Below are 57671 nucleotides of genomic sequence, written 5' to 3' on the forward strand. Positions count from 1 at the left end.
GTCAACACCGTGATATAGGGCGTAAACCAACTGAGCACAAATGCCGCTTCGATTTGGGACTCTTTGCCAGCAATCAGAATGGCCTTTTGGTCCCACATATCAAACCCGTCGCAGATCATGCACACGTGCAACGTGTAGCCCGCAAATTCGTAAACATTTTGCATATCCTCTAACTGAGGCAAGATGTCGATGATCCCCGTAGCGGCAATGAGATAGGTTCCCTTAAATGTGGCAAACGTCGGATTGACCTTGCCAATCTTGACCTGCACCTCAAAATGGTCGCCGCAGTCGGTCACCCCATCCACAAATCCCCGCAAGTAGTCTGCCCCCCAGTGCAAGGCCATATCCGTCGCATGACGGAGAATTTCTCGCCCCGGTGTGGTGGGGTCTAATCCCACATAATTGCGCAATTCCTGCATCCACAGGGAACGACCCTTGCCCTTTTCTATCACTAAGCACTTCAGGCCATAGCGAGCCAAATAAATGGCCGCCGAGAGACCACCCATGCCCCCGCCAGCAATGATAGCGTCATAAAGCGTATCCAAGCGCTGGCTCAGGTTTTGACTGTTGAGTTTCATCGCTCCAGTGGTTAGGTTGACACGGTACCTGTAGACACGGGAGAAAGAACTGACTGCAGGTAGTTGAGCATGGTGTCAGCATCAGACACTTCAAAGGGGTCAATCGGGCAATCGTCACTGAAGTGGGGTTCAATAAACATCTTTTCAATGACCCCATCATTAACATACATGGAGTAGCGCCAGGAACGCATCCCAAACCCCAGATTATCTTTGCGGACGAGCATCCCCATTTTGCGAGTAAATTCCCCAGAACCATCGGGCAGTAAAAACACTTTTTTGATCCCCAGTTGCTTGCCCCATTGATACATGACAAAGGCATCATTAACCGATAGGCAAATGACCGCATCAATCCCCAGCGCCCGAAACTCGTCATAGAGCTCTTCGTAGCGAGGTAGGTGGTTACTGGAGCAGGTCGGTGTGAAAGCGCCTGGCAAGGCAAACAAAACCACTTTCTTCCCGCCAAAAATATCTTGGGTTGTTAAATCCTGCCAGCGAAACGGATTGGGACCGCCAAGGGACTCATCGCGTACGCGCGTCTTGAACACGACATCTGGGACCCGCTCCAGAACTGCCATCGCTGCACTCCATGCGTTACTGCCTCCACCATACCACAGGCAGTTTTAGTGCATACCCCGCAACCAACGGGCAACATCCACCGCATGATAGGTCAGAATCATGTCCGCACCGGCCCGTTTCATCGCCGTCAAGGTTTCCAACACCACTTTTTTCTCCTCAATCCACCCTTGCTGGGCTGCTGCTTTCACCATCGCGTATTCGCCTGACACGTTGTAGGCCGCTACTGGCAAGTGGGTATGCTGTTTCACCCGGTACACCACATCCAAATAAGCCAGCGCCGGTTTGACCATGACAATGTCTGCCCCTTCAATGGTATCCAGGTCAATCTCCTTGAGCGCTTCCCGGGCGTTGGCGGGGTCCATCTGGTAGGTCTTTTTATCGCCAAACTTGGGGGCCGAGTCCAACGCATCGCGAAACGGGCCGTAGTAAGCGGAGGCGTACTTGGCAGAATAAGCCAGAATGCCTACTTGGGTGTAACCCGCTTGGTCGAGGGCACGTCGAATCGCGCCAACTCGCCCGTCCATCATGTCCGATGGGGCGACAAAATCGGCACCCGCAGCCGCTTGGGAAAGGGCCATTTTCACTAAAACTTCTACGGTTTCATCGTTCAAGATGCGCCCTTGGTCGTCCACTAATCCGTCGTGGCCGTGGGTGGTAAACGGGTCAAGCGCCACATCTGTGAAGACCAGTATATCCGGCACTACCGTCTTGATGGCCCGCACAGTGCGCTGCACCAATCCATCAGGATTGAAACTTTCACTGCCTTGGTCATCCTTTTTGGCTTCGGGAATCACGGGAAACAGGGCGATACCAGGGATACCCAACTCGGCCACCGTTTTCACTTCTTGCACCAAACGCGGCAAGGGATAGCGGAAACACCCCGGCATTGAAGGAATGGGCACCGGCTCCCCCTCCCCTTCCATCACAAACATGGGGTAAATCAAATCACCCGTGGTTAGTACGGTTTCCTGCACGAGCCGTCGAATCGCTGGATTACGCCGTAGCCGCCGGGGACGATGGGTTAACTCCATAAGAACGTGTGACTGTGACAACCATTTCTACTCTACTGCTTCCCACAGGTGCGCTACAGTAGTCAAAGAGCGCTTAACACCCCGTAACAAAATCTGCCAATGTCCAGCCTGCGTGAACTGCCGGTGTTTCCGTTGCCAGAGGTCGTCCTGTTCCCCGGTTGTCCTCTGCCGCTGCACATCTTTGAATACCGTTACCGGATGATGATGGCTTCCATCCTGGAAACGGATAAGCGATTTGGCGTGTTAATGTGGAACCCCCAGGAAGGACGGCCAGTAACCATCGGTTGCTGTGCTGAAGTGTTGCGTTACGAGCGACTCCCCGACGACCGGATGCTGATTCTCACCCTGGGGCAGCAGCGGTTTCAGGTGTTGAAATACCTGCGGGAAAAACCCTTTCGGGTGGCGCTGGTGGAATGGATTGAAGACCAACCACCAACCGAAGATTTGCAGCCCCTGGCGGATGAAGTCAGACAACTCCTGTACGATGTCGTGCAACTGTCCGCCAAACTAACCGATCAAGATGTCAGTCTGCCGGAGCGGTACCCCACGCTACCCCGTGAATTTTCCTACTGGGTGGCTAGTAACTTTCAAGGAGCGCCGCTGGAACAACAAGCCCTCTTAGAAATGCAGGATACGGCCAGTCGTTTGCGTCGAGAATCGGAAATTTTAGCGTCCACTCGCAGTCATCTGGCTGCCCGCACGGCCCTCAAAGACGTATTCAAAGACAAGATGGAACCCAACTTGTGAGTTCGGTTTTGCCCACTGTAGCTAGCAGTAGGGTTTGTTAGGGTAATAAATAGATTGTGATTCGGTGGAGAGTAACCACTAGCACCCATGCCTATGCCCGACATGGCCGAACCTCGTACAAACGGTCTGTGGGAGTACGTCCAATCCCTCTCACCTGAGGTCGTCGAACAACTCTCTCGTCCCAGCACCCCCGAAGCCCGCCAGGTGATGGAACGCAATATTATTGGCTTGTTGGGGCAACTACCGGCGGAGCATTTTCACGTGCAAATTACGGTGGATCGGGAGAGCTTAGGGCGACTGCTGGCCTCGGCAATGATTAGCGGTTATTTCCTGCGCAACGTTGAACAACGCTATGCCCTAGAGCATTCCCTTCAGGAATCCAACCCCTCTTGATGAGGCGCGAACTCCTGAATTGCCCGCACTAACTCGTTATAAGCACTGGGGGACATGCGAGCCGCCAAAACAGCCAGCAGGGGAGAGAGAGACGGTTCTGCTTCCCCCAGGGTTTTGCGCCCCAATTCACTAATCAATTGCACCAGTTGGGTCACGTCTCCCAGACTCCAATTGATCGGTTCAATAATGACTGTTTTACCGTCGCGGGTTGTGCGCTGGCGCGTGACGGGTAAACTTAACATGGCATCCACTTTGCGCTGTAACGCCCGCACGTAATCCCACTCCATTTCTCGCCATTGTTCTCGCCGCTGCCGCCAAACCTCCTGCTGGTGCTGTTGGGACTGACGGTAGTGCTTTTGCCATAGCATCGCCAGGTACTGATCCCACGCTGCCGCCCGTTCCACCCACTGCCACCGGCTGTACCAACGGTGCAAACGCTTGAGCGGAAAATCTGCCGCCAACAGCTCTAATCGCCGCTGGGCGCCCATTTCCCGATAGCGACAAAAGGCTTGATAAGCACAGTGAGGTTCGCGGGGTTGCCGCTCCCAGACCGGTTCTTGCAGCGAAGGCATCATAGGATACAGTGTAATGCGGCCCCTGGTGAAACTCCAACCAGTATTTCTACTCAGGCGCAGGGAGGCAGCGTAAAACGTCCAAAAACGCTTGGGCCTCTGTAAGGCGTCGTAGCTATAGCCAGATTACAGGGGTCGCAGGGCGTAGCCCCGTTGGTGGTTCTCTCTTTAACACCCTAAGGTGGTCTTAGCTATAAAAGCCTCTCAAGGGAGTTGGCTGGAGAGATGATGATCAGGGCAACCAAAGACAGGGCTGCCTACTACGCAAGCATACATGACTTAGCTGCAATATCAAGCCAATTTACCGGTGAACCCCACTGTAAAGAGTTTCATTTGGACGATGGTTTTCCCCCTCAACGTAGGCAATTTTTAATCCCTGGCGATGATAGGCCTCCTTCAACCGTTCAGCGCGATTCGGTTGGTTCCCAAACAAGGACAATTGTCCCTCTGGCAGGCGGTCCGACCGGTTATAGAGTCGGAGTAGGCGTTCCTCCAATTCCTCGTGATATTCCAGTGAACCATCGCTGTGGATATGGGCGATTTCCAGGTTGTAGGGGACAAGATGGGGACAGACCAAAATGGCGCGATGGCAATACAGGGGGTCTTTTTCGGCGCACATCAAGGCAATGCGATGGGTTTTGGCCCCCTTGAGCAACCGTTGAATCCCCTGTTGAAACTCGGGCGTCGCCGCAATTTTTTCATACAGGGCTTTGCCCTCAACGTAACAGGCGGGATTGGCTGGTCGCGCCCCCAATTCTTTGCCCAAAAAGACGTAATGAATTTCTGATTGGGGGAGCGCTTTTTCTAATATCTGGCGATTGAACTGGGGAAACCGCCGGCTGTAGGGCGCCGAACGCACATCTGCCACCGCAGTGATGTTATGTCGTTGCAGCAGGGCGATGAATTGCTCCAGCGAGTGATGGGAATGACCTATGGTGAATAACGGTTGCATCGCCCTAGACGAAGCTGCGTATTTCTATGCTAATTAATCCAAACCGTCCTGGGGCAAAAACGCGCGGTCTTTGGGCAGGGGCGCAACGGGTTCCGTTAGGGTAAACGTGCCCTGCTCAATCCAACGTTTGAGAATTTCTGCGACTTCCAGCGACCAGGAAATACTGACCAGGGGCGCCGTGCGAACCGACGTCCCATTAATCGTAATCCGACCGGATTTGAGCTGGGCGTAAGTCACCAACCCAAAGGTGGGCCGCACCCGCCGGGGAATCGCAAAATCCACCACCGGCACCACAATATCCTCATCCTGAACGGCACAGGCCTCAATGACTTGCTCATCCAGGACCGGAAACGGCACCCCCACTCCCAGGTACAACGACGGGCCGTAGTGCTTGAAAAAACATCCCCGCACCCAGCGCGGGTCCATCTGGTGGGCGTCCCCAATGAGAGCAACTGTAGCGGCTGGGCCGATAGGGACACGATTGGGCAACCGTTTCTGCAGCGGGAAATGCTGGGTACCCTCCCAGGCGATGTACCCCACCCCGCCGCCTAGGAAAATCCGGGTGCCGATGCCCACACACCGCAAATCCGGGTCGTTCAACAGGGGCGAGAGCGCGCCCCCACAGGCGTAGACCGCATTGCCCAACTGCGGCAGCAACGGCCCGAGATAGGTGTAGAGCGTCCGATCGCCGCCATTGACCCCCACAATGAAGTTCTGGTACAGGTTGCGGGGGTTGTAGAGGTAAAACTGGTTGATGGTGTCCTTGCGGATGCGGGTCTCCAAGCTGGCGCGGGGGTAACAGTCGGTGGCGTAGCCTGTTGCCTTTAGGGTCACAGCTTGCCCTGCAATCAAATCGGCAATGACATGACCGCCGCCCCGTTCGCTGCCTTCGATTTCCGAAGGTTGGGACGCCCCGATGACCAGGTCTACCGCGCCAAACCCCGTGTAGGCGGGAACGCCGTCTAGCCAGCAGCGCTGGAGTTTGATGGGGGGATCGGTCTGCCCCAGGTTCAAAACGGCTCCTGAGGCCTCCATCGGCTCAAAGGTCCCCGTAGTAATGACGTCCACCTCGCGGGTGCAACGGGCCACCCCCCACTCGCGAACCCGCGCCTTGAGCTCCGCCGCTGTCCAGACCACCGCCTGGCGTGCCTGGATTTTGGCGTTGATCTCGGCGATGGTGCGCTGGGTCATTCAGTCGCCGGGGCCAGGTCGTCCTCGGTGCTTCCCCGTTGCCGTCCTCGCGTCAAGGCGTTGTAGAGCATGACGCCGATGGCCTTGATGAGACTCCCCTCCAGTTCGCGGAACATCCGCATGTTCAGGCCAAAGGCGTGGTTGGCCTCCTGGACGATGGCGTTGACCATGTCCTTGTCCACCGGCAGGCTGTCGAGGGTGCGCCGGTAATGGGCCTTGAACGCTTTTTCGTCCGGGATGCGCTCAAACCGGTAAAAAGCGACTCCCTCTTCCCCCAAGTTCAGGGCGTTTTGGGCGATTTTTTTCAGGAGCTGGCCGCCGGATAAGTCCCCCAGGTAGCGCGTGTAGGCATGGGCCACCAGCAGTTCTGGCTGGGTCTGAGCGACCTCCTCGATCCGCTGCACGTAGGTTTGACCGGCGGGGGACAGTTGGATTTCCTCGCGCCACTGGGGGCCGTAGTAAAACGCCAGGTCTTTTTCCAGCGCCGGTTGCCGCACCAGTTCGGGGAAATAGATTGGGCCCACCACCGGATGCTCCCGATGCCGGGCCATGGCCGCTTCCAACGCCCCGTACACGAAATAAAAATTCGCCACCAGTTTGCGATAGGACTCTTTTTCCACCACACCCTTGAGAAAACACCGGACAAAGCCGACGTTTTCCGCCATGGTGTGGGCCTTTTTGGTGCCTTCCCGCAGGGCCAACGCCAATTGACTACTCATAATGCCAACATCCGTTTATGATGTGAACAAGGACCACCACGTGTGTTGCGGTTTCCCCCTTAACCAACCATAAAGCGTGTGTTCCCGAGTTGCTATTACAAATCGTTAAGTTGCCGCGGATGGGGACACGAACGATTCTCCAGTGCGGTCACCCGCTGCTGCACCAGCCCGCTCAACCAGTAATGGACGTGGGCGTCCCCGAAGTCCAGACCCTGGCCCAGGAGCTGGTGCAAATTTGTCAGGAGGCCAAGGGCGTCGGGTTGGCGGCCCCCCAGGTGGGCGTGCCCTGGCAAATCATGGTTGTCGCGTCGCGTCCAAATCCCCGCTACCCCCATGCGCCTCAGATGGAGCCGCTTGTCATGCTCAACCCTGAAATTGTGGCGATGGGCGGTGAACCGGTGTGGGATTGGGAAGGGTGCCTGAGCGTCCCGAATCAACGGGGGCTGGTGGCGCGGGCGCCTTGGATACAGGTGCGGTATGTCAACGTCCAAGGCGAGACGGTCACCCAGGAATTCACCGACTTCGTGGCCCGCATTGTTCAGCATGAGTACGACCATCTGCAGGGGCGCTTGTTCCTAGACCGCCAGCCGCAGCAGCTCTTGAGCGAAGCAGCCTATCAAGCCCAAGTTCTGAACGCCTGATCCCAAAAAATTTCTGTGGTTTTGCCCCCCACTCCCACCACCTATGCGATAGTAGCTGGCATCCGATGGGTACAACGCCAATGGACCACCATGGTTTCTCCCTTTGTTTCGGCGGTGTTTGTCTTTGTCCTGGCGGCGTTTGCTGGGTTTGAGGTCATCAACAAGGTTCCCCCGACGCTGCATACCCCCTTGATGTCGGGGTCGAATGCGATTTCCGGAATTGCAGTGGTAGGGGCTATCCTGCTGGCGGGTCATGCGGAGGATGGGTTGAGCGCCGCTCTGGGCATCCTAGCCGTTGCCCTGGCGACCGTGAATGTGGTGGGGGGGTTCCTTGTGACGGACCGGATGTTGCAGATGTTCAAGAAATAGAGCGAGAGCGAAGATGGACCTGCGTGCGGTGCTGCCGACAGGCATTGAATTGACCTACCTGTTGGCCGTTTCCCTGTTCATTGTGGGGATTAAGCGGTTGAGTTCACCAGCAACGGCCCGCTTGGGCAATCGCTGGGCGGCTTTGGGAATGCTGCTGGCGGTGGTGGCCACGTTGTTCCAGCAGGGGGTTGTCCACTACGGCCACATCCTGGTGGGATTGCTGGTTGGGTCGCTCGTGGGCACGTGGCTAGCCTACCGCGTGGAAATGACTGCTATGCCCCAGATGGTGGGGTTACTGAACGGGTTGGGCGGCGGCGCATCGGTGTTGATTGCCGCTGGTGAGTTCTGGCGCAGTGTGCTGTCTGAAACGGCCCTGGACAAGCCCGCCCTGGTCTCCACCGTGCTAGGGGTTTTGATCGGCGCTGTGACGTTTACTGGGAGCCTAGTCGCCTTTGCCAAGTTGCAGGGATGGATGACGGGTCAGCCGGTGGTGTTGCCAGGTCAACGCTGGCTCACGGCGGGTCTGGTGACGGGGATGCTGGCGGCTGGGGTTGTGCTGTGGGTTACGCCGCTGCATCTGGGGGCCTTTAGCGCGCTCCTATCTTTGGCGTCGGTGCTAGGGGTGCTGTTCGTCCTGCCGGTGGGGGGCGCCGACATGCCAGTGGTGATTTCCCTGTTGAATGCGTTTTCGGGTCTGGCAGCGGCGGCAACCGGGTTTATCGTACTCAATGACGCGCTGGTGGTTTCGGGAGCGCTGGTGGGCGCCTCTGGCCTGATTCTGACTCAAATCATGTGCAAAGCCATGAACCGCCCTCTGGCCAATGTCCTGTTCGGCGCGTTGACGGCTCCTCAGGCCCAAGGGTCCCTGGCGGGGGCGGCGGTCAAGGGCACTATCCGGCGCACGGATGAGGAGGAAACCGCGATGATGCTGGCCTACGCCCGTTCGGTGGTGATTGTGCCAGGCTATGGCATGGCGGTGGCCCAAGCCCAACACGTCCTGCGGGAATTGGCCGATGCCCTGGAACGGCGGGGGGTGGCGGTGAAATACGCGATTCATCCGGTGGCGGGCCGGATGCCAGGGCACATGAACGTCCTGCTAGCCGAGGCCAACGTCCCCTACACCCAGCTCTACGACATGGAGGCAATCAACCCCGAATTTGAACACACGGACGTAGTGCTGGTGGTGGGCGCCAACGACGTGGTGAATCCGGCGGCCCGCCATGACAAAAACAGCCCCATTTACGGGATGCCGATTCTAGAGGTGGATAAGGCGCGTCGGACGGTGGTGATCAAGCGCAGCATGAATCCTGGGTATTCTGGGATCGAAAACGAGTTGTTCTACAAAGACCGCACGGCCATGCTATTCGGGAATGCGCGGGAAGTGTTGACTCGCCTACTGGATGAGGTCAAGCAGTTGGCCTAGTCCCGCCAGGCCCCGTTGCCTCCGGAAAGCGCCCTACTGCACAATGGGCATGGGTATCTCCACCGACTGATGCGTCTCTCGCCCCCCGTTACTGCCAATCCGGCTCGTCATCCCCAGCACCTGGCGGAAGTCATTGCCACCAGCACGACAGAGTTTTGCGCCCAGTGTCTTGCGCCGCCAGTGTTGGACTTTCCGGCCATGCCCCCGTTTGGGTGCTGGGTGCGAGCGGCGGACAACGAAACCCAAAACCAGATCTACGCCGTCGTCTATCACGTCAGCGCCAGCCCCATTGACCAGGTCCACCGCACCCGCGCTTTGGGGTTATCCCTGGAGGAACTGCGGGAACAGCAGCCCCAGATTTTTGCCATGCTGAAGACGGAGTTTCGCGCGGTGATCGTAGGCTTCCAACCGCCAGGGCGGCGCGTGTACTACCAGTACCTGCCCCCGCGTCCGCCTCAGATCCACCAAGCGGTCTATCTGTGCGACCCTGAAGACATCATTGCTTTTAGCGAGCAACTTGACTTTTTGCGCACCCTGATGCAACTGAGTGGCGCGCCAGTGGACAACCTGGTGGGGGCGGTCCTGCGTCACATCTATCACATTCGCGGAGCCGACAGCCAGTGGTTGATCCAGGCGGGTCGCAAGCTCAGTCTCCTGCTCAAGGACGACTACGACCGACTGCGGGCCATCCTAGACCAGTGCGCCTACCAGGAGCATTGGGCCTAAGCCAAGCCCCAAACGTTATCCTAGGGACAGGACACCAGGGCGGCGATGCGGCTGTTGTTGATGACGGGCAAAGGGGGCGTGGGTAAAACGTCGGTCGCAGCGGCGACCGGTTTGCGCTGCGCGGAACTGGGCTACCGGACTTTGGTGCTGAGCACCGACCCTGCCCATTCCCTGGCCGACAGTCTAGACCAGCCTTTGGACCACGAACCCCGCCAAATTTGCCCGAACCTGTGGGGTGCAGAACTGGACGCGCTGCAGGAACTGGAACTGAACTGGGGCGCGGTCAAACGCTACGTCACGGAGGTGTTGCAGGCGCGGGGTCTCGACGGGGTGCAGGCGGAGGAACTGGCCGTTCTCCCTGGCATGGACGAGATTTTTGCCCTGGTGCGGGTGAAACGCCACTACGACGAGGGCGTCTATGATGTGCTGATTATTGATTCGGCCCCCACCGGTACGGCGCTGCGGCTGCTGAGCATTCCCGAGGTGGCCGGGTGGTACATGCGGCGCTTCTACAAGCCCCTGCAGGGGATGGCCAAGGTACTCACCCCTGTGTTTGAACCGATTTTTAAGCGGGTGATGGGGTTTTCTCTGCCCGACCAGAAGGTGATGGACGCCCCCTACGAGTTCTACGAGCAGATTGAGCAGTTGGAGCGGGTTCTCACCGACAACACCGTCACTTCGGTGCGCCTGGTAACCAACCCCGAAAAGATGGTGATCAAGGAATCCCTGCGGGCGCACGCTTACCTGAGCCTGTACAACGTGGCGACGGATTTAGTGGTGATCAACCGCGTGTTGCCCTCGACTGTCCAAGACCCCTTTTTCCAAACATGGCTGGCCAGTCAAGCTCGGTACCGCCAGGAAATTCGCGACAGTTTTCATCCCCTGCCCGTCAAGGAGGTGCCCCTGTATCCCGAGGAACTCTGCGGGCTGGCGGCCCTAGAGCGCCTGAAAAACACCCTCTATCCCGACGACGAAGACCCTACCCAAATCTACTACCAGGAACAGACGATACGGGTGAGCGAAACGCCCCAGGGCTACTGGCTGGAACTCTACCTGCCAGGCGTGCCCAAAGCGCAAATTCAATTGACGAAAACCGGGGATGAATTGAACATCCGCATCGGCAATCACCGCCGCAACCTGGTACTGCCCCAGGCGCTGGCCGGTCTGCAACCCCGCAAGGCCAGTTTGGAAAATGATTATCTGAAGATTGAATTTCCGACGGCGGAGGGGGTGACGGTGTGAATATCCCGCAGGTTCCCCTGGGCAAAAGCGACGTGAAAATTACCCCGCTTATTATCGGCACCTGGCAAGCGGGGAAACGGGGTTGGGTGGGGATTGACGACCGGGAAATCGTTGCGGCGATTCAAACGGCCCTGGAGCGGGGCATTACCACCATCGACACCGCGGAAATTTACGGAGACGGCTACAGCGAGGAACTGGTGGGCCAGGCAATCAAACCTTACCGTGACCAGGCGGTGATTGCCACCAAGGTGTTCGCTAACCACTTGGCCTACGACCAGGTGTTGCAGGCTTGTGACAACTCCCGCAAGCGTCTGGGGGTGGACGTAATCGATCTCTACCAAATTCACTGGCCGAGTGGGTCCTGGAAAAGTCCGGTGGTGCCCATCGCAGAGACCATGCGCGCCCTTGTGAAACTGAAGGACGAGGGCAAAATCCGGGCAATTGGAGTGTCAAATTTTTCGCTGGCGCAGCTCCAGGAAGCCCAACAGTACGGCCCGATTGACAGCGTGCAACCACCTTACTCCCTGTTTTGGCGGGTCATCGAGAAGGAACTTTTGCCCTACTGCGTCAAACAGGGGCTGACGGTGCTGGCCTACTCGCCTTTAGCCCAGGGATTGCTCACCGGCAAGTTCACCCGGAATCACCAATTTCCCCCCGACGACGTGCGGGCCAAAAACCGCCTGTTTCAAGGGGAATTGTACCAGCGGGCGCAGGCGGCCCTCGAACGGTTGCGGCCCATTGCCGAGTCCTACCACATTTCCCTGGGAAATCTGGCGCTGGCCTGGGTCCTGCACCAGCCCCAGACCTGTGCGATTGTGGGGGTGCGCAACCGGGAACAGGTGCTGGGGAACCTGGGTGCCTTGCACGTGCGCCTGCGACCAGAAACCCTCGCCGAATTGGATGAAATCAGCCGCCCGGTTAATGAACTGATTCCACCGGGGGCCATCCTGTGGAATTTCTAGCGGGAGGCGCGATGGTTCCCTTGGGTTCGCACCGTCAACGGCAACTGCACCGGCTGCTCCAGCGGCTGGGCGTGGACCCCCAGGGTCTCCAGTGGGATTGGCTGGACCAGGCCCTGACCCACCCTAGCTTTGACCTGCACCGGAACTACGAAGCCCTGGAGTTCGTCGGAGACGGGGTGTTGCGGTTGCTGGCGGCAGATTTTCTGTGGCAGCATTACCCTGGCCAGCCGGTGGGGGAATACACGGCCCTGCGCTCAGTGCTGGTGAGTAACCGCCTGTTGCGGCGTATTGCCGAACACTACGGCCTGGCGGAGGTGGTGCTGGTGGGTCGCGGGTTGGAACCGTCGGGGCTATGGCTGGCGGACGTCCTAGAGGCGGTGGCCGGCGCGATTTACTTGAGCAAGCGGGCGCTTGCCGTCTTGTACCCCGTGTTTTATCCCCACTGGCGACCGGAAGCCGAACGGGTGCGCCAAGACCCCGCCCGCTGGAACTACAAAAACGCCCTGCAGGAGTGGACCCAGGCCCATTACCACAGCTTGCCCATCTACCAGACCGAATCCCTAGCGGGGACGCCGGAGCGATTCCTGGCCCGCGTCTACGTGCAGGAGCAACTGGTGGGCGTCGGCCAGGGCAACTCCATCAAAGCGGCGCAGCAGGAAGCAGCACGGGTGGCGTGGGGTGTCTTAACCGGCGAGTCCGCCGATGGCTCACCGAATTGCAACTGAAGGCGGCCCATGTTATGTTAACGGACATAGCAGTATCTCACAGAATTTACGGAACTGAATGGCGGGTGTCAACGTCCCTCTAGGGGAGCTTGCAGGAGACTATCGAACGGCCACTTCGCCTGTCCAGCAACAGGGAGTCAAAATGCTGAAAAACCATTTTTGACCACGCCAAAATAGCACCCGATGTTCACGTCATCCCCGCAGGCGATCTCCCCCGATGCCCTATCCCAGGAGTGGCTGGTAACCGTCCTGAATAGCATTGCCGATGGCGTGATTGTCACGGACGGGCAGGGGCGGGTGACGGCAATCAATCGCGCGGCGCTGCAACTGACGGGGTTGACCACGGAACAGGCCCTGGGACGGCCCTTGCCCGAAGTGCTGTGTCTTTCCCATCCCCAGCAGGAACAGGTGTTGCCCGACTTGATGCAGCGGGTGTTGCAGCAGGGAGTGACCACGGGTTTGCCGCGCGATACGCGCTTGGTGCGCCCCGACGGGTTGGACTACCTCTCGGCGACCTTGACCCCCCTGGCGAAACCGGGCCAGGGAATGGTGGTGACCTTTCGGGAAATCAACCGGCACCGGCAGTTGGAGGACTCGCTGCGGGAGCAGGTAAAGCGGGAGCATCTGCTGGGGGAAATCGCCAGCCGGATTCACCGCTCGCTGGAACTGGAAACCATCCTGCAGACGGCAGTGACGGAAATTCGCCTGTGCCTGCAAGCAGAACGGGTCTGGGTCTGCCGGCTCGGGTCCGAGGGGTGGATGGAGGTGGCGCACGAAGCCACAGCCCCGAGTAGTCGTTCCTTGTTGGGCCGGCGCTGGCAGTTGACCCAGGAGGAGGTGGCGTCACGCCTGTACCGTGGGGAATCGGTGGTCTTGGCGGACCTGGAGACGACGCCTTGGCAGACCCCCTGGCTCACGGACTGGCGAGCCCTTGGCCTCAAATCGGCGCTGCTGACCCCGATCCGCCAGGGAGACCGACTGTGGGGAATTCTGGTGGCCGCCGACGGCTTGCGAGGACGCGCTTGGACCACCGCCGAACGGCAACTGGTGGAGCGCTTGGCGGTGCAGTTGGGGATTGGCATTGAGCAGGCCCAGTTGGTGCAGCAGCTACGCACCCTCAACAGCACGCTGGAGATGCAGGTGGCGGAACGGACGCGGGAGTTGCGCCAGGCGTTGGACGCCGCCCAGGTGCTCTACACTGTGACCGAGCAGGTGCGCCGGAGTCTGGATGAAGGCCAGATTTTTCGCACGGCCCTGGACTGCTTGGGGAAAACCCTGGAGGCCGATTACTGCTGGGCCGCCCTGTACGACGAGGCGCAAATGCAGGCGGTGATTGCCTACGAGTACCTGGCCCAGCCCCATGCGCCTTCAACCATCGGCACCCAGATTCCCCTGCGCCACTACCGCGAACTCTACGACCGGTTGCTAGATGGGGAGGTGTGGCGCTACCCGCCGGTGGAGTTGTTGCCGCCGGTCTATGCCCAGTTCCGGGTCAGCGGCGGCCATATGGTCATTGCACCCCTGATGGATGACCAGGGGGTGATCGGCGAACTGGGGGTGGCCTTGACCCGACCTCAGGCGGGCGTTTCGTTGGACTTGGTGCCCCACGTGGCCAACCAGTGCGCGATTGCCAGCCGCCAGGCGCGGTTGTATCAGCAGTCCCAGGCCCAGGTGGTGGAACTGGAACGGCTGCACCGGCTCAAGGACGACTTTCTGAGCACCGTTTCCCACGAGTTGCGCACCCCCCTGTCCAACATGAAGCTGGCGTTGAAGATGCTCGGGTTGTCCCTGCGCAAGGGGGGCTACACGTCAGCCAAAGCCGCCAAAATGCTGCAATACCTAGAGATTCTGGAGCGGGAGTACGAGCGGGAGGCCCAGCTCATCCAGGACTTGCTGCAGCTACGACAACTGGACAGCACCCAGCCTGCCTTGCCCCAGGTCACTTTGGATTTGCACCAGTGGATACCGGGGCTACTCAACCGGTTTCAACCCCAAGCCGAACAAAAGGCCCTGGCCTTGACCTGCACCTTAGACCCGCAATTACGCCAGATCAGCGTGCATCTGTTTAGCCTAGAGCGGGTGGTGGTGGAACTTCTGACCAACGCCCTGAAGTACACCCCCGCCGGCAACACGATTCATCTCAGCACCCGCAAGCTGGGGGATTTTTGGCAACTGGAGGTAACTAACACCGGCGTGGAGATTCCCCCGTCGGAGCTGGGGTTGATTTTTGAACGGTTTTACCGCGTGCCCCGCAGCGACCCCTGGCAACAAGGTGGGATGGGCCTGGGCCTGGCGCTGGTGCAGCGGCTGGTGACCCATCTGGGGGGCACGATCACCGCCGATAGCGGTCGCGGGCAAACCCAATTTCGGGTGATTTTGCCCCTGTCTGCGCAGACCCCCCGCGAAAATGCTAAAATGACGGACTAAGATATAGTCAAATGATGGATATAGACCTGCTTGCCGGCAGCCACCCTATGTCTCAGCCGACCCAGCCCAATTCCCTGACCCCCCTGCAGGCCCAGCAGCCGCGACTAGTGCATGTGCGCACAGGTACGGTGGTGCCCATTCCCCAGCATCGGAACGTCCTGTTGGTGGGCAAACCTAATGACTATCTCCCGCCGGACATTGACGTGGCTGGTTTTCCCGATGCCGATATCGTCTCGCGCATCCATGCCCGCCTGATTCTGGAGAACAACCAGGTGGCGATTGAGGATATGGGCAGCACCAACGGCACCTACGTCAACGGCCAGCGGTTGCGGGTGGGACAACGATACACCTTGCGGGCTGGCGACTGGATTGCGCTGGGGAAGGAGGACAAGGTCACTTTCTTGTTGCAGCAGGACTGACGCTATGGAAACTGCCCCATCCATGCCGAACGATGCCTTGGCGACCCAGGCGCCGCCCCGGTTAGTGAATTTGGAGGTCGCTGGACTTACGGATGTCGGCTGTCAGCGGGAGTATAACCAGGACTATTTCTATGCCCATACGGTGATCCAGCGCCGGCTCAGCCCCCAAGGGGAAGTGGTACAGGGCAAGGGACTATACATTCTTTGCGACGGCATGGGCGGTCATGCAGGTGGGGATGAGGCGAGCCAGTTGGCTACCCATAAGTTGGCCACGTATTTGTTGGAGCATTGGAGCGAAGGGGAATTGCCGGGACCGGATGTGATCCATGCCGGCGTCGGGGTTGCCAATCAAGCGATTTACTTACGCAATGAAGAAGAGTACCGCCGGGGCAAGGGCCGGATGGGGACAACGCTGGTGGCGGCACTGGTACAGGATAACCAAGTGGCGATAACCCATGTGGGGGACAGCCGGGCGTACCGGATCACGCAGTCGGAGGGGCTGAAGCAGCTCACGCTCGACCACGAAGTGGGGCAATGGGAAATCCAACGGGGCACGGACCCAGCGATTGCCTACAGCCGTCCTGACGCCTATCAATTGACCCAGGCGCTCGGACCTCGTCACGAGCAGACCCTGGAGGTGGACGTAGACTATTTCACCATTACAGAGGACACGGTGTTGCTGCTGTGTTCGGACGGGTTATCGGATAACGGGCTGGTGGAAAACCACTGGCAGCAGTACCTCAAACCGTTGCTGTTGCCCCAGGCGGGCCTGATTCATCTCCAGGCGGCCACGCGCCAGTTGATTGACCTGGCCAACGAACTCAATGGCCACGACAACATCACCGTTGTTCTGGTCAAGATACAGGTGCAGCCGCCGGCGTCGGCAGGGAAAGGATGACCACTACTTCTCCAGTCCTGGTAATTCACGTCAGCGAACTGGAGGCGCAAGGGATTTCCTACCATCAAGGCGCATACTTCACGTTTCAAGCTCACCGGCTGCGGAAAGGTCAATCCTTTGGGGGCCATTTGCGGGACGAGGCCATCGCGCTAGCGACCCAGTACCAGTCAGAGGGGCGGTTTTGCATCCTGGTGGAAGAAGAGGGGATGTTGACCCTGTGTCGGGAAGACCCGCCGGCAAGCACCGATACCAACGCGAAACCCCTGTTGACGGTTCCCCCCTGCCCAGTGCCGGCGTTAACCCCACCCTACCAGCACCTATCGCCGCCCGACCGGACGTTAGCTGAATTGCTGGCCCAGGTGCGGCAGCATTTTGCGCGTCGCACGGTATCGGTTGCCGGTTTGACGTGGCGCTACTGGGTAGGCGGTGCGGGCGCTCAGGCCATCCTGTTTCTCCCTGGAACTGTGCATTGGGGCGAGATGTGGTTTGCCTATCTGCACGCCTGGCAGGGGGATTTTCGGGTCCTGGCGCCCACCTATCCGGCGGCGACGCGGGTGGAACAACTGGTGGAGGGACTGCGCCAGCTCCTGAAACAGGAGCAACTCCAGCAGGTGCATCTGGTGGGGCATTCGCTGGGGGGCCTGATCGCGCTGGCGTTCCTGCGGCAATATCCGGTGCTGGTGGATAAACTGGTGCTTTCCCATACGGGTGTGGGCGCGCCCGGCTCAGACCGCGTGAAACAAGCCCGCCAAGCCGAACGGCACCTGCAAGGGATGTCAGCAACTGAGATTGCGCAGCAGATTTATGCACGGATTGCCCAGAAACACTTGACCGCCATACCAAACCAGGAATTTTGGCGAGCCTACTTCCGGGAAGTGTTGCAAGGGACGAGCAAGACGGAATTCATCCATCTCAACTGCCGGGTGGTGGCGGACTTTTTCCAGCATTACCGGTTGCGGAGCCAAGACCTCAACGACCCCAAGCGCCCGGTTTTGCTCGTCGAGGCGGACAACGACACCACCTTTACCCCCGCTGAGCAGGCCGCCTTGAAGGCGCTGTTTCCCCAGGCGCAAACCTTGACCTGTCACGGCACCGGTCACTATAGCGTGGTGGTGGCGGCTGAGCAGGTGATGCCCCGCCTGGTTCAGTTCTGGCGAGCGTAGGGGTCATGCCCCGTTTTGTTTACAATAAAGGCATTGTGGAGATAACGGGGTGGTCAGCAACGATGCAGGTGTACGTCCTGATCTACAATCCGGGTACCGACAACGAGGGGATTCACAGCCTGAAATTGCAAGGCGAAGACACGATTTTAATGTTTGAAGACCGGGACGACGCTGTGCGGTTTGCTGACTATTTGGAAGCCCAGGATTTTCCGGTACCGACGGTCGAAGCGATTGACCCTGAAGAAATTCGCCAGTTTTGCGAAGAACACGGGTTTCACTACCAACTGGTGCCCGCCGGAACCTTGCTTTTGCCCCCCGAGCGGAATGTCGAGCGCACGGACTGGCAACCCACACCTGCTGACGATGGGTTGGACGAAATTCGCCGTCGCCTGGAACGCTTGCTGTAGGCCATGACCCATCGCCCGGGGGAGGAACTGCGCCAGCAACGCCTGGAAAAAGCTCACCAGTGGCGACAGGTCGGCGTTAATCCCTATCCCTACCGCTACGAACGCACCCACCACACAGTCGAACTGCAAAAGCAATACCACGACCTAGCGCCCGGGGGAGAAGTAGCAACGACCGTTCGTGTGGCTGGTCGGATCATGGCGCGACGGGTGTTTGGGAAACTTGCCTTTTTTACCCTGCGGGATGAACACGGCACGATTCAGTTGTATTTGGAAAAACAGCGCATCCAAGCCGGGATGGGAGAGGCGGCGTTTGAGCAACTCAAGCAATGGACCGATGTGGGGGATTTTCTCGGCGCAGAAGGCACAATCAAACGCACGGAAAAAGGCGAGTTATCGGTCTATGTCCAGCGCTATGAACTGCTCACCAAATCCCTGTTGCCGTTGCCGGATAAGTGGCATGGGTTGACGGATGTGGAAAAACGCTATCGCCAGCGCTACGTGGATTTGATTGTCAATCCCGACGTTCGTGACATTTTCCGCAAGCGAGCGAAATTGGTGCAATTGACGCGCCGGTACTTGGATGAACGGGGTTTTTTGGAAATGGAAACGCCCGTGTTGCAACCCCAAGCCGGTGGCGCTGAAGCCCGCCCGTTTATTACCCATCACAACGCGCTGGATATGGACTTGTACTTGCGCATTGCCACGGAGTTGCACCTGAAACGGCTGGTGGTGGGGGGATTTGAAAAGGTGTACGAACTGGGGCGCATCTTTCGCAATGAAGGAGTGTCCACACGCCATAACCCCGAATTCACGTCCATCGAGGTCTATCAAGCCTACGCCGACTACACCGACATGATGCAATTAACCGAAGATTTGATCACGACGGTCACGCAGGAGTTGCTGGGCACGTTGCAGTTGACCTACCAAGGGCAAGCGATTGATTTGACGCCGCCCTGGCGCCGGGTGACGATGGTGGATTTAGTGCGAGACAAAACGGGCTGGGATTTCTACAAGTTTGACACGCTAGAGCAGGGGCAAAAAGCGGCGCAGCAATGTGGGTTAATCAACGCCGATGAACATGACAGTTTGGGGCGCTTGTTGAATGCCTTGTTTGAAGAGTTTTGCGAGGTGGATTTGGTGCAGCCCACGTTTGTGCTGGATTTTCCGGTGGAGGTTTCTCCCCTGGCGAAAAAACACCGCACCCAACCGGGATTGGTTGAGCGCTTTGAGTTGTTTATTGCGGGACGAGAGTTAGCTAATAGCTTTTCAGAATTGACCGACCCCATTGACCAGCGCGAGCGATTTGAACAGCAGGCTGCCCGTAGAGCTGCTGGCGACCTGGAAGCGCACGGGGTCGATGAAGATTTCTTGACCGCGCTGGAGTATGGGATGCCGCCAACGGGGGGCATGGGCCTGGGCATTGACCGCTGGGTGATGCTGGTGACGGATGCGGCTAGTATTCGCGAGGTGATTCCCTTCCCGCTGCTCAAGCCGGAGCATGGGTAAACGCTGGGGTTACTGGTCCCTGTGGGGTGCGCTCTGGGGCGTTAGTTTAGGCTTGCGGTTTTGGGGCTTGGGACGCTTCGACGAGTTCGTCTTTGATGAAGTCTATTTCGCCAAGTTCGCCCACAACTATTTGCAGAACATTCCCTTTTTCGACGGGCACCCGCCCCTAGGGAAATACCTGATTGCGCTGGGGATTTATATCGCCGGGGGCTTTCACGCCTGGGGGTATCGCTGGGTCAATGCGCTGGTGGGTTCTGCGCTTCCCTTGCTGACCGGATTGCTGGTCTATGAACTGAGTCGGCAGCGATGGTTGGCGTTGGTCGCCGGTTATCTGGTGGCAACGGATGGACTGTTGCTGGTGGAATCCCGCTACGCCCTGATCAATGTGCATTTGATGGCGCTAGGGCTATTGGGGCAATGGCTGGTGTTGCGCCGGCAGGTCTGGGCGGGGGTGTTTCTGGGCGCGAGTGCCGCAGTGAAATGGAATGGCCTAGCCTACTGGTTTGGGGGTCTCCTAGCTGCCATGAAATTGCGCTGGCGTTGGGTTCCCCTGGTGCTAGGGCTGTTCCTGCTTCCCCTGGCAACGTATCTGCTCACTTGGTGGCCCCACCTGCGGCAAAATCCAGAGCGAGATTTGCTGGCCCTGCATCGCGACATGCTCAGCGCCCATACCCGCATTGGCTCCGGGCCAGACGTGCATCCCTACTGTTCAGCGTGGTGGTCATGGCCTTTGATGCTGCGCCCGCTGAGTTACTACTACCAGAGCCACGACGGCTGGGTCACCCATGTCCAGGCGATGGGCAACCCCGTGCTCTGGTGGCTGGTTTTGGCAGCGGTGCTTTTTTCCCTGCCCCAGCTCCGGCGGCGGGATTGCCCCTGGACGCTGCAATTCGCCCTGGGGAACTACCTGCTCCAGTGGCTGCCCTGGGCGCTCATCCGGCGGTGCGTTTTTCTCTATCACTACCTGCCGGCGCTGGTGTTTGGGTGTGTGGTGTTGGCGTGGGGGCTGGTCACCCTTTGGCAACGAGGTTACCAGCGAGTCGCGGGGGCCTTGCTCGCTTTACCAGCTATCGCCCTGGCGTTTTGGTTGCCCGTGTACCTAGGGTTGCCCTTGACCCCCACTGCCTGGCGCTGGCGCTTTTGGTTGCCCAGTTGGATTTAGCCCTAGACAACCGCCAATTGCCGCTGGAACAACTGGGCGAGTTTGCGGGGTTGCCGGTGGCGCCAGTGACCCTTGCCATAGACATAGCCCGCCAGCAACGGGAACGCCAGCGTTGCTTCCGCAAACACCATCTGCTCGGTGCTCATATCCACCTTGCCCCAGGAATGGGCTTCCCGCAGCGTGGAACCCGACAGCGCCCCATCCCGCTCATCCGCCACCGTAATCTGGATGGCATAGCGGTGCATCGCCGTTTCAAACCCCAGCAGTTCCGCCGCCACCACCGTATCCTGGGCAAAGTTTTTGGGCACGCCGCCCCCAATCATCACCAAACCCGTCGCTGGGCTGGCCAGTTTGCACTGGGTGAGTTCCCGGAAATCCCGCACCGAGTCAATCGTCACGTGCCGGTCGGGGGAGTACCACTGGTGATAGACCAGGCCAAACCCCGCCGAGCAGTCGCTAAACGCCGGCACAAAGATGGGCACCTGGTGCCGATAGGCCGCCAGCACCACCGACGGTTCCGTCACCCCCCGTCGTTCTAGGTACAACCCCATCTGCTCAATAAACTCCCGCGACGAGTAGGGGCGCGGCTCCAGACCATCGGCAATTTCGGCGATCACGTGGTCGCACACCCGCAACTCCCGCTCATCAATGTAGGTGTCGTAGATGCGGTCAATCTGGTGCTGGCGCAGCAGTTCATCATCCGCCAGCGGGTCGCCCACGTAATGCCGGAACCCCAGCGCTTCAAAGAAATCCTGGTCCACGATGTTGGCGCCGGTGGAAACAATCACATCCACCATGTGGTGGGTAATCAAATCCACCACCACCTGCTTGAGTCCGGCGCTAAACAGCGACCCCGCCAAACACAGGATGATGGTGCAGTCCGGGTCCTGGAGCATCCGGTCGTAAATTTGGGCAGCCCGTCCCAAGTTGCGCGCCTGAAACGCCATCTGCGCCATCGCCTCGACCAGACCCACCACGTCAAATTGTTTAATGTCGATCGCCTCGACCGTCTTTTGCAACAACTCCCGACGTTCCATTTCTCTGCCTCCTAGTCCCAAAGCAAAAATTTCCAGTGCCACGACTGTCGCTTCACCTTCCACAGGGAAGGTCAGCGGGGACTAGGCGCTTCACAACGGTCATGCCAAAACAGGCCAGGGTCCGATTCCCGCCGCTTCTCCAACTGCGTTTCCAGGTACCACAACCCGGCAACTCGCCACGCAACTGGCATTTGTGCAACACTAGGCACGGATATTCCATTTATAAACTATAGCACCCTCATCGCAAAACGCAATCCCTGATCCCCAGGGGGAAAATTCGGTGTTGTGAGGGGTTGCACCTTCTGTTACAATCGTCGCAACAGTAATTTTCACGACAAGATATGTCCAATCGTTCAGAGCCAATCGTCGTCATTGGGGTGGCAGGAGACTCCGGCTGTGGGAAATCCACCTTTTTGCGCCGGCTGACGGACTTGTTTGGGGCCGACTTGATGACCGTCATCTGTCTGGATGATTACCACAGCATGGACCGCAAGCAGCGCAAGATTGCGGGCGTGACGGCCCTCAACCCGAAAGCGAACAACTTTGACTTAATGTACGAGCAGATCAAAGCGCTCAAAGAGGGCAAGCCCATCGAAAAGCCCATCTATAACCACGTGACCGGTACGATTGACCCGCCGGAAACGGTTTATCCCCGTCCCATTGTCGTGATTGAGGGGTTACATCCTTTCTATGATGAACGGGTGCGGAACCTAGTGGATTTTGGCGTTTATCTCGATTTGGACGATGCGGTGAAGATCGCCTGGAAAATTCAGCGGGACATGGCCGAACGGGGGCATACCTACGAGGATGTCATCCGTTCCATTGAAGCCCGCCGTCCCGACTTTATGGCCTACATTGACCCCCAAAAACAATACGCCGATGTGGTGATTCAAATTCTCCCTACCCAATTGATTCCCAACGATACGGAACGAAAAGTTTTGCGGGTGCGGATGATCCAGCGGGAGGGGCGCCCCGGCTTTACACCGGTTTACCTGTTTGACGAAGGCTCGACCATTACCTGGATTCCCTGTGGTCGCAGGCTGACCTGTTCCTATCCGGGTATCCGCCTGTACTATGGTCCCGAGGAGTACTTTGGCCATCCGGTGTCAGTGCTAGAGGTGGACGGGCAATTTGACAAGTTGGAAGAGCTGATTTACATCGAACAACACCTCAGCAATACGTCCACCCAGTATTACGGCGAGCTGACCGAACTCCTGCGTAAGCATCCTGAATACCCTGGCTCGAACAACGGCACAGGGCTGTTCCAGGTGCTAGTGGGTCTCAAGATGCGGGCGATGTATCAGTATATCCGTTCCCAGCACAGTCCCTTGCCGGCGGCGGTCTAGTCCTCCAGGGGGATCAATTTCTCCCGGCGCGGGTCAATCAGGTGGAGCGTGAACCGGTTTTCGAACCGGACAAACAGGAAAGGGCGCTTGGCGTCGTCTGAAACCGCCACGACTTTCCCCACACCAATGGTCTGGTGCAGGCAACGGTCCCCAACTTGCCAGCGGTGGGTGTTTTTGCTTCTGGGTTTAGATGGGGGGTTTGGCGCGGGTAGCCCAAACCGGCCTCGGTCCATCTCCACCACGTGCGGGGGTAACTCCTGCAGAAACATTGAGGCCATAGCCGGTTCCCGCTGGTTGCCGTAGAGACGCCGGGAAGTGGCGTGGGTAAGGAACAGGCGCTCCTTGGCGCGGGTGATGCCCACGTAGCACAAGCGGCGCTCCTCCTCCAGGGCCGCCGGGTCGTGCAGGGCGCGGAAATTGGGAAAGAGACCCTGCTCTAACCCCACCAGGAACACCACCGGAAACTCCAGCCCTTTAGAGGCATGCAGGGTCATCAGGGTCACCCGGTCCGCCCCTTCTTGCAACTCGTCGGTGTCTGATGCCAACGATGCGCTGGCTAGAAAGCCCACCAGTGAAGGGTCGTCGTTTTCTTCGCCGTACTGGATGGCAGCGTTCACCAGCTCCTGCAGGTTCTGCAACCGTTCCAGAGCCTCGTCAGTGCCCTCCTGTTCCAGTTCCCGCCGGTAGCCCGATTCGGTCAAAATCCCCTGGATGATCTCCGGCGCCGTCTTCTGGTTCAGTTCCTGTTGCCAACGCTCAATCAGTTGCACAAAATCCTGGAGACCTTTGCGGGTGCGGCTGGGGAAGGCGGCCAGTTGGTCGGGGTCTGTCAGCACTTGCCATAGGGAACGCCCCTGAGCCATCGCTTCTTGCACCAGTTGGTCCAGCGTCACCTTGCCCAGGCCCCGTTTGGGGGTGTTGATCACCCGCAGCAGGCTTAGGTTGTCAGCAGGGTTAACCAGCAGGCGCAGGTAAGCCAAGGCGTCCTTAATTTCTTTACGCTCGTAGAACCGCACGCCCCCCACCACGCGGTAGGGCACATTGCCCCGCACCAGCACCTCTTCTAGGACGCGGGATTGGGCGTTGGTGCGATACAAAATGGCAAAACTCCGCCAGGTGTACTCAGGGTGTTGCTGGCGTAACCGGCGCAACTGGTGCAGGACATAATCGGCCTCGTCCCGCTCGTCGGTGGCTTCAAAGGTGCAGATTTTGTGGCCGGCTTCGCGGGTCGGGCGCAACACCTTGTCAATGCGTTCCTGGTTGTGGCGGATCAGGTGATTGGCCGCCTCCAGGATGTTGGCGACTGAGCGGTAGTTGTCCTCCAGCTTGACCATCGTGCGGGTGTCGTCGTCGGGAAGACGGTCGCCAAAGTCGTTTTGAAAATTCATCAGGATAGTGAAATCGGCACCCCGGAACCGGTAGATGGATTGGTCCGCGTCCCCCACCACAAAAATCGAGCGATTGTCCCACGCTACGTCCTGAATCTCAGCGCCCTGGGTAACTAGCAACCGAATGAATTCGTACTGGATGTGGTTGGTGTCCTGGTATTCATCTACGGCGATGTGGCGAAATCGCTGGTGCCAGTAGGCCAGCACCTGCTCGTTCTGACGAAATAAACGCACGGGCACCAGGAGCAAATCGTCAAAGTCCAGGCTGTTATTGCGGGCAAGTTCCTGCTGGTAACGACTGTACACTTCGGCGATGACCCGGCCTCGGTAGTTGGGCTCTTCCCGTTCATACTGGCTGGGGGTTTTCCCCTGGTTTTTCAGGCGACTGATGGTGTAGTAAACTTGGCGAGGTTCAAACCGGCGCTCGTCCAGATTCATTTCGTTCACGATTTGTTTGATCAAGCTTTGGGCGTCGTTTTCGTCCAGGATGGTGAAATTGCGGGTCCACTGGCGTCCCTGTTCGTCCCGATATTTCTCGATGTCATAGCGCAGGAGACGGGCGCACAAACTGTGGAACGTCCCCATCCACAGATAGCGGGTGAACTGCTGATAGACCTGGGAGCGCCAGTGCTGCTGGGCTGCCGGTGAAAGGCGCGTCCAATCTTCCTGCGCCCGTTGTGCCAGCCGTTGGGCCAGTAGGTCCTCCACTCGCGTTTTGATTTCCCGCGCCGCCTTGTTGGTAAAGGTGACCGCCACGATATGTTCCGGGTCCACGCGGTAGTGCTCCAGCAGGTAGGCGATGCGGTAGGTTAGGGTGCGGGTTTTACCCGAACCGGCACCGGCTACCACCAGCAGGGGGCCGCAAAAATGTTGTACAGCCCGCCGTTGGGCCGCATTTAAACCCGATAAAAGCCAATCATCCATGCCAGGGGGCACAACCGTTGGATGGTATTTTAACATTGGGACTTTCTCGGCTTGGCTGCCGATGACTCGTCTGTTGCCCTGGTTGTGCCTGGCACCGGCGCTGGGTCTTTTAGGCGTCTTTACCTTCTGGCCAATGGGGTTTCTCGTGGGTTTGAGTTTGACCCAGGGTAGTCTGACCCGCCGTGGAAGCTACTGGGTGGGGTTGGCCAATTACGCTCGCCTGCTCAGCGACCCCGATTTTGCGCAGGTGCTGGTCAATACGCTGATTTACACGGTGGGGACGGTGGTTCCAGCGGTGATATTGCCCCTGGTGCTGGCGGTGATGTTGAACCAAAACCTGCCGGGCCGGAGCCTGTGGCGCTTGCTCTACTTTTTGCCCTCTGTCATCTCCCTGGTGGCGGCGGGTTTGGCGTTTCGATGGCTGTTTCAAACCGAGGGGCCGTTGAACCAGTTGTTCCACCTGTCCATCCCCTGGCTGAGCCAACCCTGGGGGGCGCGGGTGGCGCTGATAGTGGTCAGCGTCTGGCATCAATTGGGCTTTAACCTGGTGGTGTTTTTAGCCGGTTTGCAAACGATTCCCCTGACCCAGTACGAAGCGGCGTTACTTGATGGCGCCAATGCCTGGCAACGGTTCTGGTACATCACCCTGCCCAACCTGCGGCCCACGCTGGTGCTGGTGACCGTCACAACGACCCTCTTTACCCTACGCAACTTTGAACCGGTGTACGTGATGACCGGCGGCGGCCCCTTGAACCGCACCAACATCCTGGTTTATTACATCTATGACCAGGCATTTAACCAATTTGATTTGGGCTATGCGGCGGCGGCGGCAGTGGTGCTGTTTACCGTGGTGTTGGGGTTGCTCCTTTGGCGGTTAAAGACGGTTGGCTAACGTCGGCATTGGAGATAGTAGTGCCACAGCAAGCGGGCGGCCACAGCACGCCAGGGTCGCCAGGGCGCCGTTACTTTGGACCAGTCGCGGACGCTGCATTTGGCGGGTAAGCCGTAGAGCTGTTGGACAGCCCATTCCAGCGCCAGATCGCCGGTGGGCCACACGTCAGGACGCCCCAACGCCATGAGTAGATAAATGTTGGCCGTCCAGGCGCCAATGCCGCGAATTTGGGTTAATTCCCCATAGACCTGCTGGTCATCCTTATCCTTCAGGGCCTCCAGGTTCAGACGCTGTTCCCAAATCGCTGTCGCCAAGTGACGGATATAGGTCTGTTTAGGGCGGCTGACGCCACAGCATCGCCATTGTTCAGGCGTCAAGGCCAACAGTTGCTCGGCGGTAAAGGGCTGGCAAAGCGCTTGCAACCGGTTGAAGATGGCTTGGGCGGAAGCCAAGGACACTTGTTGCTCCAGGATGATCTGAACCAGGGTTGCCAAACCGGGCGGGCGTAACCACAAAGGCGGCGTCTGCACCTGGGCATAGACTTGGGCTAGCACAGGGTCCTGTTGGGTGAGAAATTGCAGGCCCTGTACTAGGGTGGCGGGATTGATTGTCAGGCGTGGGACGCTTGCCATCGGCGCCGCTTCCAAACCGCTGATCATCGCTGATCAACGCTGGAACTTGCACTGAGTGCAAGCCTGTTGAACCTATCCAGTGATGGCTCACCAGTGCCAACTTCCTGCTTCATTGCACACGTAGCTCGTAGACCGACTTCCATCGTTCCGCCGCCAGAGGTGGCTCCACAGGCAGCCACGGTCGGGCTGACCGCGGGGGCTAGGTAGGAGTGCACTAGATTGCAAGCGGCATTGCAGTCCCTATCAACTGGACTGTCCGAACCAAACCCACAGTGGGAACAGACAAACCACTCGCTACTACCTAACCCTTTATGGATATGTCCACATCTTGAACAACGCTTGCTAGAAGGATACCAGCGGTCGGCTATCACCAACCGACTACCGTACAGCTGGCATTTGTATTCAAGTTGTCGTCTGACTTCGTACAGTCCTATGTCTGCTATGGTGCGTGCCAGCCAGCGATTCCTCAACATACCCCTCACATGCAAATCTTCGATTACGATAGTGCCGTGGTTCTTGGCTAGTCTCGAGGTTAGTTGATGGATGGCATTGGCACGTAAGCAGGCTATACGGTAGTGCACCTTAGCTATCCGTATTCTGGTCTTCTCACGATTGGCTCCTCCTTGGACTTGACGACTCAACTTTCTTTGCAACCGCCGCAACTTCTGCAACGCCCCTTTCAAGGCATGCGGATTCTCAAAGACTTCACCAGTCGAAAGCACCGCGAGCTTCCGACCCCCTAGGTCAACCCCGACAACGTCTATTTTCTTCGGCGTGGGCTGCGGTTCAACCTCGTAGTGGAACGACACAAACCACCGGCCCGCTCGCCTGCTAACGACGACGCTCTTTGGCTGAACCGCCGAGAGTGTCTCGTAGCACCGCACCCAGCCTATCTTAGGAAGTTTAATGCAGTTGCTGCTGATGCGAACCGACCCTTCAAGATAAAAGCTGTCGTCCCGGTTCTTCTTCTTGAACCGCGGGAACAACGCGGTCTCTAAGTCCCGTAGCGCCTGCTGGGGGGCGTAGCCCCAAGGGTTCTCCCGCTTAACTTCAGCAACCAGGCGCTTGTGCAGGTCGATGGCACTGGGGAGCTTTTGCTTGTGGTCGGGACGCTCCCGGTTGTGTTGAAACACTCCCTGGCAAACCTGCAGGCCCCAGTTCCAAGCGTGTCGTGCTACTCCCGCGTGCTTCGCTAGCAAAGTGCGCTGCTTGTTGTTCGGACGGAGCTCCGTCTTAAAGCCTAACAGCATATGTACCGTTTTACACCATTATCCACTTCTGTCCATCGTCTTGAACACCTAGGTCATCCCTCCAAGGCTACGGGGCAGGGATACATTTCATCTTGCCAGAATGCGCACGTCCTGAACCCCTGTTGATTACGGCTCAGTCATTATCATCTCTGGTAGTCCTGTTCTTGTCATGGATAGGCCAAGGCCAGATAATCGCTCCACTGATTAAGCCTTATTGACAATAGTCGGCAAGGGAATCGCGCTTTATGAAGCTATGCTTTGACCAGTGCTACAACGCATCATTACCTACATAGATCATTGAACTGCTTATGTCTATGCATTAACGATGGTCTTTTTCATCTTATAGCCAAGCACAGAATGCTTGACATAGGCAGCAACCGGAATCCTAGATGCTTTCGCGTTGGTTGCTTCTCAAAGGCGACAATCTAAACGTTTTCTGCTTGCTGGGTATCGGCATTGGCCTATTAGCTGTAATCCCGTTAGGAGATACGCTTGGTATCCTTTAAGAGTGTCGTCCCAGGGGCTGAGTTGGCAATCGTTTTACCTGCTGTTGACCAGGTTGTGGATAATGTGGTGATTAACTGGGTTCAATCCCGTTTGGGTTCTACTTTCATTGCCAATTGGCTCTCAGGTAGCTGGTGTCCTGGGAATCCTACTCCGTGTCAAGGATTCCTGCATGAAAGGGACAGGGCTTCATGCTGCACCTGTCCCCATGACAGGGTTATTCTCTTCAGTAGGCATCCTGCAACTCGTAAAAATCGGGCGTGATATAGTCCTTGCGCATCGGCCAGCCCACCCAGTCCTCTGGTAACAGGATGCGCTTCAAGTGCGGATGACCAACGTACTCGATGCCGTAGAGGTCGTAGGTCTCCCGCTCCTGCCAGTCTGCTGCTCGCCAAATCCAGTAGACGGACGGCACCTTCGGGTCATGGCGAGGCAAAAACACCTTGACGCAGACCTCCTCGGGCCGGTCGGCGTTGTCCGCCAGTTTCACCAGGTAGTAAAAGCTCACCAGGTCTTGCCCTGGCCCGACGTCATAGCCCCCCTGGCAACGCAGGTAGTTAAACCCGTAACCGTAGAGCGCCGTGGCAATTGGCAGGAGTACGTCCCGCTCCACCCGCAGGATTTCCACACCCTGGTGGTCGCGCCCCAAGTACTGGTGGGCAAACCCCTGCTCGGTCAACCAGCGGGAAATCGGGCCCACCTCAGTTGGAGTTATAGTTCCAGGTTCAGGATTTGCCGCCACCGCTGACCTCCACCGCTTGGGCTTGCAATGCCGGAGGAACTGGCATCCCCATCGCTTGGGCCAACTCCAAGGGGGGCGCTTGCCGCGTCGGGCTTTGCAGGTATTGACCCGTATGCACCGGCGGTACCACCTTCAACTCATGCTTAACCGTGAAGTAGCGGTGGGTCTGTTCGTACAACCGCCGTTCCCGCGCATCCTCCTGGGCAATCTTCTTGCGCAACTTGATGATGGCATCAATGATAGCCTCAGGCTTGGGCGGACAACCCGGCAGGTACACATCCACCGGAATGATCTTGTCCACGCCCCGCACGACGGTGTAGGAATCGGTGCTGAACATCCCCCCCGTAATCGTGCAGGCCCCCATGGCAATCACGTATTTGGGGTCAGGCATTTGCTCGTACAACCGCACCAACGCTGGCGCCATCTTCATCGTGATCGTGCCCGCCGTGATGATCAAATCCGCCTGCCGCGGGCTGGACCGGGGAATCAACCCAAACCGGTCGAAGTCAAACCGCGACCCAATCAGGGCGGCAAATTCAATGAAGCAACAACTCGTGCCATACAGCAAGGGCCATAGACTCGATAAGCGCGCCCAATCGTACAAGTCATTCAAAGTGGTTAGGATAACGTTATTGGCTAAGTCTTGGGTTACTTGGGGCCGGTCCACCGGATTCAGAATTTTGGCCTCCCCAAACGTCGGCGTCATGACCATTCCAAAGCTCCTTTGCGCCAGGCATAGACCAATGCAATTACCAGGATAGCAATAAAAATTAAAGCTTCAACAAATGCAAGTAATCCTAACTGGTTAAACGCCACCGCCCAGGGGTAGAGAAAAACCGTCTCAACATCAAACACTACAAACACCAGCGCAAACATGTAGTAGCGGATGTTGAACTGTATCCAAGCTTCCCCCAAGGGTTCCATCCCCGACTCGTAATTGGTGCGCCGCTCAGGACCGGTGCCCTTAGCCCGTAGCCAGGCCGATAAACCCAACGCCGCAATCGGCACGAGACTGCACACCAGCAAAAACATTAACAGATAGTCGTAGCCCTGTAGCTCAAACACGCGCAACCCCCCCCTATCCATCTTCTCCCATGATGCCATAGCCGGTCTGGGTGTGCAGAAAAATGGGATCGAGGCCGCCCCCCAGGGGTTTGGGCGGTAAAACGGGCCTGGGTTATTGCTGAAGAACAGTTATGATGAAGGTGGTCGGCCAGCGCCAGCATTCCCTTGGTCCTATGAGCTACTGCCTCAACCCCGACTGCCTTGCCCCGGACAAGAATTCGCCTGACGCCCTTAACTGCTCGGCCTGTGGGAGTTCACTCGTTCTGAAAGGTCGTTATCGCGCCATCAAGCCCATTGGTAAAGGGAGTTTTGGCCGTACTTTTCAAGCGGTGGATGAGAGTCTCCCTTCCCGCCCCCGTTGCGTCATCAAACTGTTCCAGCCTCAGGTGATCACCTCCCCAGAGCAAATGCAAAAGGCGATGGTCCTGTTTGAGCAGGAGGCGGTGCAACTGGACCGGCTGGGCAACCACCCCCAGATCCCTGACCTGCTGGCCTACTTCGTCCTGGAGGGGCGCTCCTACCTGGTGCAGGAATTTATTGACGGGCAAGACCTGGCGGAGGAACTCCTGCGGCAAGGGCCATTTGATGAGACAAAGATTCGCCAACTGCTGGCGGACTTGCTGCCGGTTCTGGACTACATCCATCGGGAGCAGGTTATCCACCGGGACATCAAACCCAAGAACATCATCCGTCGGGCGGCGGACCAAAAGCTGTTTTTGGTGGACTTTGGGGCGGTCAAGTTTGTGCGGGAGTCGGGCCTGTTCAAAACCGGTACGGCCATCGGCAGCAGTGGCTTTGCCGCGCCGGAACAGCTGATGGGCAAGGCGGTTTTCGCCAGCGACCTCTACAGCTTGGGGGCCACTTGCATCTACCTGCTCACGGGCATTTCCCCCGCCAAGTTGTTCAACATCCGCGAGAACGTCTGGCTGTGGCGCCAGGCCCTCAAACAACCCCTGAGCGAAGGCTTGATGGACTTTTTGGACAAGCTGGTGCAGCGGTTGCCGGGTCAGCGGTTTGCGTCGGCGGCCCAGGCTCTCGAGGCGTTGCAACGGCTGGAACAACCGGCCCGGTCGGTGAGCACGCTGGGACGGCTCGGCGCATTGGGAACCCCAGTCAATCCCTTGCCGGGATTAGGCCGCTTGGGCACGACCCCGCCGGTGACGCTGAAAGGGGATGGTGGCACCTCGCCACCGGGCTTGGGGACCTTTCCCCCCGGTCAACCAAGTTGTCTAGACGTGGGAACAACGCCGCCGAGTCGCTTAGGCGTTACTTCGGGTCACTTGCGCCCTCCCACTCGGATTGGCGCGCCCACGCCGCCGCCTCAGGTGACGACCGTCCAGACGGAACCGCTGTGGCCCTGCGAGCACACGTTAACGGGGCATAGCCACTGGGTCAAGGCCTTGTGCTTTAGTCCCGACAGCCGATACCTGTTCAGTTGTGGCCGCGATGGCGCGGTCCTGTGCTGGAACTTGAACAGCCCGGCCTATCCTCGGCCCCTGCAGTGGGGGGGCAACCCCGGCGGCCTGCATGCTTTAGCCCTCAGTCCCGATGGCCGGTTTTTGGCGGCAGCTGGCGAGGACCGGGTGATCAAGATTTGGCAACTGCCGGGGGATAAACCGATTCGCACGCTCGGGAATTTGTTTAACAAGCACGGGGGGACAATTGACGCCCTGGCAATTCGCCCGGATGGACTGGTTTTGGCTAGCGCTAGTGAGGACCGTACGGTGAAGCTGTGGCAGGTGGACAACGGCGCGCTTCTGACCACCCTACATGGCCACGCCAGCTATGTGCGCTCGGTGGCCTTCACCCCGGATGGGCGGTTAGTTGTCAGCGCTAGTTGGGATAACAGCGTCAAGGTTTGGTTGACGGATGGGGGTGACCCCCTGCGCAACATCATCGGGCCGTCGAGCTTCAGCGGCAGTGGCTTTAACGCTGTTGCCGTCAGTCCCAACGGGCGGGTGATTGCTGCTGGCGGCGAGGATACGGCGGTCCACCTGTGGCACCTGCACAATGGCGACCCAATTGCCACCTTGACGGGACACCGGGAGGGCGTGCGGGCGATTGCCTACAGTTCTCAAGGGCGCTACCTGGCCAGCGGCGGGTGGGAAGGGGAAATCCGCATTTGGGATGGGCAATCCTACGCCCATCTACTGACGCTGACCGGCCATGAGAAGGGGATCACCTGTTTGGCCTTTAGCCCGGACCAGCAGTGGTTAGCTAGTGGCAGTCGCGACAACACCATCAGGCTGTGGCGGGTGATGCGCTAGGGTCTTTGGGAGTAAAGGCGTCGCAGTAGCCCTCGGGCGCCACCTGGAGACCCATCAGGGGTGATTCCGGCTGGGTACAGCGTTGCCCGCGGTAGTACCGGCAATGGGCGCAGGACCGCTCCGGCGTAGGGGGCGTGGCCAAGACTTCTTTGGGCGTGAGTCCCCGCAGCACCAGCTCGTCGCCTTGCCAGCGGGCTTCCACCAGTCCTGTGGCGCTGAAGGGCAACCAGCGCGGGTCGGCCTTCAACGTCGGGGGCAGTTCAATGCGCACACCCGTGGCGGTTTCGTGGAGTTCGCCCTCGTAGCTCCCTGCCGGTTCGGTCGTCGGGCCAACCACCCAGGTCCCCACCGGCAATTCCAACCAGGCGCCCGGCGACGGCACATGCACGTGATAGCGGTTGCGCAGCTCCTCCAGCCCCGCCAGGTCCTCCAGGTAGGGAAGCAACCCGTGGATCAACACCAGATGTTGCGGGCGCAGGGTGTGAATCAGCTGCAAGGTGGCTACGCCGTCGTTGTGAGCCTGGAGCAGGTAGGTCTGGTACGGCACCTCCCGAGGCAAGGGTTCGCCCTCGGGCCACAGCACCCACCAGTCCCGGCAGTCTTCGTCAATGAAATCGGGCAAATCGCTACACAGCAGCAGGTCAAACCGGTCGGGCGGCTCGTCCACCCGCCAGCGATAACTGTGGGGATACACCCGGTCATCCCAAAACAGCCCCTGGTGACGGGCAAAATTCTGGACAGGGGCCGGTAAAAACGCCAGTAGGTCCCACAGGGCGTCACATCCACGCGCCACCACCGGGTCCACACCGATACACACGGGGCGGCCCGTCAGCAGGTAATGGGTGCGCAACACCAGTAGAATTTCCTGGGCGTCGCCAATGCCTCCCGCCACGATACACACCCGCTGGCCTCGCGACAGACCCCAAACGACCAGCTCCGCCAGGTGTTGTTCCTGCTGCTTGCGCCGGGGATATTTGCGCGTGCCCGCTGGCGCTCCCAGGATGAGCACATCGGGATGCAACCCCCGCAACTCGTCCAATCGCAGCCCTTCCGTCAAGCGCGTGTTGGCCAAAAAACAATTCCCGGCGTAGAGCAGCGAATACACCCGCTCTGGCGTTTGGTACTGCACCCACACCAGGGAGGCCCCTGGGAGATGTCCCGCCGGGAGCAATTCCACCGTCAGGTCGGGGGCCAGATGCACCGGCAACCGCCAGGGCAACCCGGTTCCCAATCCCGACAATCCCTCCTCCACCGGCCAGTTTAGGGGCAACAGGCGGTGGGTCACTTCACTGGCGTAAATCGGTAGCTCGGGAAAGCCCCGGTGCAACGCCAGCATACCCCGGGCATGGTCAGGGTGGGCATGGGAACAAACCACCCAGTCCGCTGGCGGCGTCAGGTCAAAGTAGGGGTCGAGCCGCGAGAGTCCACAGTCCAGCATCAGCCGGTACGGCCCTAGATGCGCCACTAAGCAAACACCAGCGCCCCCATGCCCTGGACTGTAAACCCGGCATCCCAGGGTCATGAACCGGCGTCAGTGGGCCGAACCGTTGCCGTGGTAGTTATCCGTATCGTAAAAGCCGTTGCGCGTGCCGAAGTACAGCGTCGCCAGGGTAAACACCATCGTCAGTCCCAGCACAACTGTTTTTACATCCATGGGCGGTCTCCAACATCCCCCTGTGATCACCATAGCGAATTCGTCCCCCCACGCTCCGGTTGCTCCAGGGAAAACTTTATGTTTCCAGCCAACCCGACCGGACAACGCCCGTGTTAAAATGGCCAGTATAGCTAGGGGTGTCCCCGTTAGGGGGCTGAGAGCATACCCTAAGAACCTGAACCGGGTCATACCGGCGGAGGGAAGCTAGCATTTCTTGAGGTGTTTATATGGCTCATTTACGTACTGCTTGGGTGGCCCCCCGCCGGGGTCAGGCCAACGTCACCCAAATGCACTATGCGCGGCGGGGGATCATCACGGAGGAGATGGAGTATGTGGCCCGGCGCGAGCAGTTACCGGTAACCCTCATCCGGGACGAAGTCGCCCGAGGACGAATGATCATCCCGGCCAACATCAATCACGAAAACCTGGAACCCATGTGCATTGGCATCGCCTCCCGGTGCAAGGTGAATGCCAATATCGGCGCATCGCCCAACTCGTCCGATATTCAAAAGGAGTTGGAAAAGCTGGCTCTGGCGGTGAAATACGGCGCCGACACGGTGATGGACCTGTCCACGGGTGGGGGCGATTTGGATGCCATTCGCACGGCCATCATTCAAAATTCGCCGGTGCCGGTGGGAACGGTGCCTGTTTACCAGGCGTTTGAGTCGGTGCATGGCAATTTGGACAAGCTCACGCCCGAAGTGTTCCTGGATGTGATTGAAAAGCAGGCCAAGCAGGGGGTGGACTACATGACCATCCACGCCGGGATTTTGATGGAACACCTGCCCCTGGTGAAAAACCGAATCACCGGGATTGTCTCGCGGGGCGGGGGGATCATGGCCCGCTGGATGTTGCACCACCACCGGCAAAACCCCCTTTACACCCACTTCCGGGACATCATCGAAATTTTCAAAAAGTACGACGTGTCCTTCAGTTTGGGGGATGGGCTGCGCCCTGGCTGCCTGCACGATGCGTCGGACGAGGCCCAACTGGCGGAGCTGAAAACCCTGGGCGAGCTGACCCGCAAGGCCTGGGAGCACGACGTGCAGGTGATGGTGGAAGGCCCGGGCCATGTGCCAATGGACCAGATTGAATTCAATGTGAAAAAACAAATGGAGGAGTGTTCCGAAGCGCCGTTCTACGTGCTGGGGCCGCTAGTGACGGACATTGCCCCGGGGTATGACCACATCGCGTCGGCGATTGGCGCGGCCTTAGCCGGGTGGTATGGGACAGCAATGCTGTGCTATGTCACGCCCAAGGAACATTTGGGACTCCCTAATGCCGAGGACGTGCGCAATGGGTTGATTGCCTACAAGATTGCGGCCCACGCCGCTGACATTGCCCGGCATCGGCCAGGGGCCAGGGACCGGGACGATGAACTCTCGCGGGCGCGGTATGCCTTTGACTGGAACCGGCAATTTGAATTGGCCCTTGACCCCGAACGGGCGCGGGAGTACCACGACGAAACCTTGCCGGACGAGATTTTCAAATCGGCCCAGTTCTGCTCCATGTGCGGCCCCAAGTTCTGTCCCATGCAGACCAAGATGGACGCCGAGCAACTCCAGGAACTGGAGAAATTCTTGGCCAAGCAGGGATAACCTTGGCGACGCGACCGCTAGGGCTCCAGGACGTCAGTTTGCTGGCGCAGTTGCTGGCTGCCTGTTTCCCACCGCCGTTGAATCCAGGTGGGTGCTGGACGTCCCTATGGGAACGTACCATTGAACACGACATCCGCCAGCGCCTGGAGCGGGACGGCGACAAAATTCTCTGGCTCGGGACGTGGCGGGAGGGGAAGCTGGTGGGAGCGGTGGAACTCAGCCAGCGCCAGTGGCGGCATAGGCAGTATATTTACCTGGCGAATCTAGCGGTAGCGCCAGCGTATCGGCGTCAGGGGATTGGGCGAGCACTCCTGCAGCTAGCGGAGCAGGCGGTACAGTCCTGGCCCCAGGAGCAGGTGTATCTCCACGTGATGGAGGACAACCAAGCGGCCCGCAATCTCTACGCCCAGTTGGGCTACCAGGTGCAGCGGTGGGAATGGACCTGGCGTACCTGGTTGGGGGGCCCTCGGCGGTTGCTGTTAGCCAAAACCGTTTGCCGGTACAATCAAGAGTGTTCTGCCGTTTGAGGGACGTCTGTGGAGGTCAGTCGCATTCCCCCCCAGCCCGCCGAAGGGCTTGTGCATTTAATCATTGAAATTCCTGGCGGGTCGCGCAACAAGTACGAGCTGGACAAGGAACTCGGTGTGATCAAGCTCGACCGGGTGTTGTACTCGTCGGTGCAGTATCCCTTTGACTACGGCTTTATCCCCAACACCTTAGGCGACGACGGCGACCCCTTGGATGGCCTGGTGATGATGGATGAACCCACGTTTCCGGGGTGCTTGGTGGTGGCGCGGCCCATTGGTATGTTGGAGATGACGGACCAGGGGCAACAGGACGAAAAACTGTTGTGCGTGCCGGCGGACGACCCCCGCTACGCCACCTACAAGTCCCTCAGCGACGTGCCCGCCCACCGGTTGGCCGAAATTGCCGAATTCTTCCGCACCTACAAGAACCTAGAGAATAAAAAGGTTGAAATCGGCGAGTGGAAAGATGTCTATGCGGTGAAACCCTTGATCAGTCGAGCGATTGCCGCATATCAACAACAACAAACGTAACGTCCCATGTGGCGCGTCTTTTTGCTCAGCAAATTGCACAACGCCCGCTTAACCGGCACCTATCCCGATTACACCGGCAGCATCGCCATTGACGCCGATTTGCTAGATAAAGCTGGAATCTTACCCTACGAGCAGGTGCAGGTGGCTAACATCAGCAATGGTCAGCGGTTGGTCACCTATGCTATCCCTGCGCCTGCTGGTTCAGGACGGGTTGAACTCAACGGGGCGGCGGCCCACTGCGGCCAGGTGGGGGACCGGTTGATCATCATGACCTACGGTTTGCTACCCCCTGAACGCTGGTCCCAGCATATCCCCCGCGTACTGCAGTTGGATGAACAGAATCGGGTGATGAGCGCCGACATTACTCCTCTTCCGTCCCTATAATAGGTAGTTGCGAATTATTTTTCCTGCATTTTTTACCATGCCCCGCACCTATCACATCGTCACCTTTGGGTGTCAAATGAACCGCGCCGACTCGGAGCGGATGGCCGGTATTCTGGATGCGTTGGGCTGGCAAGCAGTGGAAGACGAAGACCAAGCCGATTTGGTGCTGTACAACACCTGTACAATCCGCGACAACGCCGAGCAGAAGGTGTATTCCTACCTGGGGCGGCAAGTCAAACGGAAGCGCGAAAATCCCCATTTAACGTTGGTGGTGGCGGGGTGTGTGGCCCAGCAAGAAGGGGAACGGCTCTTGCGGCGGGTGCCGGAGTTGGATTTGGTGATGGGGCCGCAGTACGCCAACCGCTTGGGCGATTTACTGGAGCAAGTGGAACAGGGGCAGCAGGTGGTTGCCACCGATGAAATTGACATTATCGAAGACATTACCAAGCCCCGGCGCAGCAGTCGCGTCACCGCCTGGGTGAATGTGATCTATGGCTGCAACGAGCACTGTACCTACTGCGTGGTGCCCCTGGTGCGCGGCAAAGAGCAATCCCGGCAACCGGAGGCCATCAAAAACGAAATCATGGACTTGGCGGCGCAGGGGTATAAGGAGGTGACGCTGCTGGGGCAAAACATTGACGCCTACGGGCGGGACTTGGGGACGCGGCCAGACGGGCGGTACCGGGTGACCCTGACGGATTTGCTGTATTACATCCATGACGTGCCGGGGATTGAGCGGATTCGCTTTGTCACTAGCCATCCCCGCTACTTTACCGAGCGGTTGATCCGCGCCTGCGCCGAATTGCCCAAGGTGTGCGAGCACTTCCACATTCCATTCCAGTCAGGGGACAATGACATTCTCAAAGCCATGCAGCGGGGCTATACCCGCGAACGCTACGTGCAGATCATCGAAAAAATCCGGCATTACATTCCCGATGCCGCCATCAGCGCCGATGCCATTGTGGGATTTCCCGGGGAAACCGAGGCCCAGTTTGAACAGACGCTGCGCTTGGTAGAGGAAGTCGGTTTTGACCAGTTGAACACGGCGGCCTACTCGCCGCGACCGGGCACACCGGCGGCTACCTGGCCGAATCAAGTCCCTGATGAGGTGAAACAGGACCGGCTGCAACGGTTGAATCGTCTAGTAGCGCAGGTGGCGGCCCAGCGGTCCCAGCGCTATCTCGGTCGAGTCGAAGAGGTGCTCATCGAGGGCGTCAACCCCAAAGACCCTACCCAAGGCATGGGCCGCACCCGTACTAACCGGTTGACCTTTGTGGTGGGCGCGACGGAACCGGGTCAACTCGTGCCAGTGAAAATTACGGAAGCGCGGGCGTTTAGCTTAACCGGGGTAGCCCAGAACTAGTTCTCTATTGCCAGTCGGTCCCCCAGATGGATTCCTGCATGGGTTGCCAGCCGGCTTGATGTAGGTCTCGTTCCAGGTCACTGCCCCGCTCGACGGTGCCATAGAGATCACCCCAGGTAGGGTCTTTCCAAAAGCGCCCCTCATCCCAGACTTTTTTGTACACACGCAGTACGTCGCCCGTTTCCGGGTCGCGCAGATAAGTCTGGTCGGAAAGGGCATTACTCCAGGCGCGCGCTATTTCACTGCTGAAGGGTTCGGTTGCGTAGGTGTCACTAGAACTGGGCGAGCTGGTGTAGGTCCGGGCTTGCCGACGCTGGCTGAGGTATGCCGCAAGTTGTTGATTGATTCGACGGTTGGTACTCACGAATTCCTGATGGGCTCGGAACGCCCATTCCGGCGAGGGCTGCAGCGAGCCAAGAATTCCCCGCACCACGGGTAAAACCGCCGCCAAGTCCCCTTGGGGTACATCCAATACCTTCAGTTGGCTGTTGAGCTGGCCGTAAGCATTGCCCAGCCAGTCAAAGACCCCACCAGCTCCATAGCATTGCATTTCCACATACCGTTGCCAGCGCCCAGCCGATGCCTGCAGCGTTCCTTGCCAAGCCATCCCCTGGCCGAAGGGACCAGCGTTTAGGGGCGGTAAGGGGTGAATTTCTGGCTGCCCCAGCTGCCATGACTGCCCTGTTTCCAATTGCCATAGCTGGGCCAGCAAGGCGCCCAGTTGGGTTGGTTGTTGCAGCGGAGGTCCCCATCCATTGGGCCACGGCTGGCTGTTGCCGTTGTAGGTGATGAGGGTCATGCTCTGGCCCATCACCACCTGGGTTTGGACATCTACAAAATCAAGGCGCAGGCCGAAGTGCCGTTCCTTGACCTCCCAACGATAGCAGTACTTATGGCCCTGGCGCAGGGGGAAACCTTGGATCTGAGCGGTGATGGGCACATGCAGCATACCATAGGGCACCCCTAGGTAAGGGTCCGGCAAGAGGACGGCCTGGTAGGGCACTCGCTGGTCAGCCGGTAGAAAGCGTAACCGGGCCACAGATTGACGGGCTTCCTGCAGCCAGGACAAGGGCGTTCCCATCGGCAAGTAAAACAGGGTCAGCATCAGGGTCGTCTGGCCTCCAAACAGTTCCCCAATCAACCGGTACTGCTGGGGGAGTGGCTCCTGGGACATCACTTCAATGGGATTCAAGAAAAAGGGATAGCTCACCCCATCGGCCACCATCGTCAAACCCTGAGGCGTTGAGCGTTGGTAGAAACGAGCGCTAGGACCGCTAACGTTCTGCAACTGGGTGAGCAACTGGGATGCTGCCGCTGCCAGGCCCTGGGGAGCCTGGATGGCACCTACAGCCACCCACATATGGGCTTTGCGTAGCAGGATAAGGTTGTGATGGACCAATGTCAGCCAACCTGGCAGTAACTCAATCTCGTAGCCGTGTAGAGCATCCCGATAGACATGCATAAACGATCCCTAGCACTACCGCTGGGGTCATTATCGCCTGAAGGGAGCTGGCAGAAAAGTCAGCAGTGGCTATGGCAGAAAACATTTAAGTTGGCGTGCTTGAGCAGAAGGCAAGGCCAAAGCGTCAAGGTCCCCAGTTGTTGTTCATGCTAAACATTGTGTGCCCAGCCATAGAATTGAAAGCTCAGGGCTGGGGTGGCAACCGCCCTAGGAGTGCCTAAGCAGCGGCCAAACCAAGAAAGTTCGCAGGTACCTGAAAGGCCTTACAGATTGGATGCCTCCTTTCCTTGGCTAAGCCATGCTTGTCATATCTTGGGGTTGTAGGGCACAGCCTCGCCATGTTCCCTGACAAACTGAAGCAGTTTAGCTATGTTACCAGCACTCCATTCATTTGACTTCCCAAGCGCTTGCATGTTTCAGTCTTCAACTCACCAATACAGTAGAGGTTTGACCCAGTGGCAGGGCGGGTTGTTCACGTCTACCAAGGTCCCTTCCTCCCATTCCACGTGGCTAGGCTGGGTGGCGGTGATGCGTCGTATCCACTGGCCCGTGAGACAGGACAGGGTTTCGGCAATGTCCATGTCGGCGTACAGCCGGTTCAGGATGACGCGCATCTCCCCATCGGCCCACTCGACGACCGGCTCGCCGGTTTCGGCATTGTCCAGCAGCTTGAGGTCGCACTGAAAGATGGACTGTTCTGGAGCTACCGTTTCCAGGTCATCTTGGTAGCGCGCCCGGCGCAAAATGTCCTCGTACTGTTCCAACCGGAAGTACTTGGCGAAGTGGCTGATGCCCCGGCCTGTGGCTTGGGCTTGACCGTTTTTCCAAAGGTCGGAAAAGATGGCCCTTTTGAGGCGAGGTAACAGCACGGTGTCGAAGGTCTCTCCCATCTCAACCAGCAGGTACTTGCGGCGTCCGCCATCCCGGCGATTGAGGTCCAAAACCGCCTGGGCGGTGGTCCCAGAGCCAGCAAAAAAGTCGAGCACCAGAGCTTCGGGGTCGTCGCCGCAACCAATGGTCACGACCCGCTGGAGCAAACGCACCGGCTTCGGCGTGCCAAAGACCGCTTCCGTGCCACTGAGCATCCGTTTCAGTTCCTGTTTGGCCTCCTGGGTATGCCCGACCTCCGCATAGGTCCACAGGGTCAGGGGCGTCACACCCTGCTTAATTTCGTGCAGGAAACGTTTCAAACGAGGCACTCCGTGACCATCCCGCCCGAACCAAATGCGGTTATCGGCCAGCAATTCCTGGAACCGTTCCCGGGAGACGCGCCAGCAATAGCCCTGGGGCGGGTAAACCACCCGTCCTGTCGGTGTGGTGATGGGGTAATCGCCCGCCGGTGAATAGGTTTTCACGGCCAAGTTGTCTGACTGCCAGGGGCCTCGGGGGTCGCGGTCCGGGTTTTGGTACCGCCGGTTTTGGTCAAGGGTGCGCGGCAATAAACCGGGACGCCACTTCTCTTTATTTTTGGCAAACAGCACCAGGAAGTCGTGATTATCCGACAACCAGCGGGCATCGTTCTGGGGAGCGTACTTCTTTTGCCAGATGAGATTGTTGACGAAGTTCTCTGGACCAAAAATGGTTTCCAGCAGTTGCCGCAGGGTCGCCTGCTCGCCGTCGTCCACGCTGACGAAGATCACCCCATCGTCCCGCAGCCATTCCCGCGCCAAGCGCAAGCGATTCTCCATCATCGTCAACCAGCTACTGCGCCGGAAGCGGTCGCGGTAAATGAACTCATCGCCGCCGGTGTTGTAGGGCGGGTCAATATAGATGCACTTCACGCGCCCGCGAAACTTGGGAAGGAGTGTGTTTAGGGCCTGATAGTTCTCGCTATGAACCAGCCAGCCGTCGAGTTGCTGGTCTAGAGGGTCGAACAGCGACAGGATGGCCAGCTCCATGTCTGGGAAGTAGCGCGTGTCCAGGGGCAGATACTGGTAGCGTTCGTGCAAAAACCGGCCCCAAAGATTTTCCACCCATAGCTGCGCAGGTGTGAATCCAGCCGCCACCATGCCCAGGTCGCGCCACTCCTGACATTGAGCGGCCATGCCAGGGTGAGTTACAAGCTGTTCCAGCAGGGCAAGACCTCCCTCCTGGGCGGCGATCCGGTCGAGGGTGATCAGGTAGTGACTGTCTAGGACAAACCTAGGTTTATTCCAGAGGCGGGCCAGCTCCTCCTCAAACTGGGCGATGAAATCAATGACTTGTTCGGCTATGTCCTTGAGAACCTGGAGCTGGCGGAGACGCCGTTCGCTCCACAAGGTTCCCCGCTGCTGTTCAGGTTCAAAGAGATAGCGGTAGAGCCACTGGTGAAACTGCTCCCGTAGAAACTGGCGGGCGTCTTTGTGGATAAAGTAGTCCACGTCCTGCTGGCGCTCGAAAAGACGCAAGACCTGGCTTAGCGTTGCCTCGTCCACCTCCAGGCCGGTGTGCTGGCGGATGTCCCGTTGAATCTCCGCAATCTGTGTCCGGCGCCCCCGTCCACTGGCGGTTACCTGCAAGACCAGTGTCCCGTCCGAGCGCTGTTTCTGGAAGCGATACAGGAACGCCTGTTTCTCGTTCGCCGCAGGCCGCCAACCGGAGACATCCAGTAAAAAGCGCCAACCGTCTATCTCCACAGTCATGCTGCGCACCTGGCGTTCAGTTTTGACGTAGTAGAGCCGATGGGTTTTCCAGAACAACATCACGTCCCGGTCGCTGGTGTAAATCAGTTCATAGACCGGTTCGTGGGCAATCGCCCCCGCCTCCGTGAAATAGCGGCGAAAGAAGCTGTAAAGACGGTCAAACAGCTCCTCCCGAAATTCGGGGAAAGGGGCCAGCGCGCGGTCAATCGCCGCCTTGAGATGGGGCAAAACCCGTCTCTGGTAATAGCGAGCCTTGAGATGCATCAGATGGGCCAAACCCGACTCCCCCTCGACGGGCGCGCCGATGAACAGTTGCCCTAGCGCCTCAAAAAACTGTCGCTCCTTGGGGGTGTGAGCCGTCTGGTCCATGCCACAAAGATTTCGGTCATTCAATAGACTATACGACGATAACCAGACGCCTCGACCTGGCGACAGCTTGCCCCATTTCGTTCGCGCAAATACAGATGAATGGCTCTCACCTGGGTCACCATAGGCCAAGTAAGGTATTTGGTGTTCGGTGCTAGGGAAACCCATGCGATTTTTGGTGGTCAAGCACGTGCCGGAGGAGGGGTTGGGTCTGATTGCGCCTTGGTGTGCTGAGGCGGGGATTGCGGTTGAGGTGGTGGAACTGGGTCAAGGTGAACCGTTGCCGTCGCCGGTGGGCTACCAGGCGGTGTGGGTGATGGGCGGCCCGATGAACGTGGACCAGGAAGCAGAATACCCCTGGCTAGTTGGGGAAAAACGGTGGATTCGCCAGGTGGTGCAGGACTATCAAATTCCCTACATCGGCGTGTGTCTGGGGGCGCAGTTGTTGGCTGAAGCGTTGGGTGGTCGTGTAGGGGCGATGCCCCGGCCCGAGGTGGGGTTGACACCAGTGTACCTGACGCCCTGCGCCCAGGACCATCCCTTGCTGCGGGGATTGCCCACGCCGTTTGTGGCGCTCCACTGGCACGGGCAAGAGGTGCAAGCGTTACCCCCACAAGCGAAACGGCTCGCCTCGTCAGACCTGTGCCAGGTGCAGGCGTTCAGCGTGGGGGACTGGGCGCTCGGGTTGCAGTTTCACCTGGAGGCGGACGCGGCAACGGTGCGAGATTGGTGTCGCCTGCCGGATTATGCCGATGATTTCATCCAGGCCATGGGGGCAACAGGCGCGCAGGCGCTGGTGGCGAAAATGGATGAAGAATCCCCCCGGATGACCCAGGTGGCGCGGCAATTGTTTGCCAATATCTGCGCGATGGTGGAACGGCGCTGGCGCGCATGATTACCAAGGCATTTCGTCCAAGTTGATGGCGCGGTGAAATCGCCGGCGCAGGTCTTGGCACAGGTGGGGGTCATTGGTTTTCAGGCTGATTTCGCGGCTGGCATGGTTGCCCCCCAGCAGGGCATGACTCCCCAACAGCGCCAGGCGGTCGTCGCTGACCAGGTAGTGCTCCTGGGTGCCAATGAGTTTGAGATGAAACCGCTCAGGAAACTCCCGCTCCAGTTGTTCCAAATCTGCCAGGGCGTTGTATTTCCACGAGAAGCGGCCAGGGCCGTCCCGCCACTGGTTGCGGGCATTGCGCTTGAGTTCCTGGTTCTTGAGGTCCTGGGCATCGCCCCAGCCGATGGATACCTGCACCCCGCGGCTGAGCAAATCCCGTAGCGCCTGGATAAACCCGCGGTCAATCACCTGCTGGCTGAGCCAAGGGGAGACGATGATCAGTTCCTGGGTGGTTTGCCCGAGCGCCTGCTGGAGAACCTCCCGCACCCCAAACCGGTCGGTCACTAGCTCGTACCGGTAGTGGGGAATCTGGCGCAGGTGCTGGTTGAGGGTTTCCGCCCAGGTTTGCACGGCGTCGGCCACCTGTTGCGGCACCTGCTGGAGTTGGGTTTGGGTGTCCCGCCACTGCTGTTCCATTTGACTTTGCCGCGTGGCCAGGGTCTGGGCGTATTCCCGCAAATCCCCGTGACTGTGGTCAATTTGCACCACCAATTGGGTGATGTCGCTCAGTTGCTGCTGGAGTTGGGGCAAATCCCGGAGTTGGGTTTGGACCTGGGTTAGTTCGGTTTTCACCTGCGTCAGTTGCTCAGCCTGGGCCTGCTGCGCCTGTTCCATTTGCTGCCGGAGCTGGTCCAGGGCGGTTTGCAGGGACGCCAAAACGGTTGGGTCGGGAAGGGTGCTTTGCAGTTGGGCAAGTTCAGTCTGCAGCGTGGTTAAGGTGGCGCTCAAAGGTTCCAATTGCTGTTGCTGCTGGGTTTGTCGTCGGTGCAGGCGTTCCACAGCGGTCACGAGCGGGAGCAAGGCGGCGCGGTGCAGGTAGCCCTCGGCCTGTTGCTGGAGCGTTTGCACCTTTTGCTGGAGTTGTTGCACCAGCTCGGCCTGGCGCTCCCAGGCGGTCCACCGGCTCTGCCAGGTTTGGAGTTGCGCCAGTTCTTGAGCCAGGGTCTGGGCGAGCTGCTGTTGCTTTTGGGTTTGGGTCGCCACCTGCTCCAAGTCTTGGCGCAGTTGTTGCACCAGGGGCGCTAGTTGACTTTGACGCTGCACCTCCTGCTCCAAACGGCCCAGGTTGACTTGGACTTGTTTGGCGCTGGCGACTTCTTCGCCCAGTTGTTGCACAGCGGTCTGGAGCCGTTGGGTTGCGGTTTCCAGGGCGTCAATTTGGGCTTGCAAGGTCTGGGGCGCGGTCACTTGCTGGCTCAAGAATTGAATCTGAGCCTCCAGAGGTTGCAGGTTCACAACGGGCATTTGCCGCAGTTGCTGGACAGTGACCTGCAGTTGGGCGGTTTGCCGTTGCAGTTGCTCGAACCCCTGTTCAAGACGATGAACTCGCTGTGCTGGGGGCAACTGGGCAACCTGCTGGGCCAAGTCCTGAAGTCCGTTGCCCAGGAGCCGGTATTGCGCTTGCAGTTGTTGCAATTGCTGATAAAGGGGGTCGAGCGTGAGATGTTCAACCGGGGTCAACCGTTGATGCATTTCCCCCTGCAAACGCCCCAACGCCTGTTGCAGGTCCTGGAGCGCCTGTTGCACAGGAGCTAGGTTGACCGATTCGGGGAGCAGAGCCAATTCCTGCAACCGCCGCCGCAAAAATTTAAGGTCGGTGCCGTAGCGCTGGTGCAGGTTTTCCAGGGTTTGGAGCAGGAGCTGTTGGTGATGGGTCGCTAGCTGGGTGCGCTGGAGAAGATTGATGACCAAAGCCAAAGACAGGGGCACAACCGCCGCCAGCATTTGTTGGGAAACCGCCGCCACCACAGTGCCCACCAACGACCCCAATACCAAGGCGTATTCAGCGGTTTCCAGCCATAGGCGACGGGTCACGACGGCCTCCTATGTGACTGATCACTACTGTAATCCATCCCCTTCAGTTCGTTGGGGTCGTCCCGGTGACCTGAAACGAATCGAAAAATTGGGGTAAATCTCCTTGATGGTTCTGGGGCACAATCGCGTAAAGCCCGTAAACCCGTTGCCCCACAAAATAAAACCGCATTTGGGCAATGCCGCCGCCCTTGAGCCGTTCGGGAGGAACGCTTAGAGTGATTTCTCGCCCTGGATATGGCCCTAGCTGGATTGCGCGTTCCCGGGTCACTTGCCCCTGCACCCGCTGTTGCGCCTGCGCCTTGAGTTGCGCCCACATCAGCGGGGAGTCCACCAAACGCGCCACTGGCTGGTTATAGTCCGTCAAGATGAGCGCGTAGGACCCCTGGGGGCGGTTTACCTCCCACGCCTGAGTTTTCACGTCCCCGACAGGCGTTTCCAGTTGCCGCTCCTCATACTGGGGTTTCCCCGGCAAGCGCACCTGAAACCCATTACCCTCTACCAGTTGCCAGCGTGTCCCAAGCTGACAACCCGCAACCAACACCATGACTCCGACACCCCACCGTGCCAGCCGCATGGAATCACCTGGCGCTTAAGACTTCATCTATAGTAGGGCAATCGTCGTCGCCTTAGGCCTTGAGTAACGTCAAGAAACCAATGACAATAAAACCAGCCCCTGCAAGATAGTGCAGGAATTTAGGATGCACAACGTGGGTCAAGCTCTCGCCGAATAGAACTCCTAGACCTGATGTAAGAACCAAAGCCAACGCCGCGCCACTGAAGACTAACCATTTGCTGGCCGTTCGTTCTGCCGCAAACAACACCGTCGCCAACTGAGTTTTGTCACCCAACTCAGCAAAAAAAACCGTACTAAATACAACCAAAAATACGCGCCAGTCCATGAGAATGCATGATTAGTCATTACCTCAACCAGACTCTATTTTAGAAAAGGACAACAACGAATGCAACTAGATAGGGGTCTGCGAAGCATCATATTTTATTCATATTGAATTCATATTTTATTCATAGTTTTGATTGGGGCAAAATGCCTTGAGTTTGCAGGAAGAGCACGGAGAAGAACCCAAGGACGGGACTGGACCCTGCAACTCCTTTCATCGCAATTGCTCGTCAGGACCTGGTCAGGCAGTCTTTGGGTCTCTCGATCATTGCTTCTAGTATTTGGTAGGGTTTCGGGGTCGCGGGATGTTTCTCGTCTCAGGGCCTGCTTGTAACCCCTTTGGATGGCTTCCGGCAAGTAGGGTTTTCCTGAGGGGGTCACTCAATTTTCAAGCGCTGTTCACGGATGATGTATATCTAGCTTTTGGGGCGCAACTCCGGTTGATATAGCTAGAAACATTTAGTCTGGCTTAGAATAAGGCTGAGCGGTTACGGAGCGATGTCTATACAGCACAGATTTATGTCAGAAAGCCATTGAAGCAGTTGCGGGGAGCGCGACGCTTATTGAAGTCAGCCAGATGCTCAACATTGGGTATCGCACGTTACAACGCTGGCTTAAACAATGGTCTGAAACCGGTGATTGTTTACCAAAAGGGGCATAGTCATAAGATTAAAGACTTCGATGAATTTCGCAAGTTTGTTGAGGCAAACCCCAGTCTGACCCAGAAGGAAACGGCGGCTATAGCTAAAAACAGTCAGTTTGTCGCGGACAGACAGGAATTAGGGTTGGCAGCTCAGGGATTTCAGCCGTCACCCATGTCAAACATTCTGTGCTTAGCCATAGTATGACGATTTGTAGGGCGCTTAATCCTACCAAGAGCAAGATGAGCAGGAGCGGCAGGCGTGCCTGGAGAGAATGAAGGATGTAAATATCCAAGCGGGGATAGACTAGTGAGCAGTCTATGAAAGAGAAAAGGGTTTATGGGAAAAAGGCGGGTGGGATATGTGAAAGAGTGAGTATGATGAGTGGTTAATCGAGCCATTAACGTGGATAGGGAGCTTTAACTTGGTTGCGTGAGTAGTTACTACCAGCGATTGGGCCTGGTAAACTATGCCGATTTTCAACTGACACTTCGTGAGACGGTTGGATGCGAGCTAATATATTTGCCTAGATATTCACCAGATTTGAATCCGATTGATTAAGCAAAAGGTGCGTAAGTTACAGGTGAGTGCAATCGAAAATCTACAATCTTTGGTCAATGAAACTATTCTTATGCTTATGTCAAGTTTCGTAATTTTAGTCATAGGACCAACCCCTGCACCGCCCGCTCTAGCGGGAAGATGACTTTCCAATGAAACCCTGACCACCTGAACCCTCTTGACTTTTCATAGGTTTGACCCATCGCTTACACTGGAACCGGGGAACTCACGGTCTGGCCGGCTCTTGGCATTGAACCAGATTCCCAACGACAACGGCACATCCTGAAGGAGTGAACCATGGCTCTACCCGCACGCTCGGCGTTCCCCGACCTTCGCCCTCACTCCGAAACAGTTGTCCATCTCCCCCGCAAGAGCAGGTCGTCCCTCGTCCTGCGCCGGGTCTGTCGCGTCACCCAGGGAATTGTCGTCTTACTGAGCGGCGCTACGCTCTTCCTGTATGCGGCAACGGTCGGGGTGGAAAGGCGCTGGCAAAAACAGTACGACTACCTCTTGAGATTGCGCCAGCAACGCCAGGAACTCATGGCGGCAACGGCCACCTTGCAACACCATCTCCGGCAATCACCCAGACCAGGCACAATTGTTCCAACCCCTGCCCAGACCGTATTTATTACACCGGCGCCAGCACGTCCCCCGCGTCCGTTGCCGAAGCCATCTGCGCGTCCTTGGCCAGTGGAGGGCTACTGAGCGTGGCGACCGCTCCCCTGCGTCCCAGTCAAGTGCGGGTGCATTTGGCCCGGCAACGCTTTCGCCTGCGGCTGGTCTGGCTGGGGTTAAGCTTGGGAGCACTGGGCTTGGCGGCGCGATTGGTGTATCTGCAAGTCATTCAGGCGGCATGGCTACGGGAGCAGGCGGCTCAACAACAGAAAGCCTTGGTGCGTCAGCCGTTGCCCCGTCGCCCGGTGATTGATGCCCAAGGGGTAGTGCTGGCGGTAGACCAGCCGGTGTACGAACTCTATGCCCATCCCCGCCTATTTAAGCGACCCACTTCCCAGATTGCCCAAGCACTGGCGCCGCTCCTGAACCGGCCTGCGGCTGATCTCCAGCGGGAATTGCAACGGGCGCCGAGCGGGATTCCCTTGGCAAGGGGATTGTTGCCACCAGTGGCCCAGCAGATTGAGCGATTGCACCTGGACGGCTTGGAGTTGGTGGCGGGGTTCCAGCGGGTGTATCCCCAGCGGCGGGTGGCGGCGGAAGTCGTGGGCTATGTCAACCAGGAACACCGGGGCCAGGCGGGCGTGGAACTGAGCCAAGAAGCCCTGTTGCGACAGGCAGCTGCGCCGGCTGTGTTAGCCCATGATGGGCGGGGCCATTACCAGAGCACGACCTTGCCCGCCAGTTGGTTGCTGGACGACCCGCGCCAGTTGCAGTTGACGATTGATGTACGGCTCCAGCAGGCGGCCCAGGAGCAACTCCAACGGGCGCTTGCGAAATTCCAGGCGCAACGGGGCGCGGTGATAGTCCTGCGGGTCCAAGACGGAGCGATCCGGGCGCTAGTGGTGGAACCCGGCTACGACCCCAATACCTTTTACCGATTTCCCCTGGAGCGCTTCAAAAACTGGGCGGTTACCGATTTGTACGAACCAGGTTCCACCTTCAAGCCGATTAATGTGGCGATTGCCCTAGAGAGCCAGCGGGTGCGTCCCGACCAGGTGTTTTATGACCCCGGGCGGATCATCGTGGGGGGCTGGCCCATCCAAAACTTCAACTTTGACCAGGTGGGTGCCGGCGGCAGTCTGACGGTGAGCGAAATCCTGGAGCAATCCAGCAACGTGGGGATGGTGCGCCTGATGGACCAATTGCCCCGCGCGGATTATTACCAAGCCCTGCGCCGGTTGGGTCTGGGGGACGAACTGGCGACTGATTTACCCTTCATCAGCCCCACTAGCCTGAAATCGCGGGAAGAGTTTGTCAACTATCCAGTGGAAGCAGCGACAGCATCCTTTGGCCAGGGGTTGGCGCTGACGCCCTTGAAACTGGCGCAACTGTACGCTGCCATTGGCAACGGCGGCTGGCTGGTGCAACCCCACGTGGTCGCTGGCCTGTGGAACCCCCAAACCCACGAATTGACACCCCTACCACGTCCCCAGCCGGTGCGAGTGTTTTCCCAAACCACCTGTGATGCGGTTGTACGCATGTTGGAACGGGTGGTAGAACGGGGGACGGGCAAACCCGCGCGTATCCCGCGTTACCGGTTAGGAGGAAAGACGGGCACGGCCCAAAAAGCTGGCATCGGCGGTTACCGCAGCGGCAAAATTACCAGTTTTGTGGCGCTGTTTCCAGTCCCCAAACCCGCATACGTGGTGCTGGCAGTGGTGGATGAACCCCAGACGGCCAATGCGTTTGGTTCCACCGTGGCAGCGCCGGTGGTCAAGGCGGTCATCGAGCGTTTGATTGTCCTGGAAGGGATTCCCCCGTCACAACCCGCTGGCCGCCAGTAGCGCTTGGGTGTAGGGATGCTGGGGATGGGTCAGCACGTCCCGCGCCGGCCCGTATTCCACAATGCGTCCCTGTTGCAACACGGCCACGGTATGGCAAAACTGACGCGCCACCCGCAGGTCGTGGGTGATAAACAGCAGCGTTAACCCCAATTCCTGACGCAGGCGGGCCAGTAGTTCTAGAATCTGCGCCTGCACTTGGGCATCTAACATGCTCACCGGCTCATCGCAAACCAGCACCTGGGGCCGCACCAGTAATGCCCGCGCGATGGCCACTCGCTGTTGTTGACCGCCGGACAGTTGGTGGGGGTAACGCGAAAGCAAGTCCACTGGCAAACCCACCTGCGCGAGGGCTTCCACGAGGAGTTGCCGGGCTTTGCGCCCCTGGGCCAAGCGATGGATGCGCAAAGGTTCTTGCAGGATTTGCTCCACCGTAAGCAGGGGATTCAGGCAGGCGCAGGGGTCTTGGAAAATGATCTGCAACTGGCGGCGGTAGGGACGAAATTGCCGCAGGCTCAGGGACGTCAACTCCTGCCCTTGCCAGTACACACACCCCTGGGTGGGCTGGAGAAGCTTGAGAATGATACGGGCGCAGGTGCTCTTGCCCGAACCCGATTCCCCCACCAACCCCAGCGTTTCGCCAGGTCGTACCTCCAAGTCAATCCCATCCAACACCCGCAGCCGGGGCGGTGGTTGCAGGCCCAACACCTGACCCAGATGCCGGGGCGGCAAGGGGTACTCATGCCCGATGTGGCGCAGGGTTAAACAGGGCGACTGGTCGGGCAACGGGGGAATCGTCCAGCTATGGGTGATGGCCGCATCGCGCAGCGCCTGGGTGTAGGGATGCTGGGGCCGGTCGAGCACTGCATCGGCGTCCCCCTGTTCCACGATTTCCCCCCGGTGCATCACCGCCACCCGTTGACAATAGCGACGGACCCAGTGCAGGTCGTGGGAAATCAGAATCAAACCCGGCGCTAGACGCACCAGCAGTTCCAAGATTTCCTGGGCGACCGTCACATCCAAAGCGGTCGTGGGTTCATCGGCAATGACGAGACGGGGCCGCAGTAGTAGCGCCAGCGCAATGCCCACCCGTTGCCGCATGCCCCCAGACAACTGGTGCGGATATTGTCCCCAGCACCGGCGCGGCAATTGCACCGCTTCCAACATCGCCAATCCTTCCGCTTCTGCCTGTTTGGCTCCCACTTGCCGGTGCGCCCGCAAGGTCTCCCGTACATGCTCCCCCACCGTCATCACGGGATTCAGCCGGGTCATTGGGTCTTGGAACACAAACCCCACCAGTTCCCCCCGCAGGCGCCGCAACTGCTGAGCTGGCAGCGTGGCCACATCCACACCTGCAATTTGGAGATGCCCTTGCACCCGGCTCCCCGGCGGCAACAGGCGAATGAGTGCCCGTCCCAAAGTTGATTTCCCGGAACCTGATTCCCCCACTAACCCTAGGCGTTCCCCTGGCGCTAGGTCCAAGTCAATCGCCCGCAACACCCAGTCGCCCTGAGGGTAGGCCACCCATAGCCCCCGCACCGATACCAGCGGCTGGTCAATACCGGTTGTCAACGTCGTTTCCCGCGCCACTTCCCTGGGATCATACGGGATGCCGCCATTTACTCCAACTCAAATTCTTCCGCCAGGATTTCCTGCAACCTCACCTGGGTTCGTTCCGCAAAGGCTTTCACATCCACCGCCCGCAACAACAGCGCTGCCAACCCCAACAGCAACACCTGCGTCCCGAATACCGGCACATAGGCCCAAAAACTTTCCGCCCCAAACCAGCGCGTCCCCAGTTCTAGCAACCCGCCGCCGCACAGGGTGGACAAGGCCCGCGCCAGCGCTTGCGCCAGCCCCCACGCCCCGATGAACGTCCCCGCCGTTTCCGCCAGCGTCAAATCCAGCATCAACGTCAAGGCGCCGGTGGTGGTGACGCCGGAAGCAATCCCGAATGCCAGCACCATGACCGTAAACAAACCCGCCTGACCAAGCCACCCCGCCAGCATGATCCCCATAAACGCCAGCGCCGAAAGGACACAGCCCAGCACCGTCGTCGGTCGTTTCCCCAGGCGCGGCACAATGACAAACCCGGTCAACACCAGCCCCAGCAACGTTCCCACCCCAAAGTAGGCATTCAACCGCGTCGTCTGGGCAATCGGCATGTTAAAAATGGTGCCGCCATAGGGTTCCAGCACCGGCTCCTGCATAAACAACCCCAGCGTCATGCACAGCAGGAAGGTGAAAAACAAGCCCGTCTGGGGACTGGCCGTCAGAATCCGCAGCGCTCGCCCCAGGGTAATCTGGTCTTCTCGTTCCGCCACCCGCGACCGTTGCCGATAGCGAGAAAATTTGCCTTCAATTCCTGCGGTCGAGACCACTGCCAGTCCAAATACCGCCAGCGGCACGATGGTGAACAACCGGTTCATACTCGCCCGTATCACGTCCGGCGCGGCATCCAATTCCACCTGCCTGAGTAACCCGCTCCCCGTAATCGCCCCGGCAATAATCCCTACCATCAGCAATGACCAGACCACCCCGACAATCTGAGAGCGATTATCTTCATCAGAAATATCCACCAGCAACGCCGCAAAAGGAGTCGAACTGGCGCTTACCGCCAACCCGTACAGGGCAAACCCCAATCCCAGCAGCGCCACCCACGCCCAAGTCACCCATGTCCAGCCCGCTTGCATCTGCGCTGCTGCCTGCCAAGTCATTTGCACGACGCTCCAGGCCAAAAACGCAAAGGTCGCCGCCCCCAGCCACACATACCCCGTGCGATGGGTGCCTGCGATGGGATGGGCATCGGACAATTGACCAAACCACACCCGCGCCGGCGCCACCAACTGGTGCATAGCAATGACTCCTGCGGCCACCAACGGCGGAATCGCCAACTCGCTGATCATCACCCGGTTGAGAATTCCCAGCATGAGCACCGACATCATCCCCAAACCGGCCTGGAAGAGACCCAAGCGCACCATCGTCCACACGGTAATACGGGGGTATGGCTGACTCATATGCTTACCCTTGAGCGCTGCCCTTTTTCATTGTGGGACAATCGCTCGCTACCCGCCACGTCTGACGCGACTCTACATTTCAGGAGACATAGCATCCTATTTTAGAATGGGACTTGGGGTATACCGGACAGCTTTGTAAAACAAGGTATTGAGGCAGTGCTATGTAGGTAGTGATGCATTATAGTTGAATATAATGCCGATTTTCTAGGTTTTTAGAAAAGGACAGAGTTCTCCTAGTCAGGCGACTCACTCGCTGTCGAAGCGTGTTGTTGAAGCGCTCAATTAATGACGTCCTATCACTCCCTTTGGTACTGGCGACGTGTTGAGACTTTGGAATCACCTTCCGATAAACTGGCCAAGAATCAGTATAAAATTTTGCCCGTTTTCGTCAAATAATCGGCACTCTCTCCCATAACTTTTTTGCTGTCTCTATGCTTCTGTCTCCCACACAGGCGGCTACAATCATACGTGTCTTCCTCTCGAGAACTACCCAGAGCCACTGGAGATGCTTTTTCGAGCCGCAAAACGACCCTATCTCGTCGCATTCCAGCTGTATCTCTTCATCGTTGCGGGGCTGAATATCCATCATTTCTGATGTATTTATACAGCCAAGATTGTGAAATGCTAGTCACCCGTGAGATGGCGGCAATTGAGATACGACCATACTTCACAATCTTTTAAGACTGGCGACGGGGGCAAGTAATTATACTCATGGCTTCGCCCAAATCTAACTACCCCCTATTTTAACCATTACAATAACAGGACTATCTGATGCCAGTAACCCCAGCCCCAGATAGCTGCTGTCGATGATGAGCGACACCGCCAGGCTCAGGACCAAGACCATCCCGGCCAACAAGCTCAAAGTGACGACTATGGACACCAGGGTTAACGAACCGCTCCCCGCCGCCAAAGGTAAGGAATTCCGCGCCGTCATGGTAGTGGATTCCTTTTGTCACCCCGACGCCCCTATTGTAGGCATCCGTTTGAGCAGTGTAACGAGAGATTAAGCGTTTAAGACTGGGCGACCAAGGCGGCTGTTGAGACCTTGCTGGCTGGAGCCAAATGGGCCTGCACCTGCAAACCAAACAAAGATTCAAACCAGGTTTTTTTGTAGCTCAAATTCCACAACTCCAACGCGCAATCATCGTTGGGGTCTTGGGGGTAGAGATAGAGATGAAAATCGGGGGGATCAATCTTACACTCCAGGTGTTGAATCGCTCCAATTTGCCGTCGGTCTAGGGCCACCGCAATGCGCAAAAATGCACTCAGTCGCTCAATCATGGCTCGGCTAGATTTGTCCAGTTGACTATAATTTTCGTGTTTACGCTTCGGGGGACTCTTGCGATGATAACGGGCAATGTTGGCGATGACGGCAATTTCATTTTCCGTATAGCCCAGCAATTCCCCGTAGCGAATCAGGTAATAGGAGTGTTTGTGGTGGGCGTCGTGGCTGATGAAATGGCCGCAGTTGTGCAACATGGCCGCAGCCCATAGGTACTCTCGCTCCAAGGGGTCGCCTGGATGCAATCGCCCCTGGGTTTGGTCAAATAATTGCAAGGCCAAGGACGCGACTTGTTGCGCATGGTCCAAACGCACTTGATATTTATCGGCGAGTTTGTACACACTGCGTTGGCGCACGGAGCTTTGATACCGCAGGCGGTCGGCAATCAGCCCGTGGTTGAGCATCCAATTCACAATCAATCCTTCGCGCAGCGCCCGCTCGCAAAAAATAATTAGTTCGCAATCCAGCAAATGCATGGCTTCTTGCAGAATCATGGCGCCAGCCAGGATGATTTCTGACCGTTTGGGGGGGATATTGAGCTGGTCGCGCCGTTGCTGGTCGTTCAAGCTGCGCAGTTTTTGCACCAGGTTTTGGACCTGACTGCGACTTAATCGTTGACCTTGGAGCGGCTGAGGTGGCGGGGAATTGTTTAAGTGCGCTTGCAACAAAAACAGGGCTTCAATGGTTCCCGACGTCCCAATCATCGGCACGCGCCGCCGCCCCAATAACCGTCGGATGTCCTGGGTGGGCCACTCTAGCATCCCCTGTAAATAGGCCCGCAACCAGTTGTATTCGGCGTTGCTGATGGGATCGGTGGTGATCATTTCCTGGGTTAGGCGCACTGCCCCGACTTTCGTACTGCTTAGGTACTGCGGTTCGCCCCCGTCGCCCAGGATTAACTCGGTTGACCCACCGCCAATGTCAATGATGACGTGGGGTTGACCATTGAGTTCCATCCCCGACAAGACGCCCAGGTAAATGCAGCGGGCCTCTTCGGTGCCGGAGATTAAATCTACACTTAGCCCGGTTTCGTCGGCGACTCGCTGTAGAAATTCGTGACCATTGGGAGCTTCACGGACGGCACTGGTGGCTACAGCAAGGATGGCTTCAGCCTGGTGGGTTTGCGCCAGAGTACGGTATCGTTTCAGCGCTTGGATGGCCCGCTGCATCGCACCCGGTGTCAAATTCCCGGTATCCGGACATCGCTCCCCCAGCCGGACGGTTTCCTTCTCGCGCGCAATGACGGTAAAAGCGGGCAGGTGGGGCTGAATCTGCACCACCACCATGTGGATGGAATTGGTGCCGACGTCAATGGCTGCTAGGTTAAAGGGGGTTTTCACCACATCCCAGATGGTTATCGCCGCTACTTTATCATCTTAGGGGATGGATGTACTCCGTTTGACGCCGCCACCAATGCATCCCGGGAAGGACAAATATCGGCAAGCAAACACGCATGGCATTTGGGGTGGCGAGCCGTGCAGGTGTCGCGCCCGTGGTAGATCAACCGGATAGACCAGTTTTCCCAATCAGGTTGGGGAATGAGTTCAATCAAGTCCCGCTCGATGCGCAGGGGGTCGGTGTGGTCGGTCAAACCCAAGCGACGCGACACGCGCTTGACATGGGTGTCCACCGTGACGCCGGCATTAATCCCGTAGGCATGGGCCAGCACCACATTGGCGGTCTTGCGGGCGACCCCTGGCAGCGTGAGCAGTTGCTCCATACTTTTGGGCACCTGTCCCCCAAATTCTTGGACAATCTTGCGACAGGCACCCTGGATATGGCGAGCCTTGTTGCGGTAAAAACCGGTGGGTTTGATCAGGGTCTCTAATTCGTGAATATCGGCATTCGCTAGAGCTTGGGCGTCGGGAAACCGGGCAAACAGCGCCGGCGTCACCTGATTCACCCGCTCATCGGTGCACTGAGCCGAGAGAATGGTGGCCACGAGCAGTTGCACGGGCGTCTGGTAGTTCAGGGTGCAGGTGGCATCGGGATACCGCCGTTTGAGTCGCACCAGCACTTCGTTGGCCCGTTGTTTACGCACTGCCAGGCGTCGCAGAATTGCCATAGAGGTGCAAGCACTGCGGTTTTCAGTATAGCGATTCGTCCCGATGACATAATCAACCTGATTGGGCGAGGAGGGAACCTGTGCTGCGACCGGTGGTACTCGTAGGAGACATTGGCGGGACCAACACTCGTTTGGAGCTGCTGCACCTGGCGGACCCACCTCAGGTTTTGTCGGCCCGAAGCTACCGCAACGACGACTACCCAGATTTGACCGCTATTGGACAGGCGTTTCTCGCTCAAGCGGCTGCCCGACCGGAGCTGGCTTGTCTTGCTGTCGCCGGACCAGTGGAAGAAAATACGATGAACCTGACGAACCGCAACTGGCGGATCACGGGCGATGCGCTGGCCCAACAGTGGGACATTCCCCAGGTGCGTTTTCTCAACGACCTCGAAGCGGTCGGCTATGGGTTGTTACAGCTCACGCCGGCGGATTGGGTGGTGCTCCAG

General features: G+C 58.2%; 53 protein-coding genes and 1 riboswitch (1 of these 54 running past the window's edge). Of the genes, 28 read left to right on the top strand and 25 right to left on the bottom strand.

Features of this window, described 5'->3' with window-relative positions; all coding sequences use genetic code 11:
* The 3 genes from NZ705_04490 to hemB all read right to left on the bottom strand — a co-directional run.
* Positions 1-578 (bottom strand): NAD(P)/FAD-dependent oxidoreductase (locus NZ705_04490; GenBank protein MCS7292217.1); only part of this gene is annotated, 578 nt, incomplete at its 3' end.
* An 11-nt stretch (positions 579-589) separates the two neighbouring features.
* The gene (locus NZ705_04495) at positions 590-1153 is read right to left on the bottom strand and encodes a peroxiredoxin (protein MCS7292218.1); all 564 of its coding nucleotides are present in this window, start codon (positions 1151-1153) and stop codon (positions 590-592) included.
* A 45-nt stretch (positions 1154-1198) separates the two neighbouring features.
* Positions 1199-2185 carry a porphobilinogen synthase gene (gene hemB / locus NZ705_04500; protein ID MCS7292219.1) on the bottom strand — a complete coding sequence of 329 codons (987 nt, stop codon included), beginning with the start codon at positions 2183-2185 and terminating at the stop codon, positions 1199-1201.
* Positions 2186-2284: 99 nt separating this feature from the next.
* On the opposite strand from hemB, the gene NZ705_04505 reads away from it, so the two are divergent.
* A complete protein-coding gene (locus NZ705_04505) occupies positions 2285-2932 on the top strand; it encodes an LON peptidase substrate-binding domain-containing protein (GenBank protein ID MCS7292220.1) in 648 nt (215 codons plus the stop codon).
* 87 nt (positions 2933-3019) lie between these two features.
* Entirely contained in the window at positions 3020-3325 is a 306-nt protein-coding gene (locus NZ705_04510) for a DUF760 domain-containing protein (protein MCS7292221.1), read from the top strand.
* Here the strand turns inward: NZ705_04510 and NZ705_04515 are convergent.
* From NZ705_04515 to NZ705_04530, 4 genes are all read right to left on the bottom strand, one after another.
* The gene (locus NZ705_04515; protein ID MCS7292222.1) at positions 3304-3900 is read right to left on the bottom strand and encodes a hypothetical protein; all 597 of its coding nucleotides are present in this window, start codon (positions 3898-3900) and stop codon (positions 3304-3306) included. The genes NZ705_04510 and NZ705_04515 overlap by 22 nt on opposite strands.
* 298 nt (positions 3901-4198) lie before the next feature.
* On the bottom strand, positions 4199-4849 hold the full coding sequence (locus NZ705_04520; protein MCS7292223.1) for a DUF488 domain-containing protein: 651 nt from the start codon (positions 4847-4849) through the stop codon (positions 4199-4201).
* A 33-nt stretch (positions 4850-4882) separates the two neighbouring features.
* Positions 4883-6040: a homocysteine biosynthesis protein gene (locus NZ705_04525; GenBank protein MCS7292224.1), complete on the bottom strand. Its 1158-nt coding sequence runs from the start codon at positions 6038-6040 to the stop codon at positions 4883-4885.
* Positions 6037-6759 carry a heme oxygenase (biliverdin-producing) gene (locus NZ705_04530; protein ID MCS7292225.1) on the bottom strand — a complete coding sequence of 241 codons (723 nt, stop codon included), beginning with the start codon at positions 6757-6759 and terminating at the stop codon, positions 6037-6039. The genes NZ705_04525 and NZ705_04530 overlap by 4 nt, the downstream gene beginning before the upstream one ends.
* 119 nt (positions 6760-6878) lie before the next feature.
* Here NZ705_04530 and def point away from each other — a divergent pair, with 119 nt between their 5' ends.
* From def to NZ705_04600, 14 genes are all read left to right on the top strand, one after another.
* Entirely contained in the window at positions 6879-7400 is a 522-nt protein-coding gene (gene def, locus NZ705_04535) for a peptide deformylase (GenBank protein MCS7292226.1), read from the top strand.
* A gap of 90 nt (positions 7401-7490) precedes the next feature.
* Positions 7491-7769: an NAD(P) transhydrogenase subunit alpha gene (locus NZ705_04540; GenBank protein MCS7292227.1), complete on the top strand. Its 279-nt coding sequence runs from the start codon at positions 7491-7493 to the stop codon at positions 7767-7769.
* A 13-nt stretch (positions 7770-7782) separates the two neighbouring features.
* Complete coding sequence (locus NZ705_04545) at positions 7783-9192, top strand: NAD(P)(+) transhydrogenase (Re/Si-specific) subunit beta (protein ID MCS7292228.1); 1410 nt, start codon at positions 7783-7785, stop codon at positions 9190-9192.
* Positions 9193-9261: 69 nt separating this feature from the next.
* A complete protein-coding gene (locus NZ705_04550; GenBank protein MCS7292229.1) occupies positions 9262-9918 on the top strand; it encodes a hypothetical protein in 657 nt (218 codons plus the stop codon).
* Positions 9919-9963: 45 nt separating this feature from the next.
* A complete protein-coding gene (locus NZ705_04555) occupies positions 9964-11160 on the top strand; it encodes a TRC40/GET3/ArsA family transport-energizing ATPase (protein MCS7292230.1) in 1197 nt (398 codons plus the stop codon).
* Positions 11157-12122 (top strand): aldo/keto reductase, encoded by a 966-nt coding sequence (locus tag NZ705_04560; protein MCS7292231.1) that lies wholly within the window; start codon positions 11157-11159, stop codon positions 12120-12122. Before NZ705_04555 ends, NZ705_04560 begins: the two co-directional genes overlap by 4 nt.
* An 11-nt stretch (positions 12123-12133) precedes the next feature.
* Positions 12134-12847, top strand: a complete 714-nt coding sequence (locus tag NZ705_04565) for a ribonuclease III family protein (protein ID MCS7292232.1) — start codon at positions 12134-12136, stop codon at positions 12845-12847.
* A gap of 183 nt (positions 12848-13030) precedes the next feature.
* Complete coding sequence (locus NZ705_04570; protein ID MCS7292233.1) at positions 13031-15274, top strand: ATP-binding protein; 2244 nt, start codon at positions 13031-13033, stop codon at positions 15272-15274.
* A gap of 47 nt (positions 15275-15321) precedes the next feature.
* Positions 15322-15693, top strand: a complete 372-nt coding sequence (locus NZ705_04575) for an FHA domain-containing protein (GenBank protein ID MCS7292234.1) — start codon at positions 15322-15324, stop codon at positions 15691-15693.
* Between the two features lie 4 nt (positions 15694-15697).
* Positions 15698-16591 (top strand): serine/threonine phosphatase, encoded by an 894-nt coding sequence (locus NZ705_04580; GenBank protein ID MCS7292235.1) that lies wholly within the window; start codon positions 15698-15700, stop codon positions 16589-16591.
* Positions 16588-17754, top strand: coding sequence for an alpha/beta hydrolase (locus tag NZ705_04585; GenBank protein ID MCS7292236.1), 1167 nt, complete (start codon positions 16588-16590; stop codon positions 17752-17754). The genes NZ705_04580 and NZ705_04585 overlap by 4 nt, the downstream gene beginning before the upstream one ends.
* 5 nt (positions 17755-17759) lie before the next feature.
* A complete protein-coding gene (locus NZ705_04590) occupies positions 17760-18161 on the top strand; it encodes a DUF3110 domain-containing protein (protein MCS7292237.1) in 402 nt (133 codons plus the stop codon).
* A gap of 3 nt (positions 18162-18164) precedes the next feature.
* A complete protein-coding gene (gene lysS, locus NZ705_04595) occupies positions 18165-19667 on the top strand; it encodes a lysine--tRNA ligase (protein MCS7292238.1) in 1503 nt (500 codons plus the stop codon).
* Positions 19660-20829 (top strand): phospholipid carrier-dependent glycosyltransferase, encoded by a 1170-nt coding sequence (locus NZ705_04600; GenBank protein MCS7292239.1) that lies wholly within the window; start codon positions 19660-19662, stop codon positions 20827-20829. The genes lysS and NZ705_04600 overlap by 8 nt, the downstream gene beginning before the upstream one ends.
* A gap of 2 nt (positions 20830-20831) precedes the next feature.
* Here NZ705_04600 and NZ705_04605 read toward each other — a convergent pair whose 3' ends face one another.
* Positions 20832-21866 (bottom strand): deoxyhypusine synthase, encoded by a 1035-nt coding sequence (locus tag NZ705_04605; protein MCS7292240.1) that lies wholly within the window; start codon positions 21864-21866, stop codon positions 20832-20834.
* 341 nt (positions 21867-22207) lie between these two features.
* On the opposite strand from NZ705_04605, the gene NZ705_04610 reads away from it, so the two are divergent.
* Complete coding sequence (locus tag NZ705_04610) at positions 22208-23212, top strand: phosphoribulokinase (GenBank protein MCS7292241.1); 1005 nt, start codon at positions 22208-22210, stop codon at positions 23210-23212.
* Here the strand turns inward: NZ705_04610 and pcrA are convergent.
* Positions 23209-25524, bottom strand: coding sequence for a DNA helicase PcrA (gene pcrA / locus NZ705_04615; protein MCS7292242.1), 2316 nt, complete (start codon positions 25522-25524; stop codon positions 23209-23211). The genes NZ705_04610 and pcrA overlap by 4 nt on opposite strands.
* 61 nt (positions 25525-25585) lie before the next feature.
* On the opposite strand from pcrA, the gene NZ705_04620 reads away from it, so the two are divergent.
* Positions 25586-26416 (top strand): sugar ABC transporter permease, encoded by an 831-nt coding sequence (locus NZ705_04620; GenBank protein ID MCS7292243.1) that lies wholly within the window; start codon positions 25586-25588, stop codon positions 26414-26416.
* On the opposite strand, the gene NZ705_04625 is transcribed toward NZ705_04620, so the two are convergent.
* The 4 genes from NZ705_04625 to NZ705_04640 all read right to left on the bottom strand — a co-directional run bounded on the left by NZ705_04625 (position 26413) and on the right by NZ705_04640 (position 30609).
* Complete coding sequence (locus tag NZ705_04625) at positions 26413-27075, bottom strand: hypothetical protein (protein MCS7292244.1); 663 nt, start codon at positions 27073-27075, stop codon at positions 26413-26415. The two genes, NZ705_04620 and NZ705_04625, sit on opposite strands and share 4 nt — an antisense overlap.
* A gap of 1953 nt (positions 27076-29028) precedes the next feature.
* Entirely contained in the window at positions 29029-29517 is a 489-nt protein-coding gene (locus NZ705_04630) for an NAD(P)H-quinone oxidoreductase subunit J (protein MCS7292245.1), read from the bottom strand.
* Between the two features lie 10 nt (positions 29518-29527).
* Positions 29528-30250 (bottom strand): NADH dehydrogenase subunit K, encoded by a 723-nt coding sequence (locus NZ705_04635; protein ID MCS7292246.1) that lies wholly within the window; start codon positions 30248-30250, stop codon positions 29528-29530.
* Positions 30247-30609 (bottom strand): NAD(P)H-quinone oxidoreductase subunit 3, encoded by a 363-nt coding sequence (locus NZ705_04640; protein ID MCS7292247.1) that lies wholly within the window; start codon positions 30607-30609, stop codon positions 30247-30249. The genes NZ705_04635 and NZ705_04640 overlap by 4 nt, the downstream gene beginning before the upstream one ends.
* 131 nt (positions 30610-30740) lie before the next feature.
* On the opposite strand from NZ705_04640, the gene NZ705_04645 reads away from it, so the two are divergent.
* Positions 30741-32876, top strand: coding sequence for a protein kinase (locus NZ705_04645; protein MCS7292248.1), 2136 nt, complete (start codon positions 30741-30743; stop codon positions 32874-32876).
* Here NZ705_04645 and NZ705_04650 read toward each other — a convergent pair.
* Both NZ705_04650 and NZ705_04655 read right to left on the bottom strand, forming a co-directional pair.
* Positions 32851-34398, bottom strand: coding sequence for an MBL fold metallo-hydrolase (locus NZ705_04650; GenBank protein ID MCS7292249.1), 1548 nt, complete (start codon positions 34396-34398; stop codon positions 32851-32853). The genes NZ705_04645 and NZ705_04650 overlap by 26 nt on opposite strands.
* Before the next feature lie 9 nt (positions 34399-34407).
* On the bottom strand, positions 34408-34530 hold the full coding sequence (locus tag NZ705_04655) for a hypothetical protein (GenBank protein MCS7292250.1): 123 nt from the start codon (positions 34528-34530) through the stop codon (positions 34408-34410).
* A 123-nt stretch (positions 34531-34653) separates the two neighbouring features.
* Positions 34654-34749: riboswitch (TPP riboswitch) on the top strand.
* Between the two features lie 8 nt (positions 34750-34757).
* Here NZ705_04655 and thiC point away from each other — a divergent pair.
* The 5 genes from thiC to miaB are packed head-to-tail and all read left to right on the top strand — an operon-like array spanning position 34758 to position 38933.
* The gene (gene thiC, locus NZ705_04660) at positions 34758-36128 is read left to right on the top strand and encodes a phosphomethylpyrimidine synthase ThiC (GenBank protein MCS7292251.1); all 1371 of its coding nucleotides are present in this window, start codon (positions 34758-34760) and stop codon (positions 36126-36128) included.
* Between the two features lie 2 nt (positions 36129-36130).
* Positions 36131-36655, top strand: coding sequence for a GNAT family N-acetyltransferase (locus NZ705_04665; protein ID MCS7292252.1), 525 nt, complete (start codon positions 36131-36133; stop codon positions 36653-36655).
* A 9-nt stretch (positions 36656-36664) separates the two neighbouring features.
* On the top strand, positions 36665-37186 hold the full coding sequence (locus NZ705_04670) for an inorganic diphosphatase (protein MCS7292253.1): 522 nt from the start codon (positions 36665-36667) through the stop codon (positions 37184-37186).
* 6 nt (positions 37187-37192) lie between these two features.
* Positions 37193-37570 carry an aspartate 1-decarboxylase gene (locus NZ705_04675; GenBank protein ID MCS7292254.1) on the top strand — a complete coding sequence of 126 codons (378 nt, stop codon included), beginning with the start codon at positions 37193-37195 and terminating at the stop codon, positions 37568-37570.
* Between the two features lie 37 nt (positions 37571-37607).
* Positions 37608-38933: a tRNA (N6-isopentenyl adenosine(37)-C2)-methylthiotransferase MiaB gene (gene miaB / locus NZ705_04680; protein MCS7292255.1), complete on the top strand. Its 1326-nt coding sequence runs from the start codon at positions 37608-37610 to the stop codon at positions 38931-38933.
* A gap of 4 nt (positions 38934-38937) precedes the next feature.
* On the opposite strand, the gene NZ705_04685 is transcribed toward miaB, so the two are convergent.
* Both NZ705_04685 and NZ705_04690 read right to left on the bottom strand, forming a co-directional pair.
* Entirely contained in the window at positions 38938-40395 is a 1458-nt protein-coding gene (locus NZ705_04685) for a hypothetical protein (protein MCS7292256.1), read from the bottom strand.
* A 428-nt stretch (positions 40396-40823) separates the two neighbouring features.
* Positions 40824-43385, bottom strand: coding sequence for a site-specific DNA-methyltransferase (locus tag NZ705_04690; GenBank protein MCS7292257.1), 2562 nt, complete (start codon positions 43383-43385; stop codon positions 40824-40826).
* A gap of 163 nt (positions 43386-43548) precedes the next feature.
* Here NZ705_04690 and NZ705_04695 point away from each other — a divergent pair, with 163 nt between their 5' ends.
* Entirely contained in the window at positions 43549-44277 is a 729-nt protein-coding gene (locus NZ705_04695) for a type 1 glutamine amidotransferase (GenBank protein ID MCS7292258.1), read from the top strand.
* Here the strand turns inward: NZ705_04695 and NZ705_04700 are convergent, their stop codons facing one another.
* From NZ705_04700 to NZ705_04710, 3 genes are read right to left on the bottom strand one after another with little or no spacing between them, the layout of a single operon-like run.
* Complete coding sequence (locus NZ705_04700; protein ID MCS7292259.1) at positions 44278-46311, bottom strand: hypothetical protein; 2034 nt, start codon at positions 46309-46311, stop codon at positions 44278-44280. It lies immediately after the preceding gene.
* A gap of 43 nt (positions 46312-46354) precedes the next feature.
* Positions 46355-46885 (bottom strand): hypothetical protein, encoded by a 531-nt coding sequence (locus NZ705_04705; GenBank protein ID MCS7292260.1) that lies wholly within the window; start codon positions 46883-46885, stop codon positions 46355-46357.
* A gap of 52 nt (positions 46886-46937) precedes the next feature.
* Positions 46938-47210, bottom strand: a complete 273-nt coding sequence (locus tag NZ705_04710; protein MCS7292261.1) for a TMEM165/GDT1 family protein — start codon at positions 47208-47210, stop codon at positions 46938-46940.
* A gap of 1492 nt (positions 47211-48702) precedes the next feature.
* On the opposite strand from NZ705_04710, the gene NZ705_04715 reads away from it, so the two are divergent.
* Complete coding sequence (locus NZ705_04715) at positions 48703-49110, top strand: hypothetical protein (protein MCS7292262.1); 408 nt, start codon at positions 48703-48705, stop codon at positions 49108-49110.
* Positions 49111-49112: 2 nt separating this feature from the next.
* Positions 49113-50864: a penicillin-binding protein 2 gene (locus NZ705_04720; GenBank protein MCS7292263.1), complete on the top strand. Its 1752-nt coding sequence runs from the start codon at positions 49113-49115 to the stop codon at positions 50862-50864.
* Here NZ705_04720 and NZ705_04725 read toward each other — a convergent pair.
* From NZ705_04725 to nth, 5 genes are all read right to left on the bottom strand, one after another.
* The gene (locus tag NZ705_04725) at positions 50841-52451 is read right to left on the bottom strand and encodes an ABC transporter ATP-binding protein (GenBank protein ID MCS7292264.1); all 1611 of its coding nucleotides are present in this window, start codon (positions 52449-52451) and stop codon (positions 50841-50843) included. The two genes, NZ705_04720 and NZ705_04725, sit on opposite strands and share 24 nt — an antisense overlap.
* A 29-nt stretch (positions 52452-52480) precedes the next feature.
* Positions 52481-53878 (bottom strand): BCD family MFS transporter, encoded by a 1398-nt coding sequence (locus tag NZ705_04730; protein MCS7292265.1) that lies wholly within the window; start codon positions 53876-53878, stop codon positions 52481-52483.
* Between the two features lie 727 nt (positions 53879-54605).
* On the bottom strand, positions 54606-54812 hold the full coding sequence (locus NZ705_04735; GenBank protein ID MCS7292266.1) for a hypothetical protein: 207 nt from the start codon (positions 54810-54812) through the stop codon (positions 54606-54608).
* Between the two features lie 77 nt (positions 54813-54889).
* Positions 54890-56503, bottom strand: coding sequence for a Ppx/GppA family phosphatase (locus NZ705_04740; GenBank protein ID MCS7292267.1), 1614 nt, complete (start codon positions 56501-56503; stop codon positions 54890-54892).
* A gap of 20 nt (positions 56504-56523) precedes the next feature.
* Positions 56524-57225, bottom strand: coding sequence for an endonuclease III (gene nth / locus NZ705_04745; protein ID MCS7292268.1), 702 nt, complete (start codon positions 57223-57225; stop codon positions 56524-56526).
* 80 nt (positions 57226-57305) lie between these two features.
* Here nth and NZ705_04750 point away from each other — a divergent pair, with 80 nt between their 5' ends.
* Positions 57306-57671: the 5' end (the start) of a glucokinase gene (locus tag NZ705_04750; GenBank protein MCS7292269.1), read on the top strand. The gene runs 636 nt beyond the window's last position; 366 of the gene's 1002 nt are visible here — the first part of the coding sequence; its start codon is at positions 57306-57308; its stop codon lies beyond the right edge, outside the window.

The sequence above is a fragment of the Gloeomargarita sp. SKYB120 genome, assembly GCA_025062155.1.
Taxonomy (GTDB): Bacteria; Cyanobacteriota; Cyanobacteriia; order Gloeomargaritales; family Gloeomargaritaceae; genus Gloeomargarita.

Coding starts and splice junctions, on each gene's coding strand:
- NZ705_04495 (MCS7292218.1), bottom strand. CDS start 1,153: ATGGCAGTTCTGGAGCGGGTCCCAGATGTCGTGTTCAAGACGCGCGTA.
- hemB (MCS7292219.1), bottom strand. CDS start 2,185: ATGGAGTTAACCCATCGTCCCCGGCGGCTACGGCGTAATCCAGCGATT.
- NZ705_04505 (MCS7292220.1), top strand. CDS start 2,285: ATGTCCAGCCTGCGTGAACTGCCGGTGTTTCCGTTGCCAGAGGTCGTC.
- NZ705_04510 (MCS7292221.1), top strand. CDS start 3,020: ATGCCTATGCCCGACATGGCCGAACCTCGTACAAACGGTCTGTGGGAG.
- NZ705_04515 (MCS7292222.1), bottom strand. CDS start 3,900: ATGATGCCTTCGCTGCAAGAACCGGTCTGGGAGCGGCAACCCCGCGAA.
- NZ705_04520 (MCS7292223.1), bottom strand. CDS start 4,849: ATGCAACCGTTATTCACCATAGGTCATTCCCATCACTCGCTGGAGCAA.
- NZ705_04525 (MCS7292224.1), bottom strand. CDS start 6,040: ATGACCCAGCGCACCATCGCCGAGATCAACGCCAAAATCCAGGCACGC.
- NZ705_04530 (MCS7292225.1), bottom strand. CDS start 6,759: ATGAGTAGTCAATTGGCGTTGGCCCTGCGGGAAGGCACCAAAAAGGCC.
- def (MCS7292226.1), top strand. CDS start 6,879: ATGGGGACACGAACGATTCTCCAGTGCGGTCACCCGCTGCTGCACCAG.
- NZ705_04540 (MCS7292227.1), top strand. CDS start 7,491: ATGGTTTCTCCCTTTGTTTCGGCGGTGTTTGTCTTTGTCCTGGCGGCG.
- NZ705_04545 (MCS7292228.1), top strand. CDS start 7,783: ATGGACCTGCGTGCGGTGCTGCCGACAGGCATTGAATTGACCTACCTG.
- NZ705_04550 (MCS7292229.1), top strand. CDS start 9,262: ATGCGTCTCTCGCCCCCCGTTACTGCCAATCCGGCTCGTCATCCCCAG.
- NZ705_04555 (MCS7292230.1), top strand. CDS start 9,964: ATGCGGCTGTTGTTGATGACGGGCAAAGGGGGCGTGGGTAAAACGTCG.
- NZ705_04565 (MCS7292232.1), top strand. CDS start 12,134: ATGGTTCCCTTGGGTTCGCACCGTCAACGGCAACTGCACCGGCTGCTC.
- NZ705_04570 (MCS7292233.1), top strand. CDS start 13,031: ATGTTCACGTCATCCCCGCAGGCGATCTCCCCCGATGCCCTATCCCAG.
- NZ705_04575 (MCS7292234.1), top strand. CDS start 15,322: ATGTCTCAGCCGACCCAGCCCAATTCCCTGACCCCCCTGCAGGCCCAG.
- NZ705_04580 (MCS7292235.1), top strand. CDS start 15,698: ATGGAAACTGCCCCATCCATGCCGAACGATGCCTTGGCGACCCAGGCG.
- NZ705_04585 (MCS7292236.1), top strand. CDS start 16,588: ATGACCACTACTTCTCCAGTCCTGGTAATTCACGTCAGCGAACTGGAG.
- NZ705_04590 (MCS7292237.1), top strand. CDS start 17,760: ATGCCCCGTTTTGTTTACAATAAAGGCATTGTGGAGATAACGGGGTGG.
- lysS (MCS7292238.1), top strand. CDS start 18,165: ATGACCCATCGCCCGGGGGAGGAACTGCGCCAGCAACGCCTGGAAAAA.
- NZ705_04600 (MCS7292239.1), top strand. CDS start 19,660: ATGGGTAAACGCTGGGGTTACTGGTCCCTGTGGGGTGCGCTCTGGGGC.
- NZ705_04605 (MCS7292240.1), bottom strand. CDS start 21,866: ATGGAACGTCGGGAGTTGTTGCAAAAGACGGTCGAGGCGATCGACATT.
- NZ705_04610 (MCS7292241.1), top strand. CDS start 22,208: ATGTCCAATCGTTCAGAGCCAATCGTCGTCATTGGGGTGGCAGGAGAC.
- pcrA (MCS7292242.1), bottom strand. CDS start 25,524: ATGGATGATTGGCTTTTATCGGGTTTAAATGCGGCCCAACGGCGGGCT.
- NZ705_04620 (MCS7292243.1), top strand. CDS start 25,586: ATGACTCGTCTGTTGCCCTGGTTGTGCCTGGCACCGGCGCTGGGTCTT.
- NZ705_04625 (MCS7292244.1), bottom strand. CDS start 27,075: ATGATCAGCGGTTTGGAAGCGGCGCCGATGGCAAGCGTCCCACGCCTG.
- NZ705_04635 (MCS7292246.1), bottom strand. CDS start 30,250: ATGACGCCGACGTTTGGGGAGGCCAAAATTCTGAATCCGGTGGACCGG.
- NZ705_04645 (MCS7292248.1), top strand. CDS start 30,741: ATGATGAAGGTGGTCGGCCAGCGCCAGCATTCCCTTGGTCCTATGAGC.
- NZ705_04650 (MCS7292249.1), bottom strand. CDS start 34,398: ATGACCCTGGGATGCCGGGTTTACAGTCCAGGGCATGGGGGCGCTGGT.
- NZ705_04655 (MCS7292250.1), bottom strand. CDS start 34,530: ATGGATGTAAAAACAGTTGTGCTGGGACTGACGATGGTGTTTACCCTG.
- thiC (MCS7292251.1), top strand. CDS start 34,758: ATGGCTCATTTACGTACTGCTTGGGTGGCCCCCCGCCGGGGTCAGGCC.
- NZ705_04675 (MCS7292254.1), top strand. CDS start 37,193: ATGTGGCGCGTCTTTTTGCTCAGCAAATTGCACAACGCCCGCTTAACC.
- miaB (MCS7292255.1), top strand. CDS start 37,608: ATGCCCCGCACCTATCACATCGTCACCTTTGGGTGTCAAATGAACCGC.
- NZ705_04685 (MCS7292256.1), bottom strand. CDS start 40,395: ATGCATGTCTATCGGGATGCTCTACACGGCTACGAGATTGAGTTACTG.
- NZ705_04690 (MCS7292257.1), bottom strand. CDS start 43,385: ATGGACCAGACGGCTCACACCCCCAAGGAGCGACAGTTTTTTGAGGCG.
- NZ705_04695 (MCS7292258.1), top strand. CDS start 43,549: ATGCGATTTTTGGTGGTCAAGCACGTGCCGGAGGAGGGGTTGGGTCTG.
- NZ705_04705 (MCS7292260.1), bottom strand. CDS start 46,885: ATGCGGCTGGCACGGTGGGGTGTCGGAGTCATGGTGTTGGTTGCGGGT.
- NZ705_04710 (MCS7292261.1), bottom strand. CDS start 47,210: ATGGACTGGCGCGTATTTTTGGTTGTATTTAGTACGGTTTTTTTTGCT.
- NZ705_04715 (MCS7292262.1), top strand. CDS start 48,703: ATGGCTCTACCCGCACGCTCGGCGTTCCCCGACCTTCGCCCTCACTCC.
- NZ705_04730 (MCS7292265.1), bottom strand. CDS start 53,878: ATGAGTCAGCCATACCCCCGTATTACCGTGTGGACGATGGTGCGCTTG.
- NZ705_04735 (MCS7292266.1), bottom strand. CDS start 54,812: ATGACGGCGCGGAATTCCTTACCTTTGGCGGCGGGGAGCGGTTCGTTA.
- nth (MCS7292268.1), bottom strand. CDS start 57,225: ATGGCAATTCTGCGACGCCTGGCAGTGCGTAAACAACGGGCCAACGAA.